Here is a 56,970-nt window from a genome sequence, read left to right on the forward strand (position 1 = left end):
GATCTGGTAGCCGTGGCGGAGATGCGCAAGGCATTCGACCGGCGCCGCGGCACCATCGTGAAGATGCTCAACGACATCGACGGCGTGCTCTGCCCGGAGCCCGAGGGCGCGTTCTACGCCTACCCGTCGGTCAAGGCGCTGCTGGGCAAGGAGATCCGCGGCAAGCGGCCCGCCACCACGGTCGAGCTGGCGGCGCTGATCCTGGAGGAGGTCGAGGTCGCCGTCGTACCGGGTGAAGCCTTCGGCACCCCCGGCTATCTGCGACTGTCCTACGCACTGGGTGACGAGGACCTGGTGGAGGGCATCTCGCGGATCCAGAAGCTGCTCGCCGAGGCACGGGACTGACCTGGCCTCTCCGGAGCGAACGAAGCGGGCTCGAGGGCACTGCCCCCGGGCCCGCTCGCGCTTTCGGGACGTCCCCTGACGGGAACCGGCTTCCAGGAACCGGCTACCTCTTCGGGGCCCGTATGCGGCAGGATCTTGGGATGTTGCACTCTTCCGGAGAGCGGGACCTGCGTACGCTGCCGAAAGCTCATCTGCACCTGCACTTCACCGGGTCGATGCGCCCCTCCACCCTGCTCGAACTGGCCGACAAGTACGGCGTACATCTGCCGGACGCGCTGAGCGGGGGCGAGCCTCCGAAGCTGCGGGCGACCGATGAGCGCGGCTGGTTCCGGTTCCAGCGGCTGTACGACATCGCGCGGTCCTGTCTGCGCGAGCCGGAAGACATTCAGCGACTGGTGCGGGAGGCGGCGCAGGAGGACGTACGGGACGGTTCGCGCTGGCTGGAGATCCAGGTCGACCCCACCTCGTACGCGCCACGGCTCGGCGGGCTCACACCAGCTCTGGAGATCATCCTGGACGCGGTGGAGGCGGCCTCCCGGCAGACCGGTCTCCGCATCCGCGTGCTGGTGGCGGCGAACCGGATGAAGCACCCGCTGGACGCCCGCACACTGGCCCGGCTGGCGGTGCGCTACCGGGACCGCGGCATCGTCGGCTTCGGGCTCTCCAACGACGAACGGCGCGGCTTCGCCCGGGATTTCGACCGCGCCTTCACCATTGCGCGGGAGGGCGGCCTGCTCGCGGCGCCGCACGGGGGCGAGCTGTCGGGACCGAGCAGCGTGCGGGACTGCCTGGACGATCTGCGCGCCACCCGGGTCGGCCACGGGGTGCGCGCCGCCGAGGACCCCTGGCTGCTGGCGCGGCTGGCCGAACGGCAGGTCACCTGCGAGGTCTGCCCCACCTCCAACGTGGCGCTGGGCGTCTACGACAAGGCGGAGGACGTGCCGGTACGGACGCTGTGGGACGCCGGCGTGCCGATGGCACTCGGCGCCGACGACCCGCTGCTGTTCGGCTCCCGGCTGGTGGCGCAGTACGAACTGGTGCGCCGTAAGCACGGATTCTCGGACGCGGAGCTGGCGGAACTGGCCCGGCAGTCGGTGCGGGGCGCCTCGATGCCGCAGGACGTACGGGACGAGATGCTGGCCGACATCGACGCCTGGCTGGCGGCCGATCCGGGCTAACGCGCCCCGGGACGGTCCGTCCCGGCCGGGGCCAGACCGTGCAGCAGGGTGCGGACAAGACTGCGTACGAAGTCGCCCAGTAGCTGCTCGGGGCGCTCTCCTGCGGCGAAGTCGTACAGGAAGGCGCGCTGCGAGCAAGCACCCAGCAGCAGTGCGGCAGCGGCGTCGACGTCGGCATCGGGCCGTACTGCGCCTCGTTTCTGCTCGGCGCGCAGGTAGGCGGCGAGGGTGGTCAGCGGCGTGCGGGGGCCGACACCGAGCTCGCGTACGCCTTCGAAGTGACGCCGCTTGAGGGCCGGTTCGGCGAAGAGGGACGCCGCGATGGGGACGCTCTGCTCGTAGAAGAGGGCGGCGTGCTCGGCGATCTCGGTGAGGTTGGACTCCAGGCCGCGCCGCCCCGCCTCCTGGGCGAGCTCGTTCAGCAGCGGGTTGAGGCGCGGCAGCCGGTCGTGCAGGACCCGGACGAAGATCTCCTCCTTGCCGGAGAAGTGCTTGTAGAGCGCGGCTTCGGAGCAGCCCGCCTCACGGGCGATCTCTTTCGTGGTCGTACGGGCGAGGCCGATGGTGCGCAGCAGATGCTCAGCAGCGTCGATGATGCGCTCACGGGTGGGCCGGACCTGCCGAGTTGACTTGTGAGTGGGCATTCACCCACCGTATCGGTGAGTGAATACTCACCCACCCCTATCCCCCACCCTCTTTCCGCGGTGGGCCTTTCGACGGGAGGCACAGCGGCATGCGTTACACAGTCTTCGGCGCGACCGGCGGCACCGGACAGCAACTCGTACGGCAGGCCCTGGAAGCGGGCCACAAGGTGACGGCCGTGGTGCGCGACCCAGACCGGCTGCCGGTGCGGCATGAACTGCTGGAGATCGCCACCGCCGACGTAACGGACGCCGAGGCGCTGCGTCCCCTGGTCGCCGGTGCCGACGCCGCGCTGTCCGGGCTCGGCGCTCCCTCCAACAAGGCCGCGGGCATCGCCTCGAGGGGGACCCGCGCCATTCTGCGTGCCCTGGAGGCGGAGGGAGTGGAGCGCTACCTGGCGGTCAGCGCGGCTCCGGTCGGCACCCAGCCGCACGACGAGAGCCGCCTCCACCGCGCGGTGGTGCTGCCCTTGGTACGGCGCGCGTTCAGGAACGTCTACGCGGACCTGGCCCTGATGGAGGAGGAGATCCGTAGCAGCGCGCTGCGGTGGACCGTCGTACGCCCGCCGCAGCTCACGGACCGGCCCGGAACCGGCGAATGGCTGCGGCGCGAGGGCACGGCCGTACCGCGACGGCTGCGTATCACTCGCACCGATCTGGCGGCCGCGATGCTGGGCATGGTGGACGACCCGGCCACGGAGCGGAAGGTCTTCGGGATCGCGAACTGAGCTCTGGCGTGCACCAACGTGCACCAGGCTGACCTACAGCGCGCAGCCCACCATCACCGGCTCGTTGACGAGGGTGACACCGAAGGCGGCGTGCACCCCCTCGCGCACCTCCCGGGCGAGCGCGAGCAGGTCGGCGGTGGTGGCGGAGCCCCGGTTGGTGAGCGCCAGGGTGTGCTTGGTGGAGATGCGGGCCGGGCCCTGGCCGTACCCCTTGGTGAAACCCGCCTTGTCGATGAGCCAGGCCGCCGAGGTCTTGGTACGCGCCTCCCCCGCGGGGAAGGCCGGGGGTGCCACCTCGGGCCCGAGCCGGTCCCGGACCCGGTCGACGAAGGCGGCGAACTGCGCGTCGTCCAGGATCGGATTGGTGAAGAAGGACCCGGCCGACCAGGTGTCGTGATCGTCGGGGTCGAGCACCATGCCCTTCCCTGCACGCAGCCGCAGCACGGCCCCGCGTGCGATGGCGGCCGGCACCCGGTCGCCCGCCTCGACGCCGAGGACACGTGCCGTCTCCCCGTACTTGATCGGCGCGGAGAGGCCCTCCGCGTCCTCCAGCGCGAAGCGCACCCGCAGCACGACATGGCGTGCGGGGTCGGCCTTGAAGCGGCTGTGCCGGTAGGAGAAGCCGCACTCGGCGTTCGTGAGGGTGACCGTCTCGCCGGTCTGCCGGTCGTAGGCGACGACCTCGGTGAGCGTGCTGGAGACCTCCTGGCCGTACGCGCCCACGTTCTGGATCGGCGTGGCGCCCGCGGAGCCCGGGATGCCGGCCAGGCACTCGATACCCGCCAGCCCCGCCTCGACGGTACGGGCGACGGCGTCGGACCAGTTCTCCCCCGCCGCCAGCTCCAAGTCGGTGCCGGAGAGCGAGAAACCGCTGGTCGCGATGTGCAGGACCGTTCCCTCGAAGCCCTCGTCGGCGATGACGAGATTGCTGCCGCCCGCGATGATCAGCAGCGGAGTGCCGCTATCGTCGGCCTCGCGGACCGCCGCGATCACCTCATCGTCGGTGGTCGCCGTGACCAGCCGCTGGGCCGGCCCACCGAGACGCAGCGTCGTCAGCGGGGCGAGCGAAACCAGAGGGACACCGGAGTCAACGTAGAGTTCCTGCACGCGCTCCAGAGTACGGGGGAAGCGCACGCCGCTCTGCCGGAGGCCCGGCGGGAGGCTCTCAGCCGCTGCCCTGCCCAGGCCGTGTCCGCCGGGCTGTCTGGGCGGACGCCCGAAGGTGGCCAGCGGGGTCAGGCGAGCTTGACCACCGCGCGGGACATGCCCAGCACCTTGGCGCCCGCGCTGGTGACCGTCAGGTCCACCTGGACCGTACGGGCCTCGTCGTCCAGCTTCTTGGCGACCTTCGCCGTCACCTCGATGGCCGCGCCCTTGTCGTCGTCCGGGACGACAACCGGCTTGGTGAAGCGCACGCCGTACTGCAGCAGCGCACCGGGGTCGCCCGTCCAGTCGGTGATCACCCGGGCGGCCTCGGCCATGGTGAACATGCCGTGTGCGATGACGTCGGGCAGGCCGACGTCCTTGGCGAAACGCTCGTTCCAGTGAATGGGATTGAAGTCCCCGGACGCCCCGGCGTAACGGACCAGCCGGGCACGGTCCACGGGGAAGGTGCGGGAGGGCAGCTGAGTGCCCACTTCCACGTCCGCGTAGGCGACCTGCGCTGTCATTTCCGTCACTCCCCTTCGACCGCTTCGACCGCACGCGCCACCAGCTTGGTGTGCACGGTCACCACCGGCTGCCCCGCCGCATCCTGGACCTCGCCGCGGACGTCGAGGACCTCGTTGCCCGCCAGGGACTTGATGGACTCGATCGTGGAGGTGACCGAGAGCAGGTCCCCGGCACGGACGGGGCGGTGGTAGGCGAACCGCTGGTCCCCATGCACCACCCGCGAGTAGTCCAGGCCAAGCTTCGGGTCCCGCACCACGCCGGCCGCCTCCTGGAAGGTGACGGAGAAGACGAAGGTGGGCGGCGCGATCACGTCCGGGTAGCCGAGCGCCCTGGCCGCCTCGGCGTCCGTGTAGGCGGGATTGTCGTCACCGATGGCCTCCGCGAACTCGCGGATCTTCTCCCTGCCGACCTCGTACGGCCTGCTGGGCGGGTACGTCCGTCCGACGAAGGACTGATCGAGTGCCATCGGCGGCGCCTCCTGCGGCAGTGTGGCGGTTTCACGGCGGGTACGGCTTCGCGGGCGTCGGCTCGGGAGCCAGTCGATGTCCGGCTCCCTGGAGCCGGGCCACGTCCGGTTTCCCGGAGCCGGTCAGGGGAGCCGGACACAGCACGAGGCCGACCCCGACTGGCGGGGACGGCCTCAGAGCATGAGAGGAATCAGCGCGTCTCGCGGTGCACGGTGTGCCGGTTGTCGCGCGGGCAGAACTTCTTCATCTCAAGCCTGTCCGGGTTGTTGCGCCGGTTCTTCTTCGTAATGTAGTTCCGCTCCTTGCACTCCACGCAGGCCAGCGTGATCTTCGGGCGGACGTCTGTGGCAGCCACGTGAGTGCTCCTTGACGAACGGACGGGTTTTAACGCAGAAAGAGTAGCCGATCGGAGGACCGACCCCACAACCGGCTACTGTCGGTGAAGTAGCGGTGACCGGACTTGAACCGGTGACACAGCGATTATGAGCCGCTTGCTCTACCGACTGAGCTACACCGCCACGATGCGGCGACCTCCCGGCGGAAGATCTCTCACATCAGAGCCCCAAAACGGAATCGAACCGTTGACCTTCTCCTTACCATGGAGACGCTCTGCCGACTGAGCTATTGGGGCGAGCGGTGAAGACATTACACGTCCCGCCGCCAAACGTGAAATCGGTATTCGTGCCGTCGGCATGCCTTGATCTTGTCCCGGACCGGGCCGATCACGCACTCCTACGAGTACCTGGCACCGGCCGTCTCAATCGGCTCCGGCACCACACCAGTACGACTATTCTCCTCCTCCCCGCCGCCGGTCACCGGGCGTCCTACGCTCGTCCCAGATGCGACGTGGGAGCCAGATGACCGACAGCGAGCCGCAGGAACCGGGAAAGGCGGGGCGGGATTTCCGCGACGCCGCCGCCCGGCATTCCGCCCGCCCGGCACGCTCTCTCGTGCTGTGCGGCGCACGGCTCGCGGACGGCCGCACCGTGGACGTACGGCTCGTCGGCGAACGCATCGAGGCCGTCGGCACGGCCGGCAGTCTCGGGACCGGTCAGGACAGCGCCACGCGTATCGACCTGTCGGGCTATCTGCTGCTCCCCGCCCCCGCCGAGCCCCACGCGCACTACGACACCGCACTGACAGCCGAACCCCCCGGCCGCCCCGACCTCGGCCGGCACGGCGACAGCCGGCACGGCGACACCGCGGACCCCGCGGCGGAGGACGTACAGCGGCGCACGACCGAAGCGGCGCTCCTGCAGCTCAGTCAGGGCGCCACCGCGCTGCGCACCCATGTGCACATTGGTGACGTCGCCGGGCTGCGCTCCCTGGCAGCGGTGCTCCAGGCGCGCAGGGCGCTGCGCGGTCTGGTGGACCTGAGCGCCGTCGCCGTGCCCCGGCTGCTGACCGGTGCCGCGGGCGCGGAGGGACTGTCGATACTGCGGGACGCGGTGAAGATGGGCGCGGCGGCGGTCGGCGGCTGCCCCGATCTGGACCCTGATCCGGGCGGCTACGTGGAGGCCGTGCTGGAGGTCGCAGCCGAACACGGTTGCCCGGTCGACCTGCACACCGACGGCAGCGACCCGGCGCGCCTCGCCCGGCTCGCCGCTGCGGTGGGCGGGCTGCGCCCCGGCGTCACGATCGGCCCGTGCGGCGGCCTCGCCCGGCTGCCGCACCAAGTCGCGCAGCGCGCGGCGGGCCAACTGGCTGCCGCGGGAGTGACGGTGGTGTGTCTGCCCCAGGGCAACTGCGGCGTCCTGGAGCGCCCCACCCCCACCGTGCCCTCCCGCACGGCACCCGTACGGGTGCTCACGGCGGCCGGGGTCGCGGTCGCCGCGGGCAGCGGAGCCCTGCGGGACGCCGCCAACCAGGTCGGCCGGGGCGACCCGCTGGAGGCCGCCTATTTGCTCGCCTCCCACGGTGAGGCCCGCCCGTACAGCGCCTATGAGGCGATCAGCACGCGCGCACGAGCCGCAATGGGACTGCCCGAAGTACGCGTCGAAGCCGGCTTTCCCGCCGAGCTGCTCGCGGTCCGCGGAAACGAGCTGGCGGGGGCGCTCTCGCTCGCCTACAGCCGGATCGTCGTCCACCGGGGGCGCGTGGTGGCGCGCACCAGTGCCGTACGTGAGTACTGCGACCTGGTCGGAGTACGCGAGTTGGGACTGCCACGCCAGTCGCAGGGGTGACTCGGCGGGCGGGCGGTGCCTGTGCGGTGGTGGTGGCCTCTCGTTCCGGCGGGCCAGGGTGCGCCGGTGACTGTCGCGGTGGGCGTACGGTCGAGGCATGCGCACAGTTATCGCTGGTGGACACGGTCAGATCGCGCTGCGGCTGGAGCGGCTGCTCGCCGGGCGCGGGGACAGGGCGGCGGGTATCGTGCGCCGCCCTGAGCAGGCAAGCGACCTCTTGGCGGCGGGCGCCGAACCCGTCGTGTGCGACCTGGAGACGGCGAGTGTCGAGGAGGTCGCACGGCATCTGGAGGGCGCCGACGCGGCCGTCTTCGCGGCGGGCGCCGGGCCGGGCAGCGGCAGCGCACGCAAGGAGACGGTGGACCACAAGGCAGCCGTCCTGTTCGCGGACGCTGCGGAGGCGGCGGGCGTACGGCGCTATCTGATGGTCTCCGCCATGCACGCCGACGCCTCCCTGCAGGGGACGCCCGAGGGCATGGATCCGGTCTTCGCGGACTACCTGCGCGCCAAAGGCGCCGCCGACGACAACCTGCGGGCCCGGGACGGCCTCGACTGGACGGTGCTGCGCCCCGGCCGGCTGACCGACGACCCGGGCACCGGCCGCGTCCACCTGGCCCCCGAAACCGGCCGCGCCGAGGTGACGAGGGACGACGTGGCAGCGGTCCTGGTGGCCCTGCTGGACGAGCCGCGTACCTCCGGACTGACGCTGGAGCTGGTCGGCGGCCGGATGCCGATCCCCGAGGCGATCGACGAGGTAGCCGGAGTGACCGGCAACTGACCCTCCCGTAGGGGCCGCCAGCCCCCTTCCGGAGGCGCACCGACAGCGCCTCCGGATGAGCCGGACGACAACTGAGCCGACGACGAAAAGCGGCCCCCTCGCACTGCTGCGAGGGGGCCGCTCTCTACTGTGGCGGCGCTAGGATTCGAACCTAGGAAGGCTGAGCCGGCAGATTTACAGTCTGCTCCCTTTGGCCGCTCGGGCACACCGCCTGGGATTGCTGCTCGGCACCCCGCCCGGGGCGTTGCGCCGTGGCAACGGTGTAAACCATACCCGATGGCCGGGGGTGGTTCGCCACCCGATTGATCATTCGCGTACGACCCGCCGTGCGGATCCACCGGACGGCCCCCGGACGGTTCCTGGTCGCCTCCGTAGATACTCCGCCGCGACGCCCCTCGCCGCCGGAGCCGGGCGGCCGTCGCGGGTGGCTAGGCTTTGCGCACGGCCCTCGGGCCGTTTTCTGCCGGATCTATGTACGAGGAGCCAACTCACCATGGCCGACTCCAGTTTCGACATCGTCTCGAAGGTCGAGCGGCAGGAGGTCGACAACGCGCTGAACCAGGCCGCGAAGGAGATCTCCCAGCGCTACGACTTCAAGGGTGTGGACGCTTCCATCGCGTGGTCGGGCGAGCGGATCGAGATGCGGGCGAACTCGGAGGAGCGAGTGAAGGCCGTGCTCGACATCTTCCAGTCCAAGCTGATCAAGCGCGGCATCTCGCTGAAGGCGCTGGACGCCGGGGAGCCGCAGGCGTCCGGCAAGGAGTACCGCATCTCCGCGTCGCTCCAGGAGGGCATCTCCCAGGAGAACGCGAAGAAGGTCGCGAAGGTGATCCGGGAAGAGGGGCCCAAGGGCGTCAAGGCCCAGGTGCAGGGCGACGAGCTGCGGGTGACCTCCAAGAGTCGGGACAGTCTGCAAGAGGTCATCGGCCTGCTGAAGGGCAAGGACTTCGACTTCGCCTTGCAGTACGTGAACTTCCGCTGAGGTTCGCGCACCGCGGGGGAGGTGAGCGAACCGTCACCGCCCCGCTCGGCTCCGCACTGGAGCGCGCCGTCCTGGAGCGCACCGTCCTGGAGCGTGGCCGAGCGGAGGTGAGTTCTTACCACCAGGGGTGGGTGAGCGCTTACCTCTGCTGGTGGGTGAGTGCTCACCCGTGCTGTGGGTGAGTGCTTACCAGCGTCCATGAGTAAGCACTCACCAGCGGTATCCCGGGTAGGCCGCCGGGGCGCTGGTGGAGACGATCTCGCGGCCGAGCGGCATCAGCGAGACCGGGACCATCTTGAAGTGGGCCAGTCCGAAGGGGATGCCGATGATGGTCACGCAGAGCGCCGCACCCAGGGTGATGTGGCCGAGCGTGAGCCAGATTCCAGCGAAGACGAGCCAGACGATGTTTCCGGCGCCGGATGCCGCACCCGCGTCCCGGCGCTGCACCACCGTCCTGCCGAACGGCCACAGGGCGTATGCGGCGATGCGGAAGCACGCCAGGCCCCAGGGGATCGTGATGATGAGCACGCAGCAGATGAGCCCGGCGAGGACGTAGCCGAGGGCCATCCAAATGCCGGAGAAGATAAGCCAGATGAGGTTGAGGAGGGTCTTCACTCTCGCCAGCCTGCCATCTTCTCCAGCCTGGCAACACGCTCGGCCATCGGCGGATGGGTGGAGAAAAGTTTCGTCATTCCGCCCTCGCCCTTGCGGAACGGGTTGGCGATCATCATGTGGCTCGCTGTCTCCAGCCGTGGCTCGGGCGGCAGCGGCAGCTGCGCCGTACCCGCCTCCAGCTTGCGCAGCGCCGAGGCGAGCGCGAGAGGGTCGCCGGTCAGCTGCGCCCCGGAAGCATCCGCCTCGTACTCGCGCGAGCGGGAGACGGCGAGCTGGATGAGGGAGGCGGCGAGCGGGCCCAGCAGCATGATCAGCAGCATGCCGACCAGGCCCGGCCCCTCGTCGTCGTCGGAGCGCCCTATCGGGATCAGCCAGGCGAAGTTGACGAGGAAGAGCACCACGGAGGCGAGGGCGCCCGCGATGGAGGAGATCAGGATGTCCCGGTTGTAGACGTGGCTCAGCTCGTGGCCGAGGACGCCGCGCAGCTCACGCTCGTCCAGGATGCGCAGGATGCCGTCCGTGCAGCACACGGCCGCGTTGCGCGGGTTGCGGCCGGTCGCGAAGGCGTTGGGGGCCTGGGTGGGCGAGATGTAGAGGCGTGGCATGGGCTGCCGTGCGGCCGTGGACAGCTCGCGGACCATGCGGTACAACTGCGGGGCCTCGAACTCGCTGACCGGTCGGGCACGCATGGCGCGCAGCGCGAGCTTGTCGCTGTTCCAGTACGCGTAGGCGTTGGTGCCCAGCGCGATCAGCAGCGCGAGGACCAGGCCCGTGGTGCCGAAGAAACTCCCGATGACGATGATGAGAGCGGACAGCCCTCCCAGGAGCAGAGCTGTCCTCAGCCCGTTGTGCCGGCGGTGCACGGTTCGCCCTCCAGATGGTGCTGCGGAGCCCTGAGCCAGGCAGACCTTCCGCCCTCAGCAGCCCCGTCCAGTGGACCCTCCCTTTTCGTCAACGGAGAGTGGGCGTCCTCAGTTCCCCTGGCACATTCCGGTCATATTCCGGTCAGAACAACGCAGTGCCGACGAATCGGAGGACCAGCTGCGGCGCACCGGATGTGGCCAGGGCGAGCACCCCGGTCAGTGCGACTGTCGCGGTCAGGGGGGCGGAGAGCCGCGGACGGGCCGGGGCGGCAGCCTCCTGGCCGGTGGCGGGGCGGAAGAGCAGCGCCGTCCAGGTGAGGTAGTAGACGAGCGCGATCACGACGTTGAGGGCCATGACGACGGCGAGCCAGCCCAGCCCCGCGTCCACGGCCGCCTGGAAGACGGTGACCTTCGCGAACAGGCCGACGATCCCGGGCGGCAGCCCTGCCAGGCACAGCAGGAAGAACGCCAGTGCAGCAGCGGCCAGCGGATGCGTCCGGACCAGGCCCCGGTAGTCGTCGAGACGGCCGTCCGATCCGGGCTGCTGGAGGGTGGCGACGACGGCGAAGGCGCCGAGGTTCACCACGGCGTACATCAGCGCGTAGGCGAGCGTCGCACCGACTGCCTGGTCGGGCTCCTCCGTGTACCCGGCGGCGGCGATCGGGACGAGCAGATAGCCCGCCTGTCCGACCGACGACCACGCGAGCAGACGGACGGCGCTGTGCGCGCGGTCGGGGCGCTGGCGCAGCGCACCCAGGTTGCCGACACTCATGGTCAGTGCGGCGAGCACCGCGAGCGCGGGCCCCCAGGCGTCCGCGTACGAAGGGAAGGCCCGCACGGTTACCAGGATCAGCCCTGAGAAGCCCGCCGCCTTGCCGATGACCGACAGATACGCGGCGACCGGCACCGGTGCGCCCACGTAGGTGTCCGGAACCCAGAAGTGGAACGGCGCGGCAGCCGTCTTGAAGGCGAAGCCGACAAGGGTGAGCGCCACGCCTGTGGCGGCGAGGGTGCTCAGCCTGCTGTCGACATCGGGCAGAGCCTGGGCGACCGTGCTCAGGTGCATGCTGCCGGTTGCGGCGTAGACGAAGCTGACGCCCAGCAGCATCACTGCTGTGGCGGCGACGGACGACAGGAAGAACTTCAGCGCAGCCTCGGACGAGAGCCGCTCTCCGCGCCGCAGACCGACCAGGGCGAACGCCGGGAGGGAGGCGACCTCCAGGGCGACCACAAGCGTCGCCAGGTCTCGCGAGGCAGGCAGCAGGGCGGCACCGGACGCCGAGGAGAGCAGCAGGAACCAGAACTCCCCAGCGGGCAGCCGTTCCTGGCGTACAGCGGTCATCGACAGCAGCGCCGTCACAAAGGCGCCGCCCAGTACGAGGAGCTGAACGGTGAGGGTGAAGGGGTCGGCGATGTAGCTGCACGCGCGCGTGCCTGAGGTGAGGCAGAAGGTGGCGCGGTCCTCGCCGACGAGCGGTACGAATGCCAGCCCGGCGAGCGCGAGCGCGGCGGCGGACAGCCAGCCGAGCAGCCCCTTGTGTCGCTCGGCCAGGAACAAGTCGGCCACCAGGACGACCAACGCGGCGACAGCGGCGATGGTGGGCGGCGCAATGGCGGCCCAGTCGATGCTCTGGACGAGGTCGGCGCCTTTGGCGAGGTCGACGCTGTGAGCGGACTGGGCGAGGTGGTACGCGCTCTGTGGGGCGGTGAGCACTGTCATCGGGCCACTCCTGGCAGGAGGCTCTGCACGGCCGGGTCCATCAGTCCGAGGAGGGCCCCGGGCCACAGTCCGGCGACGACGGTGAGGACGACCAGGGGCGTCCAGGCAGCGAACTCGTACGGGCGCACGTCCGGCACCGCGGCGAGGCGTTCCGGACGGTCCTCGGCCGGGTCGCCCATGCAGACGCGGCGTACGACGAGCAGCAGGTACGCGGCGGTCAGCAGGGTGCCGAGAGCGCCGAGCGCCAGGAACACCATGAAGGCGGGCCTGCTGAGCCCGGCGGCGGGGTGGTAGGCGCCCAGCAGCGCCAGCAACTCGCCCCAGAACCCGGCCAGTCCGGGCAGCCCCAGGGAGGCGACGGCGCCGAAGGCGAGCAGCCCGCCCAGCCGTGGCGCCCTGCCGTAGAGCGCGCCTCCGGTCGTACCGGCCAGGGTGTCGAGGTCACTGGTGCCCGTGCGGTCCTTCAGTGCGCCGACGAGGAAGAACAACAGGCCGGTGATGAGGCCGTGCGCAAGGTTCGCATAGAGGGCGCCGTTGACGCCTGTGTGGGTGAGCGTGGCGATGCCCAGCAGGACGAAGCCCATATGGCCGACGGAGGAGTATGCGATCAGCCTCTTGAGGTCACCCTTGGCACCCTTCCGCGCGAGGGCGAGACAGACGAGCGATCCGTAGATGATCCCGACGACGGCGAACGCCGCCAGGTACGGAGCGAAAGTGTGCGCACCGTCCGGAACGCCGGGCAGCAGGATGCGTACGAACCCATAGGTGCCCATTTTCAGCAGCACGCCTGCCAGCAGCACGGAGCCCACGGTGGGAGCTGCCGTGTGGGCGTCCGGGAGCCAGCTGTGCAGCGGCCACATGGGTGCCTTGACGGCCAGTCCGACACCGATGGCCAGGGCGGCGATCAGCTGGGTGGTGTGGCTGAGGCCCGCACCGTGGGCGTGGGCGAGCCGCACCATGTCGAACGTGCCGGCGTTCAGGCCGAGCACCAGCAGTCCGAGCAGCATCACCACGGAGCCGAGCAATGTGTACAGGACGAACTTCCACGCCGCCGGTCCCCTGCCCTCACCGCCCCACCGGGCGATGAGGAAGTACATCGGGATGAGCACCATCTCGAACGCCAGGAAGAACAGCATCAGGTCGAGCACCGCGAACGTGGCGAGCGTGCCGCACTCCAGCAGGAGCAGCAGTGCGACGAACGCCTTGGGGCTCGGTCCCTGCGGCATTCTGGCGTAGCTGTAGAGCGCGCACAGGAACGTCAGCAGTGCGGTGAGGACGAGCAGCGGCAAGGAGACACCGTCGGTCCCGAAGTGCAGCCGCACACCCAGCGCGGGGATCCAGCTGACGCTTGACTCGGCCTGCATGGTGCCGGGGCGGTCGTGGTCGAATCCGAGAGCCAGCACGACGGTCAGGGCGAGTACGCCGCCGGTGACGGTCACGCCGTGCCGCAGCACCGCCTGGTCCGGGCCGCGGCCGCGCAGCCCGGGCGGTGCGGGCAGCAGTGCGGCAAGCGCACCGAGCAGCGGCAGGACGACGACGGCTACGAGGAGCGCCTGCATGACGGTGTCGTCGAGCGGGATCACGTCACGCCCCTCCGTTTCCGGTCATGGCCACCACGGCGATGACCGCGAGCACCAGTGAGCCCGTCAGCAGCGCGCCGAGGTAGGTCTGCACGTTGCCCGTCTGGGCGCGCCGGACAGCTGCGCCCAGCAGTCGCGAACCGCGCCCCGCGCCTGCCACATAGGCGTCGACGACCTCGCGGTCCAAGAAGCGCACCAGCCGGGCCGCGCCCTGGACGGGACGTACGACAGTGGCGCTGTAGAGCGCGCCCAGGTGGAAACCGGCTGCTGCGTGCCTGTGCAGCGGTCCGAGAAGCAGCACCCCGGGGTCGGCGTCGTGTTCCGGGTGGAGCGCGGCGAGCGCACTGCTGTGGCGCCAGGTCGCGTAGGTGAGAAGGCCGCCCACCAGGGTCACGCCGGTGGCGAGCACCGAGGTGGTCAGCGTGGGGCTGAGGGACGCACCGTCGAACCAATCGGGCAGTGCGAGAAAAGAGAGTCCGAGCACCAGGGAGGGCAGCGCGAGTACCCACAGGACGACGGTCATGACAGCGGGCGCGGGCTGGTGAGCGCGTGTGTCGCGGTCGGCCGGTTCGTGCGCGGGTCGGTGCACCGGACCGGGGTGGGCGAGCTCTGTCTCGGGGGCCTGTTGCGGCACCTGCTCGGGTACGTGTTCGGCGGCCTTCTCGCTCCTGACGGCGAGCGGTGCCACTGCGGAGGCACCGCGGAAAGCCAACAGCCACAGCCGGGCCGCGTAGGCGGCGGTCAGCAGCGCGGTGACCAGGCCCGCGGCGAGGACGATCCATCCGGCGCTCGCGGGGGCGGCGTGCGCCCCCTCGAACGGGGCGTGCGCGTCGCCGAAGGCAGCATGTTCGGCCGCTGCCAGCACGGCTTCCTTGGAAAAGAACCCGGAGAACGGCGGGACGGCGGCCAGCGCCAGCAGGGCGATGGTCATCGTCCAGTAGGCGTCGGGCGCACGCTTGGCGATGTTGCTCGTACGGGCCATCACCGTCAACGAGTTGGTGCCGGCGGTGTGGATGACAACTCCGGCAGCGAGGAAGAGCAGCGCCTTGAACGCGCCATGGCTGAGCAGGTGGAAGACAGCAGCACCCCGGTCGGCAACAGCCAGCGCTGCCGCCATGTAGGCGAGCTGACTGATGGTCGAGTAGGCGAGTACGCGCTTGATGTCGTCCTGGGCGAGCGCGGCGAGTGCCGAACCGGTCATGGTGAGCGCCGCCAGCACCGCAAGTACGACGAGTGCGGCCGTGGAGGCGGTGAAAACGGGCAGCAGCCGGGCCACGAAGTAGATGCCCGCCGCGACCATCGTTGCCGCGTGGATCAGGGCGGAGACCGGCGTAGGGCCCGCCATCGCGTCCGGCAGCCACGAGTGCAGCGGCAATTGCGCCGACTTGCCCGCGACTCCGGCGAGCAGCAGCAGCGCGATCAGCGTGGGGTGCGTCAGCTCGAAGCCGGAGAGGCTGGAGGTGAGCCGGGTGACGACGGTGCTGATGCGGAAGCTGCCCGTCTCGGAGGCCAGCGCCAGAATGCCGATGAGGAACGGCACATCACCCAGCTTGGTGACGAGGAACGCCTTGAGGGAGGCGGCACGCGCGGCCGGGGTCTCCCAGTAGTGACCGACCAGGAAGTACGAGCAGATGCCCATGATTTCCCAGCCGACGAGCAGCACGATCAGGTCGTCGCTGTAGACGACGAGAAACATCGCGGCCGTGAAGAGCGAGACCAGTGCGGCGTACGAGGAGTAGCGCGGGTCGTCCCGCAGATAGCCGGTGGAGTAGAGCTGTACGCAGGTGGCGACGACGCCGACGAGGACGGCGACGAGCACCGCGAACCCGTCGAGGTTGAGCGCGAGCTGGATCGGCAGCGCCTCGTTGCCGGTGGGCGCCAGCTCGGTGGCGGCGCGCACCGGTGTGCCGCCGCCCTGGCGGACCGCGACGGCGATAGCGAGGGCCGCGGCGGCAAGCGTGGGCAGCACCGCGAGCGGACGTACGAAGCCCGGGGCGCGGCGGCCGAGGAGCAGCCCGGCGAGGGCGCCGAGCGCCGGCAGGACGGGGACGAGCGCTGCGAGGGTCGTGGTGCTCACGCGTGCCGCCTCCCTGCGGCCGGACCCTGAACCTGCTGGTCAGAGCCGCTCTCGGCGTCGTTGTCAGTGGCGGGTGCCACACTCTTCTCATCGCGTGAACCGCCGCTGGAGTCGCCCCCTGGTGGGCCGCCGCTCTCGCGGAGGTCCCTGAGTCTGTCGATGTCGGAGCTGCCGCGGTTGCGGTAGACGAGCAGGACGATCGCCAGACCGATGCCGATCTCGGCCGCGGCGATCGCGATGGTGAAGAGGGTGAGCGCCTGGCCCGCGTGCAGGGTGTCGCGGAGCCAGACGTCGAAGGCGACGAGGTTGAGGTTGACGGCGTTGAGCATCAGCTCGACGGCCATCAGGACGAGGATGGCGTTCCTGCGCGCGAGGACGCCGTAGAGGCCGACGCAGAAAAGGAGGACGGCGAGGACGGCGGGATAGGCGAGATGCATCAGCGCTCACCGGCTTTGTTCTGTCCGGGGAGAGCGTCACCGGCGCTGTCCTGCCCGGTGCGGGCATCACCGGCGTCGTTCCGCCTGGAGAGGACGATGGCGCCGATGAGCGCGGCGAGGAGGAGGACGGACAGCGCCTCGAAGGGCAGCACCCAGTGCCGGAAGAGGGCCGTGCCGGTCACCTCGGAGGAGCCCACGCCAGGACCGGTGCGCTGCTGAAGATTGATCCAGGTGGAACGGAAGGCGTCGACGACGACGGTGACGAGGGTCGCCGCCGCCGCGAGGGAGACGGCGAGCGCAATCCAGCGGTTGCCGGAATCGGCGTCGGGTGAGCGCCCGATGGGGGCCTTGGTGAGCATGAGGCCGAAGAGGATGAGGACGACGACGGAGCCCACGTAGATCAACACCTGCACCCAGGCGATGAACTCCGCGGTCAGCAGGAGGTATTCGACGGCCACCCCGCCGAGCGCGACCACCAGCCACAGCGCGGCGTGCACGAGCTGCCTGGTGGCCACGGTCACCAGGGCGGCGCCGAGGGTGACGATCCCGACGAGGACGAAGACGATCTCGACCCCGGAGGGCGAGAGGAAGCCGGGGTGACCGGCGGCGAGGGACTGCGTGGGAAGGGTGCTCACTCGGCACCGCCCTGCGCGTCCTGGCCGGGGCGCTGCGTCGGCTTCCGGTCGGGGGCCTCGGCGGTCTCCTGCGCCGGCTGCTCCCGGTGGGCGGCGAGCATGTCGGTCGCGGCGGCCTGGGCTGCCTTGTCGGCGGCCTTGCGGGCTGCGGCCAGCTCCTTGGCCTCCTCGGCGGCCTCGTCCAACGGTGGCGGTTCCGGCACGGTCCACATCCACTCGCGGAGCTTGTCCCGCTCGTGGGTCAGCTCACGGATATCGGTCTCCGCGTACTCGAACTCGGGCGACCAGAAGAGCGCGTCGAAAGGACACACCTCGATGCAGATACCGCAGTACATGCACAGGGCGAAGTCGATCGCGAACCGGTCCAGGACGTTGCGGCTGCGCTCACGTCCGCCGGGCGCGGCGGGAGGCACCGTCTCCTTGTGGGAGTCGATGTAGATGCACCAGTCCGGGCACTCGCGGGCGCAGAGCATGCAGACCGTGCAGTTCTCCTCGAACAGGCCGATGACGCCCCGGCTGCGGGGCGGCAGTTCGGGCTGCACGTCCGGGTAGTGCTCGGTGACGGAGCGCCGGGTCATCGTGCGGAGGGTGACAGCCAGGCCCTTGGCCAGCCCGGAGCCGAACACTCCGCGCTTCGAGCCGGGCCGCTCGGCGGGCGTGCCCGCGGAGTGGGCGCCCTCGGAGTGGGCGTGGGACACGGCTACATCACCACCTTGACGACACCGGTGAGTGCGATCTGGAAGAGGGAGAGCGGGACGAGCGCCGTCCAGGCCAGCCGCTGGATCTGGTCCTCGCGCATCCGGGGGTAGCTGACTCGCAGCCAGATCACGCCGAAGGCGAGGATGCCGGTCTTGAGCAGCATCCACAGCCAGCCCAGACCGTCGGCGAAGGGACCGTGCCAGCCACCGAGGAAGAGCACGGCGGTGAGCGCGGAGAGTACGACGATGCCCGCGTACTCGGCGAGCAGGAAGAGCGCGAAGCGCAGTCCGGTGTATTCGGTGTACGCGCCGAAGATGATCTCGGAGTCGGCGATCGGCGCGTCGAAGGGCGGACGCTGCAACTCGGCCAGACCCGCGGTGAAGAAGACGACGGCCCCGACCAGCTGCCACGGCAGCCACCACCACTCCCACACCCCCAGGATCCCGGGCAGGGAGAGGGTGCCGGCGGCCATGGCGACGGAAGCGGCGGCGAGCAGCATCGGCAGCTCGTACGCCATCAGCTGTGCTGCGGTACGCAGGCCGCCGAGAAGGGAGAACTTGTTGGCCGACGCCCAGCCGCCCATCAGCGAGCCGAGAATGCCGATGCCCATCACGGCCAGCACGAAGAAGATCCCGGTGTCCAGCGCCTGCGCGACTCCCCCGCCGGGGGCGACCGGGATCGCGACCAGGACGAGGAGGTACGGGATCAGCGCGAGGGCGGGCGCCAGCTGGAAGACGCGCCGGTCGGCGCCGTCGGGGACGATGTCCTCCTTCTGCGCGAACTTCACCCCGTCGGCCACCAGTTGGGCCCATCCGTGGAAGCCGCCCGCGTACATCGGGCCGACGCGTCCTTGCATATGGGCCATGACCTTGTGCTCGGTCTGCCCCACCAGGAGCGGCAGCACGAGGAAGGCGAGCAGCACGGCGAGAATGCGGACGGTGACATCGAGGGCGTCCATCAGGCTCCGTCCCCCTGCTCGCCGTTCGGTCTCTGACTCTGGCTCCGGTTGCTGTCCCCAGTTCGGTTGTCGCCACCGGTTCGGTCGGCGTCACCGGGTTGGTTGTCGCCGTCGGGTGGGTTGTTGCTGTCGGCTTGGTTGTCGCTGTCGGCTTGGTTGTCGCTGTCGGCTCGGTTGTTGCTGTCGGCTCGGCTGCCGTCGCTCGATTGGTTGCCGTCGCCGGTGGCGTCCTGGTCCACGTCCAGGTCGCCTCGTCCTGCGTTCCGGGGGCCTCGATCGGCGTTCCTGGGGCCTTGGTTGCCGTCACCGGTGGCGTCCTGACCGGTCTTCGGGGCGTTCTCCAGAGTGCTTTCCGGGGCCTGGCTGTCGGGGCCGGTCCCGTCGTCGCCGGTCGGCGGGGCGTGGTGCCAGGGGGCGTCGGTGGAGCGCGGCGTCCTGGGTCGGGCACCGGTTTCCGGGCGCTCGTCCGCGGTGCGGCCCTTCTCAGCCGCCGAGCGCTCCTCCGTCGGTGCGGGCTTCTCCGCCGGGGCAGGCTTCTCTGCCGGTGCGGGCTTCTCCGCGGGGACAGGCTTCTCTGCCGGTGCGGGCTTCTCCGCGGGGGCGGACTCCTCTACCGGGGCAGGCTTCTCCGCCGGTGCAGGCTTCTCCGCCGGTGCAGGCTCCTCCGTCGACGCGGGCTTCTCCGCCTCCGTCGCGCGCTGTGACGCCGAGCCGCTGCCGGCGCTGCGAGCTCGTCGTGGCCTGCGCGGGGTGGCCGCTGCTGCGTCCGCATCCTGCTGAGACGCCGAACCGGCGCTCGCGCTGCGGGTGCGACGCGGGGTGTCGCCGGTGGCGCGGCGGGAGCGTTCGCGGGTGGGGGCCGGGGGGAGCTGTCCCTTGAGGGGGCCCCACTCGTTCGGGTCGGGAACGCCGGGAGGGAGCATCTGGCGGCGCTTGGGACCGCCGTGCCCCGACTCACCGGGCTCCTTCGCACCCGGCCACGCCTTGACGACACGGGCTGCGAGGACGAAGTCCTTGCGCAGGGGGTGCCCCTCGAAGGAGTCGGGCAGCAGCAGGGGTACGAGATGGGGGTGACCCGGGAAGTCGACGCCGAACATCTCGTGGGTCTCGCGCTCGTGCCAGGCCGCACCGGCGTAGACGCCGGTGGCGGTGGGCAGCGCTGCGGCCTCGTGCGGAACCGTCGTACGCAGGACGAAGCGGCGCACGCCGCTGCCCGGGGTGGGCAGCGCCACCAGATGGGCGCAGATCCGGAAGCCGGTGCCCGGCTCGTCGACGGCGCTGAGCCAGTCGAAGTAGGTGCAGCCCAGCTCGTCGCGGGCTGCGGTCAGCGCGGGGATCCAGGCGTCGGCGGGTACGTCGACGGTGAGCAGTCCGTAGGCGTCCTCGGCCGTCGCACCCTCACCGAACAGTTCGTCGGCAGGGCGCGGCAGCCAACCTGGGCACTGGGGCGGCTCGGTCACCGTCCGTCCTCCTTGGCGTCACCGTCCGGGCCCGCGTCCGGTGCCGACGGCGATGCCGTCGGTGGGGCGACCAGGCCGCTGGTGAGGGCCCCGGCGGAGGGGGCTCCGGCGGAGGGAGCGCCGTCCGCACCGCTCCGCGTATAGCGGTCCGCGGTGGACTCGGCGGCGATCTTCTCCTGGAGCTTCAGTACGCCTTGCAGCAGTGCCTCGGGCCGGGGCGGGCAGCCGGGCACATATACATCGACGGGGATGATCTGGTCGACGCCCTTGGTGACCGCGTACGAATCCCAGTAGGGGCCGCCGCAGTTGGAGCAGGCGCCGAAGGAGATGACGTACTTGGGCTCCGGCATCTGCTCGTACAGCCGTTTGACGGCAGGGGCCATCTTGTCGGTGACCGTGCCGGAGACCACCATCAGATCGGCCTGCCGGGGGCCGGGCGCGAAGGGGATGACGCCGAGCCGGATGAAGTCGTGCCGTGCCATGGAAGCGGCGATGAACTCGATGGCGCAGCAGGCCAGGCCGAAGTTGAAGACCCAGAGGCTGTAGCGGCGGCCCCAATTGAGGACCACCTTCATCGGTTCGGGAGCCAGCCGCGAGAGCAGGCCGAGCTGGGGGCGTCCCTCGGCTCGCGGTGTTGCTGCGGGAGTCGGGGTGTTCGTTACGTCCATTCCAGGACGCCCTTCTTGTACGCGTACAGCAGGCCGACGGCCAGGAAGCCGAGAAAAACGAACATCTCCGCGAGCGTGGTCCCGCCGTAACCGGGCGCGGCGAACACCGTCGCCCAGGGGAAGAGGAAGACCGCGTCGACGGCGAAGATGACGTACAGGAACGCGTAGACGTAGTAGCGGATCTGCGTGTGTGCCCAGCCCTCGCCGACGGGGTCGACCCCGCACTCGTACGTCAGCATCTTCTCGGGCGTGGGAACCACCGGCCGCAGCAGCCGACCTGCGGCGAAGGCCACGCAGACGAAGAGCACACCGACGACGGCTACCAGCCCGACGACTGTATAGCCGTGGAAGTAGTCCGGCACGCCTGCCCCAGTCCTGTGTCGGTGTTATACGTTCGACGATCTGTACGCACGGAGTGTAGGCCCTGCCGGACTCGCTGAGGACAGCCGCGTCACACTCAGGGCTTCACTGCTGGGCCCTCGCCAAGATCACCGTCCAGCCGCCGAACGGCCATGCCCGGCGACGCGAGGACGTCGCGGGCTACACGGGGACGTCGGGCTGCGCGGGGACGTCGCGGGCCACCGCATCGATCGCGGCCCGACCTCGTGCGGGCAGGAAGAGAGAAGAGAGAGGCGCGGCCCAGCAAGGCCACCGGTCTCGGGGTGGGGATATCCCCCGTATCAAGACTCCAGCTCACGCGATTTCCCGCGGCGTCTCGGCGGGCGAAGCTTGATTCATGACTGGCAATGCTTGCTCCCTTCCTCCCCCGCCTGCCGTTCCGGCGCGGCGTCGCCCATGGTGGCTCGTCCTCGTGCAGGCTCCGCTGTCCCGGAAGACGATGCGCGAACTGACGTACGTCGTGACGGGTCTGCCGCTGGCGGGCATCGCCTTCTGCTATGCCTTCGGCGCGCTCATGCTCGGTACCGCGCTGCTGATCACCTTTGTGGGACTGCCGGTGCTCGCCGCCGGGCTGGCCGGGTGCCGGGCGCTGGGACATCTGGAGCGGGGGCGGGCGCGGGCGCTGCTGGGGCTGGAGGTGGGAGAGCCGGAGCCGGTGCGGACACTGCGGCGGTCGAGCGGGCTGATGTCGTGGATAGGGGCGCTGCTGCGCAGCGGAGTCTCCTGGCGGCACCTGCTCTACGCGCTGCTGCACCTGCCGTGGGCGTTCCTCGGCGGAGGTACAGGAGTGCTGGCCTGGTGTACCGGCTGGGCGATGTTCACCCTCCCGCTGTGGGAGTGGATCTCCCCCGGCGAGTACATACACCTGCCGCCGCTCCGGGCGAGCAGCGACGGTCTCACCTCCGTCTCTTCCTCCGAGGAAGGTTCTGTGGTGCTGCACGGAGGGGTCGCGCTGGCGTTGTTCTCGGTGCTCGGCCTGGTGATCGTCCTGCTGACGCCGTGGCTGATACGCGGATTGGTGCAGGTGGACAAACTGCTGGTCAGCGGGTTGCTGGGGCCGTCGCGGCTGGCCGCGCGGGTATCTCAGCTCGAGTCGGACCGGGGGGTCGTGGTGGATACGGCAGCAGCGGACCTGCGCCGGATCGAGCGGAATCTGCACGACGGCGCACAGGCGCGCCTGGTCTCGCTGGCCATGGAGCTGGGGCTGGCGAAGGAGAAGCTGCAGGACGATCCGGACCCGGATCCACAGGCCGTGGCAGCTGTGATCGACGAAGCGCACGGCGAGGTGAAGCTCGCCCTCCAGGAGCTACGGGACCTGGCCCGGGGCATCCACCCGGCGATACTGACCGACCGGGGTCTCGGCCCGGCGCTCTCCGCCCTCGCAGCCCGCTGCACCGTGCCGGTCTCTGTCACGGTCGAGCTGGCGCAGCGACCGGTCGCCGCTATCGAGGGCATCGCCTATTTCACCGTCTCGGAGCTGCTGCAAAACATCAGCAAGCACAGCGCAGCGCGTCACGGGTCGGTGGAGATATGGCGCAGCGAACAGCGGCTGCTCATACAGGTGACGGACGACGGCAAGGGGGGTGTCCAGGTCGAGGACGGCTCCGGGCTGGCCGGGCTGGCCGACCGGCTGCGGGCGGTGGACGGACTGCTGGCCGTGCGCTCCCCGGTCGGCGGACCGACGATGGTGACAGCGGAGCTGCCCTGGCGGTGACTGTTCTGGAATGCTCGAAGCCGAGGAGGCCGAAAGCCAGGGCGAAGGGCAGCACAGGTGGGGGAGCAAGTGGGGGAGAACGTGAAGCACGGGGAGCGCGGGGACCACGGGGTGCGGGTGGTGATCGCTGAGGACTCCGTTCTGCTGCGGGAGGGACTGACCCGGCTGCTGACGGACCGGGGGCACGAGGTGGTCGCCGGGGTGGGGGACGGCGACGCGCTGGTGAAGACCGTGAACGAGCTGGCCTCCCGGGGGGAGGCACCCGATGTGGTGGTGGCGGATGTCCGGATGCCGCCGACGCACACGGACGAGGGGGTACGGGCCGCAGTGCGGCTGCGCGCGGAGCATCCGGCGGTGGGGGTGCTAGTGCTGTCGCAGTACGTGGAGGAGCAGTACGCGACGGAGCTGCTGGCCGGATCGAGCCGGGGGGTGGGCTATCTGCTCAAGGACCGGGTGGCCGAGGTGCGGGAGTTCGTGGAGGCGGTCACGCGGGTGGCGGACGGCGGCACCGCCCTGGACCCGGAGGTGGTTGCCCAGCTGCTGGGGCGCAGCCGGAAGCAGGATGTGCTGGCGGGGCTCACTCCGCGGGAGCGGGAGGTCCTGGCGCTGATGGCGGAGGGCCGGACGAACTCCGCGATCGCCGGCCGGTTGGTGATCAGCCCAGGAGCTGTCGAGAAGCACGTCAGCAGCATCTTCGTAAAGCTGGGGCTGTCCCAGAGTGATGCGGATCACCGCAGGGTGCTGGCCGTGCTGGCGTATCTGAACTCGTGAAAGCTCTGCCGGGCTCTTCCCGAGCTGCCATAGAGCCGCCACTGAGCTTCCGTGGAGCCGCCGCGGAGCTCTCGGGGGCTGCATGGAGCTGCTGGCGGCCCTCCTCAGGCTCTCCGCGGCTCGGGCAAGCCACGGCCGGGGGGCGGCGGGAGGGCGGGGGACCGCCGGGGCATACCGGGGAATAGAGGCGAACAGTGAGGGCGCTTTACGGGGGGTAACTGCGGCAGGGCTGGTTTGAGGAGCCCTCCAGGGGAGGGGCGGACCGTGGGTCCCAGGGCGCGCACAGACGCCTCAGGTATCTCCGGTGCCTTAGATGTCTCAGGAATCTGTCCACGATGGGAACAGACGCGGGAAGGCAACCCTTAGCGACGTACGATGGCAGGCGAGCCGCCGCCTTGAGGGAGGTCCGATCCAACGTGACCAGTCAGGTCAGTAGCCCAGCCGGGCATCAGTCCGGCCCCGAGGGGGGCCAGGACAGCGGACAGGACAAGGAGGTCCGGCGCCTGGACCGGGTCATCATCCGGTTCGCGGGAGACTCCGGCGACGGTATGCAGCTCACCGGAGACCGCTTCACATCCGAGACGGCCTCGTTCGGCAACGACCTGTCGACGCTGCCGAACTTCCCGGCGGAGATCCGTGCCCCCGCAGGCACCCTGCCGGGCGTCTCCAGCTTCCAGTTGCACTTCGCCGACCACGACATCCTCACCCCGGGTGACGCACCGAACGTGCTGGTCGCGATGAACCCGGCGGCGCTGAAGGCGAACATCGCGGACGTGCCGCGGGGCGCCGAGATCATCGTGAACACGGACGAGTTCACCAAGCGGGCGATGGCGAAGGTCGGCTACGACGCCAGCCCACTGGAGGACGGCTCGCTGGACGGCTACAGCGTGCATCCGGTCCCGCTGACGACACTGACCGTCGAGGCACTCAAGAGCTACGACCTGGGCCGCAAGGAGGCCGGGCGGTCGAAGAACATGTTCGCGCTGGGCCTGCTGTCGTGGATGTACAACAGGCCGACCGAGCAGACCGAGGCGTTCCTGCGGTCGAAGTTCGCGAAGAAGCCGACGGTGGCCGAGGCGAACATCACGGCGTTCCGCGCCGGGTGGAACTTCGGCGAGACGACGGAGGACTTCGCGGTCTCCTACGAGGTCGCGCCCGCCTCCAGCGCCTTCCCGCCGGGGACGTACCGGAACATTTCCGGCAACCTGGCGCTGTCTTACGGATTGATCGCCGCGTCTCAGCAAGCGGACCTGCCGCTCTTCCTCGGCTCGTACCCGATCACCCCGGCCTCCGATGTGCTGCACGAGCTGAGCAAGCACAAGAACTTCGGGGTGCGCTCCTTCCAGGCCGAGGACGAGATCGCGGGCATCGGTGCCGCGCTCGGTGCAGCCTTCGGCGGCTCGCTGGCGGTCACCACCACCTCGGGGCCCGGCGTGGCACTCAAGTCGGAGACCATCGGCCTGGCGGTCTCGCTGGAACTGCCGCTGCTGATCATCGACATCCAGCGCGGCGGCCCCTCCACGGGGTTGCCGACCAAGACGGAGCAGGCCGACCTGCTCCAGGCGATGTACGGGCGCAACGGCGAGGCGCCGGTGCCGATCGTGGCGCCGGCCACCCCGGCCGACTGCTTCACGGCGGCGCTGGACGCGGCCCGGATCGCGCTCACATACCGGACGCCGGTGTTCCTCCTTTCGGACGGTTACCTGGCCAACGGGTCCGAGCCGTGGCGGATCCCCGAGGTGGACGAGCTGCCCGATCTGCGGACGCAGTTCGCCTCCGGGCCCAACCACGAGCTGGACGACGGCACCGAGGTCTTCTGGCCGTACAAGCGCGACCCGCACACCCTGGCCCGCCCGTGGGCGGTGCCGGGCACGCCGGGGCTCGAACACCGCATCGGCGGCATCGAGAAGCAGGACGGCACCGGCAACATCTCCTACGACCCGGCCAACCACGACTTCATGGTCCGTACCCGCCAGGCCAAGGTGGACGGCGTCGAGGTGCCGGACGTGGAGGTCAGCGATCCCGACGGGAACGCCCGGCTGCTGGTGCTGGGCTGGGGTTCGACGTACGGGCCCATCACCGCCGCCGTGCGGCGGATCCGCAAGGCCGGGGACGAGATCGCGCAGGCGCATCTGCGGCACCTCAACCCGTTCCCACAGAATCTCGGTGAGGTGCTGCGGCGCTACGAGAAGGTCGTCGTCCCGGAGATGAACCTCGGCCAGCTCTCCACTCTGATCCGCGCCCGATACCTGGTCGACGCACAGTCGTATACGCAGGTCCGCGGCCTGCCCTTCAAGGCCGAGCAGCTCGCGACCGCACTCAAGGAGGCCATCACACATGGCTGAGACGTCCTCCGGTCTCGCTCCGGAGACCGCCCGGGCCCAGCAGAACGGTTCCCCCGCGTCCCCCACATCGGCTCCCACGTCCGAGGCGCTGTCGCTGGTGCCCAAGGCGGACGGCAAGCAGTCGATGAAGGACTTCAAGTCCGACCAGGAGGTGCGCTGGTGCCCCGGCTGCGGCGACTACGCCGTACTGGCGGCCGTCCAGGGGTTCATGCCGGAGCTGGGGCTGGCGAAGGAGAACATCGTCTTCGTCTCCGGTATCGGCTGCTCCTCCCGCTTCCCGTACTACATGAACACCTACGGGATGCACTCCATCCACGGTCGCGCACCGGCGATCGCCACCGGGCTGGCGGCCTCGCGGCGCGACCTGAGCGTGTGGGTGGTGACCGGTGACGGGGACGCACTCTCCATCGGCGGCAACCATCTGATCCACGCGCTGCGGCGCAATGTGAACCTGAAGATCCTGCTGTTCAACAACCGGATCTACGGGCTGACCAAGGGCCAGTACAGCCCGACGTCGGAGGCCGGGAAGATCACCAAGTCGACGCCGATGGGTTCGCTGGACGCGCCGTTCAACCCGGTGTCGCTGGCGCTGGGTGCCGAGGCGTCGTTCGTGGCCCGTACGGTCGACTCGGACCGCAAGCACCTCACCAGCGTGCTGCGGGCCGCCGCCGACCACCCGGGCTCGGCGCTGGTGGAGATCTACCAGAACTGCAACATCTTCAACGACGGCGCCTTCGAGGCCCTCAAAGACAAGGAACAGGCACAGGAGGCCGTGATCCGGCTGGAGCAGGGCGAGCCGATCCGCTTCGGCGCCCCTGCCGAGGACGGTCTCGGCTCCCAGGGCGTGGTCCGCGACCGGGCCACCGGCGATCTGCGGATCGTGGACGTCCGTGAGGAGGGCACCGCCGAGGTGCTGGTGCACGACGCCCAGGCCGCCTCGCCGACCACCGCGTTCGCCCTCTCCCGGCTGGCCGACCCGGACACGCTGCATCACACCCCCATCGGGGTGCTGCGTGACGTGCGGCGTCCGGTCTACGACACGGAGATGGCCGACCAGCTGGAGCGCGCCGTCGAGCAGAACGGCAAGGGCGACCTTTCCGCGCTGCTGCACGGCAACGACACCTGGACAGTCGTCGGCTGACGCCTCGCCCATGACACGGGCCCGGCACCCTCGGGGTGCCGGGCCCGTGTGCGTCGTCTCGTGCGTCGTCTTGTGCGTCGTCTTGTGCGTCGTCTTGTCTGTCGTCTCGTCGTCGGCCCTCTCCGAAGGCGGTCGCCGGGCGACAGGACCATAAATGAGAACGGGAATGACAAGACGGGATGCCTCCGTTACCTTTCGGGGAGCCGGTGCACATCACATCCGGGACAGTCGGAGCAGCTGAGGCAGCCGGAACAGCCGAGGCAGCCGGGGCAGTCGGGACATAAGGCAGGGAGGGTCATGCAGACACCGAGTACTCAGCGCACGGGGCTGCTGTTCGGCTTCGCGGCGTACGGGATGTGGGGCCTGCTGCCCCTGTACTGGCACGCGGTCGCCGACACCGGTGCCGGAGAGGTGCTCGCCCACCGCATGCTCTGGTCGCTGCCGACAGCGCTGGTGATCGTCGCGCTGCTGCGCCGCTGGTCGTGGGTGAGCGCGTTGGTGCGCCAGCCGAAGAAGCTGGGTCTGGTGGTGCTGGCCTCGGCCGTCATCTCTTTCAACTGGGGGCTGTTCATCTGGGCTGTCGCCGCCGACCGGGTGCTCGAATCCTCCCTCGGCTACTTCATCAATCCGCTGGTCTCCATAGCCTTCGGCGTTCTGCTGCTACGGGAGCGGCTGCGCGTCGCCCAGTGGGCCGCCGTCGCCATCGGTGCCACCGCTGTCGTCGTGATGACCGTCGCCTACGGCAAGCTGCCCTGGCTCTCCCTCTGCCTGGCGTTCAGCTTTGCGACGTACGGGCTGATCAAGAAGCACGTGAAGCTGGACGGTGTGGAGGGCTTCAGCGCGGAGACCGCGGTGCAGTTCCTGCCCGCGCTCGGCTTCCTTATCTACCTCGGGTCGCGTGGCGAGTCGTCGTTCGCGTCCGGCGGGCTCGGCAATGCGCTGCTGCTGGCCTGCGCCGGGGTGGCCACCGCGCTGCCGCTGATCTTCTTCGGCAGCGCCGCCGTGCGGCTCCCGCTGTCCACCATCGGGCTGCTCCAGTATCTGGCCCCGGCCTTCATGTTCGTCCTCGGCCTCACTGTCTTCCACGAGGAGATGCCGCCGGAGCGGTGGGCCGGGTTCGGCCTGGTGTGGGTGGCGCTCACGATCCTCACCTGGGACGCCCTCCGTACTGCGCGGCGGGGGCGGCTCGAGTTGCGGGCTGCCGCGAAGGCCGCTGTCGCGGGGTCGCCCGTCGGGGGGTCGGCCGTCACGGAGTCGGCCGCCACGGAGTCGGCCGTCACGGAGTCGGCCGTCGCGGAGTCGGCCGAACGGTGAGGCTCGCGGCCAGGGCGTTCCGGTAAGGGGGTGCCCCTGTCCGAAGCGTGCGGACTGCTGGTTTGTTGTGGCTTGTCGCGCAGTTCCCCGCGCCCCTTTGGGGCGCGGGGGGGCGCGTCCCTACGCCGTCACATCCCGGTTGTTGAACCGGGCCCAGGCCGCGGAGCCGAAGACGGCTGCGTACAGGGCCTGCAGGCCCAGGTTCTTCAGGATGTCGTCCCAGTAGACCGGGTCCCGCAGCACATCGGCGAAGCTCAGCCAGTAGTTGGGGAACAGGAACGGGTGGAACTCGTCCAGCTGCGGAATGGTGTTGATGATCTGCACCGTGATCAGCAGTCCCACCGTGGCGGCCATGGCGGCGATACCGCTGTTGGTGAGGGTCGACACGAACAGGCCGAGTGCCGCCAGACCGAACAGGCTGAGGGCGACCACCGCGGCGATGGCCAGGGCGCGGAGCAGCCCCTCGCCGAAGGAGACGGTGGTGCCGGACAGCAGGGTGACCTCTCCGGTGGGGAAGAGCAGCGCACCGGTCACCAGCGCGGAGAGGGCCACCGTCAGGGTCGCCGCCAGGCAGAAGGCCACCACCGTGGTCAGTTTCGCCAGCAGCAGCCGGGTACGGCCTGCCGGAGCCACCAGGAGATAGCGCAAGGTGCCCGCACTGGCCTCTCCCGCCACGGCGTCCCCGGCCACCACACCGACCGTCATCGGCAAGAAGAACGGCAGCGTGGCGGCCAGTGAGGTGAAGACCAGGAACAGGCCGTTGTTGGTGATCTGGGAGATGAACGCCGGACCCTCTCCCCCGCCGTCCCCGATCGAGCCGCCGTCGCTGGTCTCGACCTTCACCGCGATGCCCACCAGCACCGGTACGGCCGCCAGCACTCCCAGCAGTGCCAAGGTGCGCCACCGCCGGAAGGTGACGAGCAGTTCGCTACGGAACAGCCCCAGCGACCACAGCGGGCCCACGGCGCGAGGGGCCGCCACAGACCGCTCGTCGTACGCCGTCTCAGCCGTCTCAGCCGTCTCAGCCGACTCCACCGACTCAGCCCGCGACATCGAAGCCCTCCCCGGTGAGTGAGACGAACACGTCCTCCAGCGAAGCACGCTGCACGCCGAAGGCGCGGACCCGGACGCCGGCCCGGACGAGAGCTGCGTTGAGCTCGGCGAGATCACCCGACGGCGGGTCGCCGGTCAGCTCTTCCCCGTCGGTGATCAGGTCGGCCACCCCGTGCTCCTTCAGCACCCGGGCGGCCTCGCCCGGATCGGGGGTGGTGACGGCCAGCCTGCCCCGGGCGCCCGCCGACATCTCGGCGACGGTTCCCTGGGTGACGAGCCGGCCGCGGTGCATGACGGCCGTATGGGTGCAGACCTGTTCGATCTCGTCCAGCAGATGGGAGGAGAGGAAGACAGTGCTGCCGTCGCTCGCCAACTCCCTTACCAGCGAACGGATCTCCCGCATGCCCTGCGGGTCGAGCCCGTTGGTCGGCTCGTCCAGGACGAGCAGCTCGCGCGGCTGGAGCAGCGCGGCGGCCAGGCCCAGGCGCTGCTTCATGCCCAGCGAGTAGGCCCGCGCCTTCTTGCCCGCGGCTGCCGCGAGCCCCACGCGTTCGAGCGCCCGGTCCACCCGGGCCGCGCGGGTACGGGGGTCGGCGGTGGGATCGGCCGCGTCGTAGCGCAGCAGGTTCTCCCGCCCGGAGAGGAAGCCGTAGAGCGCCGGACCCTCGATGAGGGCGCCCACCCTGGGCAGCACCCGCCGGACCGAGCCCGGCATCGGCTCGCCCAGCAGATGAGCGGTGCCGCCGGTGGGTTCGATGAGGCCGAGCAGCATCCGGATGGTGGTGGTCTTGCCCGAGCCGTTGGGCCCGAGGAAACCGAAGACGCTGCCGCGCGGGACGGACAGGTCGAGGGCGTCGACGGCGAGCTGACCGCCGCGGTAGCGCTTGGTGAGCCCTTGGGTCGAGATCACCGCGCTGTCATCCCCCGTTACGGCGGTCGGCTCTGTCATTGGCCCCCTTCCCTGTCCTTCCTCGTCGGCCGCCGCCCGATCGGGCGCCATGCCATCTGACTGCTGCCACGTGACTGCCGCTGCTACTGGCTGCCGCTGCCACGTGGCTGCCGCTACTGCTACGTGCTGCCGCCGCCACGTGGCCGCGCTACTACGTGACCGCTGCTACTTGGCGGCCTTGTCCTGGTTGGCGGCCTTGACCAGGCCGTCCTTGGTGACGGCTCCGACGTAGACCTTGCCGTCGTCGGTCATCAGGGCGTTCACCAGGCGGGTGCTGAAGACCCGTCCGGTGCCGAAGTCGCCCTTGACCTCGTCGGTGAAGCGGTCCAGCAGCTTCGTGGAGTCGGCGTCGCCGGAGCTCTTGCCGCCCAGCCCGCCGGGCATCCCGGTGTTGATCCTGGCAACCTTGCCCCAGTCGCTCGCGGACTTGTTGACGATCTCCAGGCCCGAGCCCGAGAGACCGTCGAGCCCCTCCGGGACGCGTCGGTCGCTGCCGCCGGCCGACTCGTGCGGCTTGGCCTCGGTGACCTTGGTGCCCTTGGGCGGGGTGAAGTCGAAGCTGCTCGCGTCGGGCTTTCCGAAGTCCACCTTCGTGTACGCCACATCGACGGCGGGCTTGTCACCGTCCTTCGGGTTGAGGGTGAACCTGAGCGGCACGCCGTTGTCCGCGTCCACAGCTATGCGAACGGATTCGAGAGTGGAGTCCGACGCACCCTTGGGCTTGATGACCAGCTGGTAGGCGTCGCGCCCGGCAATCTTCGCGGTCCCGTCGACGGTCACGGAGGTGGACTTGCCGACCGCCTTGAGCGCCTGCTTCGCAGCCTTCTGCGGGGTGACCGCATCGGGCTTCTCGCCCTTCCACCGCTGCGCCGACTTGCCGTGCGCGTCCGTGGGATGCGCGTCCTTGGGCGCCTTCTTGTGCCAGGCGGTGTTGCTTCCGCTGTCGTACGCCCACAGGTCGCGCCCGTTGTGGACGAGGCTGTACTCGGCCGCGTCCTCCATGATCGAGACGCGCTGTTTGTCGGGACCGTCCGCGGCGAAGCGGAGCGTGTGCTCCCCGGAGGCCAGCTCGGACAGCTTCTTGCTCGGGGAGGCGTCTCCCTTGCTGTCCTTGCCCTCACCCCCACCCTCGCCGGAATCGTGCGGCCCGCCTCCGAAGCCACCGCCCCCACTGCCGCCCCCGCCTCCGGGCAGGGAGGGCAGGCCGAGGTCGGTGCTCACTTTGACGGTGCCGGACATGTGGTCGACGTCGGACTTGGCCACCTTGGCGACCAGCTCCTCCGCGCTGACCTTCGGCAGGTCAGGATCGCCGGAGCTGGCGAGCGCGGGCACCAGGCCGACGGTCGCGGCGGCGACCCCGGCAACGGCGACCGGTACGCCGTACCGGGCCGCCTTGTGCCGGGGGTTCCTCGGTTGGATCTGTGCCATCTGTCTGTCCTACCTCCGTGCTCGGCGGCGGCTCCATGGGTCGCACTCGTCCACCCCTCGCCGCCATTCTCACCCGAATCGGTGTGGGGTGGGTGCTTCCATGGCATCAAATCCCGCGCTATGCCGCGTCAGCCGACGGAGGCACATTCCGCTACTCCCCTGGGATGACGGCCATCCGCCTTCGGGGTCGAACGCGGATGGTGGCTCAGGGTCGTTCATCTCGTCGCGGACCCACCGAAGTTCGCCCAAAGCACCGGAGAACGGAAGCCCAAAGAGTCCGAGGCAAGCCGTACGAGGCGACCATGACTACGGACCTATGGACCTACGGACCTACGGGCGTCAGCCCGCCCGGTCCACCACCGCCGTGCACAGCCCGGACAGCGCGGCCTTGGCGGGGTTTTCGGGCAGCGGAGCCAGCATCTCGCGGGCCTCGTCGGCGTACCGGACGGTGGCGCGACGGGCCTGCTCCAGCGCGGGGTGGACGCGCAGCGCGGCCAGCGCCTCGGTGAGCCGCCCGTCGTCGGTGAGGTCCCCGTCGAGCAGGGCGCACAGCTCGCGGTCCTCGCGGGTCGCGTCCGGGCTCGCCGCACGCGCGCGCAGATAGAGCACCGGCAGGGTGGCGATGCCCTCCCGCAGGTCGGTGCCCGGGGTCTTGCCGGACTCATGCTCGTCGCTGGCGATATCGAGGACGTCGTCGGCGAGCTGGAAGGCGACACCGATGCGCTCGCCGTACTGGGTGAGCACCGAGACGGTCCGCTCATCAGCGCCGGACATCATGGCGCCGAAGCGGCCCGCGACGGCGATCAGCGAGCCGGTCTTGCCCGCGATCACTTCGAGGTAGTGGTCGATGGCGTCGTGGCCGTCGGCGGGGCCCGCGGTCTCCAAGATCTGGCCGGTGACCAGCCGTTCGAACGCCTGGGCCTGGATACGGACCGCTTCCGGGCCGAGGTCGGCCAGTATGTGCGAGGCCCGGGAGAAGAGGAAGTCACCGGTGAGGACGGCGACTGAGTTGTCCCAGTTGGCGTTGGCGCTGGGCACCCCGCGCCGCACGTCGGCCTCGTCCATCACGTCGTCGTGGTAGAGCGTGGCGAGATGGGTCAGCTCGACGACCACCGCGGCGGGGACGATGCCGGGCGCGTGCGGATCGCCGAACTGGGCGCCGAGCATCACCAGCAGTGGCCGAAACCGTTTGCCGCCGGCCCGCACGAGGTGCTGCGCCGCCTCCGTTATGAAGGGCACGTCGCTCTTGGTGGCCTCGATGAGGCCCTCCTCGACGGCCGCCAACCCGGCCAGGACATCGGCTTCGACAGCCTGGTCCCGCACGCTCAGCCCGAAGGGCCCGACGACGGTCACGAGGGGTACTCCTGTCTGCGTACGTGGAACGAACGGGTAGCGGGTCGTCTCGACGCCTGCTGGTGTCGCTGGTGGTGTCTGCTGCTGGTGTCCGATGCACATCTTCCTGGCCGGATGTCACCCGTCTCGCGAGTGCACCCTCCTGTGGCAGCGTAACCGGTCACATAACGATCACGGTCGGCGCCTGCCCAGCAGACCACTCTTGTCGTGCCATGCCGGTATATCCCGGACAGGGGGCAAGTCGCTGCATCGGGCGCGTTCCCCCGGAGAAACCCGGCTCGGGAGAAGCTGCCGGGCTCCGACCGGGAAGCGCCGGCGGCCTCCGTGCGGCGGGACCGGCCGACTCCCCCGGAGGGGCCGGTCTTTCGCGGAAACGGGTAGCGCCAGGGCAGGCACCCGGCACATAACCTGACCCTCATGAGTGACAGTGCCCGTGACAGTGCCCTTTTCGGCCCGGACAACCTTCCGTACGGCCTCTTCAGCACCCCGGACCTGCCCGGCCACCGCCGGCTCGGTGTCCGGTTCGGCGACGACGTGCTCGACCTGGGTTCGGCCGCCGCCGCGTTCGGCTCCGCCCATGCCGACGTGCTGCGAGCGCCCTCGCTCAACCCGCTGCTGGCCGCCGGCCGGCCGGTCTGGCAGGAGGTGCGCAGCCAGCTGCGCGGCTGGCTGACCGACGACGCGCACCGCGAGACCACGGCACGCCATCTGCTGCCGCTGTCCGGCGTACAGCTGCATCTCCCGTTCGAGGTCGCCGACTACGTCGACTTCTACGCCAGTGAGCACCACGCCACCAACGTCGGCCGGATCTTCCGCCCCGACGGTGACGCACTCACCCCTAACTGGAAGCACCTCCCGATCGGTTACCACGGGCGCGCAGGCACCGTCGTCGTCTCGGGCACGCCCGTGGTACGCCCCCAGGGGCAGCGCAAGCCCCCGAAGGAGCCGCTGCCCGTCTTCGGCCCCTCGCAGCGGCTGGACATCGAGGCGGAGGTCGGCTTCGTCGTCGGCACCCCGAGCGAGCTGGGCCGCCCGGTGGGGCTGGCCGGATTCCGCGACCATGTGTTCGGGGTGACGCTGCTGAACGACTGGTCGGCGCGCGACCTCCAGGCATGGGAGTACGTGCCGCTGGGGCCCTTCCTGGGCAAGTCCTTCGCCACCTCCGTCTCGCCGTGGATCACCCCTCTGGAGGCACTGGACGCCGCCCGGGTGGCACCCCCGCAGCGGGACTTCCCGCTGCTGCCGTATCTGGACGACTCGGCGGAGGGGATCGAGCCGGGCGGATTCGACCTGCGGATCACGGTGGAGCTGAACGGGCACGTCATCGCGGAGCCGCCGTTCGCCGCGATGTACTGGACGGCGGCGCAGCAGCTGGCGCATATGACGGTGAACGGCGCTTCGCTGCGTACGGGTGACCTGTACGCGTCCGGCACCGTGAGCGGCCCCGAGCACAAGCAGCGCGGCTCCCTTCTGGAGCTGACCTGGGGCGGTCGCGAGCCGCTGGAACTCCCCGACGGCAAGCGGGCCTTCCTGGAGGACGGTGACGAGGTCGCCCTCACCGCGTGGGCCCCCGGCCCAGGCGGGAGCCGGATCGGGCTGGGTGAGGTACGCGGCCGGGTGGAGCCCAGCGCGTAAGTCCGGCCCCGCGATCTTGCGGGGTGCCCCCTCGCCGTGCGCCGGTGAGGGGGTGCCCCTGTCCGACGCTTGCGGGCTGCTGGTGCGTTGTGGCTTTGGGGGCACCTCCCGGCCGGAGGCTGGGGGAGCAGTTCCCCGCGCCCCTTCGGGGCGCGTCCCCCCGCGAAGCTTGGGCAGTCTGCGCCCTGGGGTACCCCCTGCTCGAAGAGCTTGGGGGGAGCAGAGCTGGCAAGCGCAGCCCCCATGCCGGGTACGCAAGAGCCGCCGGGCTCACTCCGCAGGCGCCGCCGCCAACGCGGACAGCACCCCCTCCCCGTAGGTCGCCAGTTTCTTCTCCCCCACACCCGCGATGCCGCCGAGCTCCGCCAGGCTGGTGGGGCGGCGGACGGCGATCTCGCGGAGCGTCGCATCGTGGAAGACGAAATACGGCGGGACGCCCTGTTCCCGCGCCTGTTCGGTGCGCCAGGCGCGCAGGGTCTCGAAGAGCGGCTGGGCCTCCTCGGGGAGGTCCACAGGGGCGGCGCTCTTTCCGGCCCCGCCCCGCGAGCGCGAACCCTCGGCTTCGCGCCGGCGGGGCACCTTCACCGGCGCCGGGTCCTTGCGCAGCCGCACCTCCCGCTCGCCGCGCAGCGCTGTGGCGCTCGCGTCGGTGAGCACCAGCGTGCCGTGCTCCCCCTCGATCTCCAGCAGGCCCTGGGCGATCAACTGGCGGATGACGCCGCGCCATTCGGCCTCGCCCAGCTCGGTGCCGATACCGAAGACCGACAGCGCGTCGTGGTCGAACTGGATGACCTTGGCGGTCCTGCGGCCCAGCAGGATGTCCACCAGCTGGCCCGAACCGAACTTCTGGCCGCGCTCCCTCTTGAGCCGTACGACGGCGGAGAGCACCTTCTGCGCGGGTACGGTCCCGTCCCATGACTCGGGCGGGGTCAGACAGGTGTCGCAGTTGCCGCACGAGGTGTCGGCGGCGCCCTCCTCCGGCTCCTGGCCGAAGTAGGCGAGCAGCTGCCCGCGCCGGCAGCGGACCGTCTCGCACAGCGAGAGCATCGCGTCCAGATGCGTCCGTGCCCGGCGCTGGAAGGCCGGATCGCCCTCGCCGTTCTCGATCAGCTTGCGCTGCTGGACGACGTCCTGGAGGCCGTAGGCGAGCCAGGCGGTCGACGGCAGGCCGTCGCGCCCGGCGCGGCCGGTCTCCTGGTAGTAGCCCTCGACCGACTTGGGCAGGTCGAGGTGGGCGACGAAGCGCACATCCGGCTTGTCGATGCCCATGCCGAAGGCGATGGTGGCCACCACGACCAGGCCCTCCTCACGCAGAAAACGCGACTGGTGCGCGGCACGGGTGCCCGCGTCCAGCCCCGCGTGGTACGGCACCGCCTCGACGCCGTTGTCGCACAGGAACCGGGCGGTGCGCTCGACCGCGTTCCGCGACAGGCAGTAGACGATGCCCGCGTCGCCCTGGTGCTCGTCCTTGAGGAAGCGCAGCAGCTGCTTCTTCGGGTCGCGCTTGGGCACGATGCGGTACTGGACGTTGGGCCGGTCGAAGCTGGCGACGAAGTCACGCGCCCCGTCCAGCCCGAGCCGCTGGACGATCTCGCGGTGGGTGGCGCGGGTGGCGGTGGCCGTCAGCGCGATACGCGGTACGTCGGGCCAGCGCTCTCCGAGCACCGACAGGTTCAGGTAGTCGGGGCGGAAATCGTGACCCCATTGGGCGACACAGTGCGCCTCGTCGATCGCGAAGACCGACACCTTGCCGCGCTCCAGCAGCGCCGTCGTCGCCTCCAGGCGCAGCCGCTCGGGGGCGATGTAGAGCAGGTCCAGCTCGCCCGCCAGGAACTCGGCCTCCACCACCCGCCGCTGGTCGAAGTCGAGCGTGGAGTTGATGAACCCGGCGCGTACGCCCAGCGCCCGCAGCGCGTCCACCTGGTCCTGCATCAGGGCGATGAGGGGAGAGATCACGACGCCCGTACCCGGTCTGACCAGGGCCGGGATCTGATAGCAGAGTGACTTGCCGCCGCCGGTCGGCATCAGCACGACCGCGTCACCACCGCGGATGACGTGCTCGATGGCGGCTTCCTGCTGCCCGCGGAACGCGTCGTAGCCGAAGACCCTGCGCAGTACGCGCAGCGCCGCCGTCTCGGACGCCCCGCCGGATCCCTCGGCACTCTCCTGAAGCATGCCCGCCACGATAGGCGGCGCCGCTGACATCGGTGGCCGGGTCTCCCGGGACCGGCCCTGGACCGGGCGGTCACACTCCCCTGCTAGGTTGTCGTGACCCTGCGGAGAGAACCAGGGCACGACGACCGAGGAGGGGAAGTGCGCACGTCAGCGCGGATGACGGGGGCAATGGCCGCGGCGGCGGCGATCGCGCTCCTGGTGAGCGGCTGCGGCAGCGGCGACGATGGCAAGAAGGACGAGAAGCCCAAGGGGGACGGGAAGAAGTCGGCCGAGCCCACCCCGAGCGAGCAGCCCGCGGGCAAGGCGGAGCTGCCCGGCGTGTGGTCGGGGCAGGCGGAAGGCGAGAAGCTGACGCTGACCGTCGTCGGCGACGCGGTATCCCTGCTGCGGGACAAGAAGATGTGCGACGGCCACGTCATGAAGACGGGCGCCGACAAGTCCCTCATGCTCAAGTGCCCCGCCGGCGTCGGCGAGGAGCGCACCAACGGCAAGGTCGAGAAGGTGTCGGCCAAGACGCTGAAGATCGCCTGGAACGGCGGCAGCACCGACACCTACACCAAGATCGCCAAGGCGCCCGCGAAGCTGCCCAAGGACCCCGGCGAGCTGGGTGACGTACCCGGCCTCAAGGACAAGCTCAAGAAGGTCACCGAGGAGCCCGGCAAGGTACGGGAGTACCCCGGGAACTGAACCCGAGGGCGTGACGGAGCGCGCCGCGCCCCCGGGACGTGCGGGTGTGCGCGGCGAAAGCCCCGGCGATTGCGGCAGCGCGCCGACGAGGGCCCGGGACCTTCGGGGACCGCGTCGTCTCGAGCCTCTCTTCAGGGATCGCGCGGCGAGAGCAGATGCACCGACTCCTGCTCGTTGGGGTCGGTGCGCGCCACCACGACGGTGACGGGTTCCTCGCCGGTGACCGGCATGTGCGGCATGTTCGCCGGGACGTAGACCATGTCGCCCGGGTGGAGGGTGTCGCGGTTCGAGAGGTCCTCCCCGTGCCAGATCTCGTGCGCGCCGCTGACGACGTATATCGCCGACTCGTGGCCCGCGTGCAGATGGGGCTCGCCCCGGGAGTTCGCCGGGATGTGCAGAACGTGCAAACACAGTCCCTTCGCACCCACCGACTCGGCGGATACCCCCTCGGTGAAGATCCCGCCTTGCTTCCCCTCGTAACCGCCGTTCTCACGGCGGAGAATCACACAACCCATGCCAGAAATTCCTACCGTTTCAGCGCACTTGTTGTCACCGTTACCTCACAAGCGACCGCCAGAGTCCCTCTCTTGGGTCTCTGGCGGCCTCTTGGTGAGCATTGCGACCGACATCTACGACGCGGAACGGCAAGCCGGTCGGGTGCGCTGCATGGCCCCTTGCGCGATCACCGTACGAACACCCCCGCTTGACCCGCCAGATCCAGGAAGTACTGCGGCGCCACACCGAGCACGACCGTGACCACCACGCCGAGCGCGATGGCGGAGGTCGTCATGACGCTCGGCACCGCCACGCTCGGCCCGTCGGCCTGCGGCTCGCTGAAGAACATCAGGACGATGACCCGCAGGTAGAAGAAGGCGGCGATGGCCGAGGCGATCACACCGACCACGACCAGCGCGCCCGCTCCGCCCTCGGCCGCCGCCTTGAACACCGCGAACTTCCCCGCGAAACCGGACGTTAGAGGGATACCCGCGAACGCCAGCAAGAAGACTGCGAATACCGCGGCCAGCAACGGCGACCGCCGCCCGAGCCCCGCCCACTTGGACAGATGCGTCGCCTCGCCGCCCGCGTCCCGCACCAGAGTGACCACCGCGAAGGCGCCCAGCGTCACGAACGAATAGGCGCCCAGATAGAACAGCACCGAGGAGATGCCGTCCTCCGAGGTGGCGATGACACCTGCCAGCAGGAAGCCCGCGTGTGCGATGGAGGAGTAGGCCAGCAGCCGCTTGATGTCCGTCTGGGTGATGGCCACCACGGCGCCCCCGAGCATCGTCAGGATCGCCACGCCCCACATCACCGGCCGCCAGTCCCAGCGCAGCCCCGGCAGCACCACGTACAGCAGCCGCAGCAGCGCGCCGAAGGCCGCCACCTTGGTGGCCGCGGCCATGAAACCGGTCACCGGCGTGGGTGCGCCCTGGTACACGTCCGGGGTCCACATGTGGAACGGGACGGCGCCGACCTTGAAGAGCAGCCCCATCACCACCAGCGCGCCGCCGATCAGCAGCAGCGCGTCGTTGCCCGTCGTGTCGGCCAGCACGGGGTCGCTGACGGCGTCGGCGCCGGAGACCACCCGGGCGATGGCCGAGTAGTTGACGGTGCCCGCGTAGCCGTACAGCAGCGCGGTGCCGAACAGCAGGAACGCCGAGGAGAACGCGCCCAGCAGGAAGTACTTGACCGCCGCCTCCTGGGACAGCAGCCGCCTGCGGCGGGCCAGCGCGCACAGCAGATACAGCGGGAGGGAGAAGACCTCCAGCGCGATGAAGAGGGTCAGCAGGTCGTTGGCGGCGGGAAAGAGCATCATGCCGCCGACCGCGAACATCAGCAGCGGGAAGACCTCCGTGGTCGTCCAGCCCGCCTTGACGGCCTGCTGCTCGCCGTCACCGCCGGGCACCGAGGCGGGCTGCGCGGCGAAGGAGTCCACCCGGCTGCCGTGCGCGGACGGCTCCAGCCTGCGCTCGGCGAAGGTGAAGGCCCCCACGATGCCCACCAGCAGCAGGGTGCCCTGCAGGAAGAGCGTCGGCCCGTCGATGGCGAGCGCGCCCATACCGGCGATCTGTGCCTTGGTCGTACCGACGCCGCTGGCCGCCAGGCCGATGACGGCGGCGAACGCGGCGGCCAGCCCCGCCAGCGCGACGAACAGCTGAGCGCCGTAGCGGGCCTTGCGCGGCGCGAACGCGTCGATCAGCACGCCGAGCGCGGCGGCGCCGAGCACGATCAGCACCGGGGAGAGCTTGCCGTACTCGATGCTGGGGGCCTGGAGCTTGTCGCCCGCGTCGGCCGCGACTGTCCACAGGCTGGGGACGCCGGATGCCCCGGGAGCACCTCCCGCCGACGCCAGGTCTGCGATGCCTGTCACTCGTGGTCACCTCCGCCGTGTCCAGCCGGCTTGTAGTCGAACCACGCGTGGTGGTCGGCGACGGGATGCTGCGGCTTGGGATCCTTCTTCTGTACGTCCGAAAGCGTGTGCTCCACCGCGGGGTTCACGATCTCGCTGAGCGGCTTGGGGAAGACGCCGAGGAAGATCAGCAGCGCCACCAGCGGCGCCACCACGGCCAGCTCCCGCACCTTCAGGTCCGGCATCCTCTCGATCTCCGGCTTGCGGACCGGGCCCGTCATCGTGCGCTGGTAGAGGACCAGCACGTACAGCGCCGCGAGGATTATCCCGGCGGTGGCCACGATTCCGGCCACCGGATAGCGGCTGTACGTGCCCACCAGCACCAGGAACTCGCTGACGAACGGCGCCAGTCCGGGCAGCGAGAGCGTCGCCAGGCCGCCCACCAGGAAGGTGCCCGCCAGCACGGGTGCGACCTTCTGCACTCCGCCGTAGTCCGCGATCAGACGCGAGCCGCGGCGCGAGATGAGGAAGCCCGCCACCAGCATCAGCGCGGCCGTCGAGATGCCGTGGAAGACCATGTAGAGCGTGGCACCGCCCTGGCCCTGGCTGGTCATCGCGAAGATGCCCAGAATGATGAAGCCGAAGTGCGAGATGGAGGCGTACGCCACCAGCCGCTTGATGTCCCGCTGGCCGACCGCCAGCAGCGCCCCGTACAACACGCTGACCAGCGCCAGGCCGAGCACCACGGGGGTGGCCCAGTCGCTGGCGCCCGGGAACAGGCCCAGGCAGAAGCGGAGCATCGCGAAGGTGCCGACCTTGTCGACGACCGCCGTGATGAGCACCGCGATCGGCGCCGTGGCCTCCCCCATCGCGTTGGGCAGCCAGGTGTGCAGCGGCCACAGCGGGGCCTTGATGGCGAAGGCGACGAAGAAGCCGAGGAACAGCAGCCGTTCGGTGGTCACCGACATCGTCAGATCGCCGCTCGCGCGGGCCCTGAGCAGCTCGGGCAGCGAGAAGGTGCCCTCGCCCAGGCTGTCCGAGCTGACGACGAACAGCCCGATGACGGCCGCCAGCATGATCAGCCCGCCGGCCAGGTTGTAGAGCAGGAACTTCACTGCCGCGTACGACCGCTGCTTGGCGCCCTCTTCCTCACCGGCCGCGTGCGCCCGGTCCCCGAAGCCGCCGATGAGGAAGTACATCGGGATGAGCATGGCCTCGAAGAAGATGTAGAAGAGGAAGACATCGGTGGCGGCGAAGGAGATCAGCACCATCGCCTCGACGGCCAGGATCAGCGCGAAGAAGCCCTGGGTGGGCCGCCAGCGGCTGGTGACCCGCTCGTCGGGATCGGGATCGGCGTCGTGCCAGCCGGCACCGATGACGAACGGGATCAGCAGTGCCGTCAGTGCCATCAGCGCGGCGCCGATCCCGTCGACGCCCAGCTCGTAGCGGACCCCGAAGTCGGAGATCCAGGCGTGTGATTCGGTCAGCTGGTAGCGGGCGCCGTCCGGGTCGAAGCGGGCCAGCACCACACCGGCCAGCACCAGCGTGCCCAGCGAGAACAGCAGCGCCAGCCACTTCGCGGCGGTGCGCTTGGCCGCCGGTACGGCGGCGGTGGCAACGGCCCCGACGGCGGGCAGCGCTGCCGTGACCGTCAGCAGAGGAAATGACATAGCTCAGACCGCCCTCATCAGCAGGGTCGCGGCGATCAGCACTGCCGCGCCGCCGAACATCGAGACCGCGTAGGAACGGGCGAAACCGTTCTGGAGCCGCCGCAGCCGCCCGGACAGCCCGCCGAAGGTGGCGGCCGTGCCGTTGACGGCGCCGTCCACGACCTTGTGGTCGACGTAGACCAGGCTGCGGGTCAGATGCGTACCGCCGCTGACCAGCACCACATGGTTGAAGTCGTCCTGAAGCAGGTCGCGGCGGGCGGCCCGGGTGAGCAGGTTGCCGCGTGGCGCCACGACCGGCACCGGCTTGCGCCCGTACTGGAACCAGGCGGCTCCCACGCCGATGACCAGCGCCACGACCGTCGCCGTCGTCACGGTGGCGGCCGAGACCGGGGAGTGCCCGTGCTCGAACGCCGTCACCGGCTCCAGCCAGTTGACGAAGGACTCGCCCGCCTTGAAGATGCCGCCCGCGAAGACGGAACCGAAGGCCAGCACGATCATCGGGATCGTCATGACCTTCGGGGACTCGTGGGGGTGCGGCTCGGCGTGCTCGCCGCGCGTCTCGGCGGCGGGCTCCACGCTCGGCTCGACGGGGGAGGGGGTGGCCGCCTTACGCCAGCGCTCCTCGCCGAAGAAGGTCATCAGCATCACGCGGGTCATGTAGTACGCGGTGATCGCTGCCCCCAGCAGGGTGACCGCGCCCAGGATCCAGCCCTCGGTGCCGCCCTTGGCGAAGGCGGCCTCGATGATCTGGTCCTTGGAGAAGAACCCGGACAGTCCCGGGAATCCGATGATGGCCAGGTAACCCAGCCCGAACGTCACGAACGTGACGGGCATGTACTTGCGCAGCCCGCCGTAGCGCCGCATGTCGACCTCGTCGTTCATGCCGTGCATCACCGAACCGGCGCCGAGGAAGAGCCCGGCCTTGAAGAAGCCGTGGGTGACCAGGTGCATGATGGCGAAGGCGTAGCCGATCGGGCCCAGCCCGGCAGCCAGGATCATGTAGCCGATCTGCGACATGGTCGAGCCCGCCAGGGCCTTCTTGATGTCGTCCTTCGCACAACCGACGATCGCACCGAACAGCAGCGTGACCGCGCCGACGACGACCACCACCAGTTGCGCGTCCGGAGCGCCGTTGAAGATGGCGCCGGAGCGGGTGATCAGGTAGACGCCCGCGGTCACCATCGTCGCCGCGTGGATGAGGGCCGAGACCGGGGTCGGGCCCTCCATCGCGTCGCCGAGCCAGGACTGGAGCGGCACCTGCGCCGACTTGCCGCACGCCGCCAGCAGCAGCATCAGCCCGACCGCCGTCAGCTTGCCCTCGCTCGCCTCCCCGGCGGAGGAGAGAACGGGCGCGAAGGCGAAGGACCCGAAGGTGGTGAACATCAGGAAGATGGCGATCGCCAGGCCCGCGTCACCGACCCGGTTGACCAGGAACGCCTTCTTCGCCGCGGTGGCCGCGGTCGGCTTGTGCTGCCAGAACCCGATCAGCAGGTACGAGGCGAGACCCACGCCCTCCCAGCCGACGTACAGCAGCAGATAGTTGTCGGCGAGGACGAGCAGCAGCATCGCCGCCAGGAACAGATTGAGGTAGCCGAAGAAGCGCCGCCGCCCCGGGTCGTGCTCCATGTAGCCGACCGAGTAGAGGTGGATGAGCGTGCCCACGCCGGTGATCAGCAGGACGAACGTCATCGACAACTGGTCGAGCTGGAAGGCCACATCGGCCTGGAAGCCCTCCACCGGCACCCAGGAGAACAGCTTCGTGTGCATGGCCCGGTGCTCGGCGCTCTCCCCCAGCATGGAGAAGAACAGCGCCGCACCGATGGCGAAGGACACCGCGGCCAGCAGCGTCCCCACCCAGTGCCCGGAACGGTCCAGGCGTCGCCCGCCGCACAACAGCACGGCGGCACCGAGCAGGGGTACCCCGACGAGCAGTCCGATCATTGACTCCACTGGTTCGTACCCCTTACAGCTTCATCAGGCTGGCGTCGTCGACCGAGGCCGAGTGGCGGGCGCGGTAGAGCATGACGATGATCGCCAGGCCGACCACGACCTCGGCGGCGGCGACGACCATGACGAAGAACGCCATGATCTGGCCGTCGAGATTGCCGTGCATCCGGGAGAAGGCGACCAGCGTGAGGTTGGCGGCGTTCAGCATCAGCTCGATGCACATGAACACCACGATGGCGTTGCGCCGGATGAGGACTCCGGCGGCGCCGATGGTGAACAGCAGCGCTGCCAGATAGACGTAGTTGATCGGGCTCACTTGGCGGCCTCCTCGCGCTCGGTCCCGCGTTCGGTGGCTCGTTCCTCGTCCGTTGGCCCCTCCTCGGCACGGTCCGCCGCGGCGTCCCGTTCGAGGGCGCGTTCGCCGGGGTCCTTGGGGCCGGGGTAGGCGGACTGGCCGTGGTACTCGGCGGTGCGCTGCTCGATCGCGGCCAGCCGGGCGAGCTGCTCGGCGCTGACCTCGCGGATCTGGCCGCGCTTGCGCAGGGTGGGGTTGACGCTGAGCTCGGCCGGCGAACCGTCGGGCAGCAGCGCGGGGCGGTCCACCGCGTTGTGCCGGGCGTAGACGCCGGGCGCGGGCAGCGGCGGGAGCTGTTTGCCGCCGCGTACGCGCTCGATGGCCTGCTCGCGCTGGGACTTGTTCTTCTCGACGCGCTCGCGGTGGGTGAGCAGCGTGGCGCCGACCGCGGAGATGGTCAGCAGCGCGCCGACGACCTCGAAGGCGACCACGTACTTGGTGAACAGCAGCGAGGCGAGCGCCGGAACGTTGCCCTGCGCGTTGGCCGCCTCCAGACCGTTGAAGCTGCCCACCGAGACCTGGCCGATACCCGCGATCAGCAGGATGCCGAGCCCGAGCCCGCAGCCGGCCGCCAGCCAGCGCTGGCCCTTGAGGGTCTCCTTGAGGGAGTCGGCAGCAGTGACGCCGACCAGCATCAGCACGAACAGGAACAGCATCATGACCGCGCCGGTGTAGACGACGATCTGGACGACGCCCAGAAAATAGGCGCCGTTGGCGAGGTAGAAAAGCGCCAGGATGATCATGGTCCCGGCCAGGCACAGCGCACTGTGCACGGCGCGGCGCATCAGTACGGTGCCCAGCCCGCCCAGCACGGCGATGGTGCCCAGCACCCAGAACTGGAGGGCCTCACCGGTGGAGGTGGAGGTGGCCGCGAGCTCGGTCATCGGGGCGGCGAGCTCGGTCATCGGGGCGGCGAGAGCACTCATCGGTCCCCCTCCCCGCTGCTGGTCACAGTCCCGTGCGTCATGGGGCCGTGCGGTGCCGCGTCGAAGGTGGCATCCCCCGCCGCGGCCGGTTCGTCGGCGCCGAAGGTGTCAGCGGACTTCTGCGGCGCCCCGGTGTCGGTGGGGGTCTGCCGCACCGTGCCGGGCGCGGCCTCGCTCACCAGGCCCCGGTAGTAGTCCTTCTCCGTCATGCCGGGGAAGATGGCGTGCGGCGAGTCGACCATGCCCTCTTCCAGGCCGGCGAGCAGCTCCTCCTTGGTGTAGATGAGGGACTCACGGCTGTCGTCGGCCAGTTCGTAGTCGTTCGTCATGGTCAGCGCCCGGGTGGGGCACGCCTCGACGCACAGACCGCACAGGATGCAGCGCAGATAGTTGATCTGGTAGACGCGGCCGTAGCGCTCGCCGGGCGAGTAGCGCTCCTCGTCGGTGTTGTCGGCGCCCTCGACGTAGATCGCGTCGGCGGGACAGGCCCAGGCACACAGTTCGCAGCCGATGCATTTCTCCAGCCCGTCCGGGTGCCGGTTGAGCTGGTGGCGGCCGTGGAAGCGGGGCGCCGTCGGCTTCTTGTACTCGGGGTACTGCTCGGTCAGCCGCTTCTTGAACATGTCCTTGAAGGTCACGCCGAAGCCGGCCACGGGGTTCTCAGGCACCGTCAGCCCCCTTGCTCTCGGTGGTTCCGTCATTGGCGGTGGCCGGCCCGCCCGCCTGGGCACCGACCGGCTCGCGGTCCCGGTCGGCACGCGAGGGCCGCCGTGGCACCGGTGGCAGCGTCTGTCCGGGCAGCGGCGGTACGGGGAAGCCGCCGGCCATGGGGTCGAACGGTTTCTCCGCTGCCGGGGGCTCTTCCTCCTCCTCGCCGCCGCGGAAGAAGTCCACGACGAAGGTGATCAGCAGCAGCGCCAGTGCGGTCCCGGCGACCCAGTAGACGACCTCGCTGTAGTCCCAGCCCTCGTTGCGCATGGCGCGGACGGTGGCCACGAGCATCAGCCACACCAGCGCGACCGGGATGAGGACCTTCCAGCCGAGCTTCATGAACTGGTCGTAGCGCACCCTCGGCAGCGTGCCGCGGATCCAGATGAAGAAGAAGATCAGCACGGCCAGCTTGGCGGCGAACCACAGCATCGGCCACCAGCCGTGGTTGGCGCCCTCCCACCAGGTGGAGATCGGCGCCGGGGCCCGCCAGCCGCCCAGGAAGAGGGTGACCGCGAGCGCGGAGACCGTCACCACGTGGATGTACTCGGTCAGCATGAACATCGCGAACTTGATCGAGCTGTACTCGGTCTGGAAGCCCGCGACCAGGTCGCCTTCGGACTCCGGCATGTCGAAGGGCGCGCGGTGTGCCTCGCCGACCATCGAGATCAGGTAGATCAGGAAGGAGACCGGCAGCAGATAGGCGAACCAGCCGTCAGCCTGCTCCCCGACGATGGTCGAGGTCGACATCGAGCCGGAGTAGAGGAAGACCGCGGCGAAGCTGAGGCCCATCGCGAGCTCGTAGCTGACGATCTGTGCCGTGGCCCGCACCCCGCCCAGCAGCGGGTAGGTCGAACCGGACGACCAGCCGGCCAGCACCACGCCGTAGGCGGCGATGGAAGAGGTGGCCAGGATGTAGAGGACGGCGACGGGCATGTCCGTCAGCTGCATCGCCGTACGGTGCCCGAAGATCGAGATCTCGTTGTCCGCGGGTCCGAACGGGATGACCGCGATCGCCATGAAGGCGGGCACGGCGCCGATCACCGGGGCCAGCAGATAGACGAGCTTGTCGCTGCCCTTGACGGTGATGTCCTCCTTGAGCATCAGCTTCACACCGTCGGCGAGCGACTGGAGCAAGCCCCAGGGACCGTGCCGGTTGGGCCCGATGCGCAGCTGCATCCAGCCCACGATCTTCCGCTCGAAGACGATTGAGACCAGCACCGTCACCATCAGGAACGCGAAGCAGAAGACCGCCTTCAGCGCGATCAGCCAGAAGGGGTCCGTGCCGAACATCGACAGATCCTCGGCGGCCAGGCCCAGCTTCCCCGGGCTCGGCGTCCCGGAGCTCAGCGCCCCGCCACCCAGCACCTCGGAACTCAGCGTCGCGGCACTCATGCACCCACCTCCTGCGTGGTTTCCCGCACGGCGGTACCGGCCGGGCCGATGCGCACCACATCGCCGGGCAGCGCACCGACCTCGGCCGGTACACCGGAGCCGTGCGAATTGAGCGGCAGCCATACGACGCGGTCGGGCATCTCGGTGACCTGGAGCGGCAGCCGCACCTCTCCGCGCGGCCCGCTGACGGCCAGTACGTCGCCGTCCTTGACGCCGACCTCGTCCGCCGTCGCGGCCGACAGCCGGGCGGGTGCCGGATGCCGCGTACCGGCCAGCGCCTCGTCGCCCTCCTGGAGCCGGCCCTGGTCGAGCAGCAGCCGGTGCCCGGACAGCACGGCCTCGCCCGCCTTCGGCTGCGGCGCGGTGCGGGCCGCCGGGACGGCCGCCGCCGGCCGGGGGCCGCCCTTGCGGTGGCCGAGCCGGTCGAGTTCGCCGCGCACCATGCCGACGTCCGGCAGCCCGAGGTGCACATCGAGTGCGTCCGCGAGCATGTTGAGCACCCGGACGTCGGGCTGGGCGTGGCGGCGCGTCATCTGGTCGGGCTTTATCGCCGCCTCGAACGACCGCAGCCTGCCCTCCCAGTTGAGGAAGGTGCCGGACTTCTCCACGGTGGCGGAGACCGGCAGCACCACATCGGCCAGCTGAGTCACGGCGCCGGGCCGCAGCTCCAGGCTGACCAGGAAGCCGACGGCCTCCAGCGCCTGCCGGGCCCGCGCCGGATCGGGCAGGTCCTCGAGACCGACGCCGCCGACGACCAGCGCGGCCAGCTCACCCTCGGCGGCGGCCTCGATGATCTGCGTGGTGTCCCGGCCAGGCTGCGCGGGGAGCTCGGCAACGCCCCAGGCGCGAGCGACCTCCGCACGCGCCTCTGCATCGTCCACCGACCGGGCCCCGGGCAGCAGCCCCGGCAGACAGCCCGCCTCCACGGCACCCCGCTCGCCCGCGCGGCGCGGCACCCACACCAGCTTGGCGCCGGTGGCGACCGCGGTGCGTACGGCGGCGGTGAGCGCACCCGGCACGGTGGCCAGCCGCTCGCCGACCAGGATCAACGAGCCCTCGCCGCGCAGCGCCTCGGCTGCCGCGCCGCCCAGTTCGTCCAGCCCGACGCCGCCGGCGAGCGCGTCCAGCCACTCGGTCTCGGTGCCGGGCGCGGCGGCCAGCAGCCTGCCGCCCGCCTTCTCCAGTCCGCGGCTGGCGTGGCTCGCCAGCGCGAAGGTGCGCTGCCCGTGCTTACGCCACGCCTTGCGCAGCCGCAGAAAGACGCCGGGCGCCTCCTCCTCGGCCTCGAGTCCGGCCAGCAGCACGGCGGGCGCGGCCTCCAGTGCCGTGTAGGTGACTCCGGTGGAGTCCAGATCGCGGCCGTGGCCCGCCACATGGGAGGCGAGGAAGGAGGCTTCCTCGGCCGAGTGCGGCCGGGCGCGGAAGTCGATGTCGTTGGTGCGCAGCGCGACCCGGGCGAACTTGGCGTACGCGTAGGCGTCCTCGACGGTGACCCGGCCGCCGGTCAGCACGCCCGCGCGGCCCTGCGCCCCGGCGAGTCCGCGGGCTGCGGCATCCAGCGCCTCGGGCCAGCTGGCGGGCGCCAGTTCGCCGTCCTCGCCGCGGACCAGCGGCGTGTGCAGCCGGTCGGGTCGCTGCGCGTAGCGGAACGCGAAGCGGCCCTTGTCGCACAGCCACTCCTCGTTGACCTCGGGGTCGTCCTCGGCCAGCCGCCGCATCACCTTGCCGCGCCGGTGGTCGTGCCGGATGGCGCAGCCGCCCGCGCAGTGCTCGCAGACACCGGGCGAGGAGACCAGGTCGAAGGGGCGGGAACGGAACCGGTAGGCGGCCGAGGTGAGCGCGCCGACCGGGCAGATCTGGATGGTGTTCCCGGAGAAGTACGACTGGAAGGGCTGGTCCTCGCCGGTGCCGACCTGCTGCAGCGCGCCCCGCTCCAGCAGCTCGATCATCGGGTCGCCCGCGACCTGGTTGGAGAAGCGGGTGCAGCGCGCACACAGCACGCAGCGCTCCCGGTCCAGCAGCACCTGGGTGGAGACGGCGACGGGCTTTTCGAAGGTGCGCTTCCTGCCCTCGAAGCGGGAGTCGGCGTTCCCGTGCGACATCGCCTGGTTCTGCAGCGGGCACTCGCCGCCCTTGTCGCAGACGGGGCAGTCCAGCGGGTGGTTGATGAGCAGCAGCTCCATCACGCCGCGCTGGGCCTTGCTCGCCACCGGGGAGGTGAGATGGGTCTTGACGACCATGCCGTCGGTGCACTGGATGGTGCAGGACGCCATCGGCTTGCGCTGACCCTCCACCTCGACGATGCACTGCCGGCAGGCGCCCGCCGGGTCGAGCAGCGGGTGGTCGCAGAAGCGGGGGATCTCGATGCCGAGCTGCTCGGCCGCGCGGATCACCAGCGTGCCCTTGGGGACGGAGATCTGGGCGCCGTCGATGGTCAGCGACACGAGGTCTTCGGGCGGCGGGGCGACCTCCCCTCCCCCTTGGGAAGTGCCGGCAGGGGTGACGGTCACGCGTTCACCTCCAGGTGAGCGGAGCCTGGGCCATCAGCCCACGCGGTGGACTTCTCGGGGTCGAAGGGGCAGCCGCGGCCCGCGAGGTGGGCTTCGTACTCGTCGCGGAAGTACTGCAACGAGGAGAAGATCGGGGATGCCGCGCCGTCGCCGAGGGCGCAGAAGGACTTGCCGTTGATGTTGTCGGCGATGTCGGCGATCTTGTCCAGATCGGAGGGGCTCGCCTTGCCCGCCTCGATGTCCCGCATCAGCTGGACGAGCCAGTAGGTGCCCTCGCGGCAGGGGGTGCACTTGCCGCAGGACTCGTGGGCGTAGAACTCGGTCCAGCGGGTGACGGCCCGCACCACGCAGGTGGTCTCGTCGAAGCACTGCAGCGCCTTGGTGCCGAGCATGGAGCCGGCGTTGCCGACGCCCTCGTAGTCGAGGGGGACGTCCAGGTGCTCATCGGTGAGCAGCGGGGTGGAGGAGCCGCCGGGTGTCCAGAACTTCAGCCGGTGCCCTGCCCGCATGCCGCCGCTCATGTCGAGCAGCTGGCGCAGGGTGATGCCCAGCGGCGCCTCGTACTGGCCGGGCCGTGCGACGTGGCCGCTGAGGGAGTAGAGCGTGAAGCCGGGCGACCGCTCGCTGCCCAGGGCCAGCGAGCGGAACCAGTCCTTGCCCCTGTCCACGAGTGCGGGAACCGAGGCGATGGACTCGACGTTGTTCACCACTGTGGGGCAGGCGTACAGGCCGGCGACGGCCGGGAAGGGGGGACGCAGCCGCGGCTGGCCGCGGCGCCCTTCGAGCGAGTCCAGAAGTGCGGTCTCCTCGCCGCAGATGTAGGCGCCGGCACCCGCGTGCACGGTGAGTTCGAGGCCCTTGCCGGGGCCCAGCGCATCCGGTCCGAGATAGCCCGCCTCGTACGCCTCGCGTACGGCCAGGTGGAGGCGGCGCAGCACGGGCACGACCTCGCCGCGCAGATAGATGAAGGCATGGTTGGAGCGGATCGCATGGCAGGCGATCACGATGCCCTCGATGAGGGAGTGCGGGTTGGCGAAGAGGAGGGGGATGTCCTTGCAGGTGCCGGGCTCCGACTCGTCGGCGTTGACGACGAGATAGTGCGGCTTGCCGTCGCCCTGCGGAATGAACTGCCACTTCATCCCGGTGGGGAAGCCGGCGCCGCCGCGGCCGCGCAGCCCTGCCTCCTTGACGTAGGCGATCAGGTCGTCGGGGTCCATGTCGAGCGCCTTGCGCAGCGCCTGGTAGCCGCCGTGCCGCCGGTATCCCGCCAGCGTGTAGGAGTCGGACTCGTCCCAGTGCGCGGACAGTACGGGGGTCAGCAGCTTCTGCGGGTCGGCGCTGCCCTGCCCCGGCTGCGGGGACGTTTCGTCCTGCCCGCCGTCGTGTGGTGCCACCGTCGTCACTTCCCCTCCTCGTCGGATGCCGCGTCGCGGGGAGCGACGACGCCAGGGGTGCTCTCTCCCTTGGCCAGCCGCAGCCCGGCCAGCGAGGCGGGGCCGGCGCTGCCGGAGGCTTCCACCGCGCCGGGCCGCTGGTCGGGGAAGCCCGCCAGCACCCGTGCGGTCTCCTTGAAGGTGCACAGCGGGGCGCCACGGGTGGGGGTGGCCTCGCGGCCCGCGCGCAGATCGTCGACGAGGGCGCGGGCGCTCTCGGGCGTCTGGTTGTCGAAGAACTCCCAGTTGACCATCACGACCGGCGCGAAGTCGCAGGCCGCGTTGCACTCCACGTGCTCCAGCGTGATCTTGCCGTCCTCGGTGGTCTCTCCGTCCCCCACACCCAGGTGTTCGCGCAGCGACGCGTAGATGGCGTCGCCGCCCATCACGGCGCACAGCGTGTTGGTGCACACCCCGACCTGGTAGTCGCCGGACGCCTTGCGGCGGTACATGGAGTAGAACGTGGCGACGGCGTTGACCTCGGCCGTGGTCAGGCCCAGCACCTCCGCGCAGAAGCGCTGCCCGGTGCGGGTGACATGGCCCTCCTCGGACTGCACCAGGTGCAGCATCGGCAGCAGCGCGGAGCGGCTGTCCGGGTAGCGGGCGATGATGTCGCGGGCGTCCGCCTCCAGCCGCTCGCGTACCTCGGCGGGGTAGTCGGGCGCGGGCATCTCGGGGATGCCCATCTCGACGCTTGTCACCGGTCGACGCCTCCCATCACGGGGTCGATGGACGCGACGGCGACGATGACGTCCGCGACCATGCCGCCCTCGCACATCGCCGCCATGGATTGCAGGTTGGTGAAGGAGGGGTCGCGGAAGTGCACCCGGTAGGGACGAGTGCCGCCGTCGCTGACCACGTGCACACCGAGCTCCCCCTTGGGCGACTCGACCGCCGCGTACGCCTCGCCCGGCGGGACCCGGAAGCCCTCGGTCACCAGCTTGAAGTGGTGGATCAGCGCCTCCATGGAGGTGCCCATGATGTTCTTGATGTGGTCGAGGGAGTTGCCGAGCCCGTCCGGGCCCAGGGCGAGCTGCGCGGGCCAGGCGATCTTCTTGTCGGCGACCATCACCGGGCCCGGCTCCAGCCGGTCCACGCACTGCTCGATGATCCGCAGCGACTGGCGCATCTCCTCCAGGCGCACCAGGAACCGCCCATAGGAGTCGCAGGTGTCGACGGTCGGGACGTCGAAGTCGTAGGTCTCGTAACCGCAGTAGGGCTGTGCCTTGCGCAGATCGTGCGGCAGTCCGGCCGAGCGCAGGATCGGACCCGTGGCGCCCAGCGCCATACAGCCGGCCAGGTCGAGATAGCCGATGTCCTGCAGCCGGGCCTTGAAGACGGGGTTGCCGGTGGCGAGCGCGTCGTACTCGGGCAGGTTCTTGCGCATCTTCTTGAGGAACTCGCGCAGCGCGTCCACGGTCCCCGGCGGAATGTCCTGCGACAGCCCGCCGGGACGGATGTAGGCGTGGTTCATCCGCAGCCCGGTGATCAGCTCGTACAGGTCGAGGATCAGCTCGCGGTCCCGGAAGCCGAAGATCATGACGGTGGTGGCACCCAGCTCCATACCGCCGGTGGCGATGGCCACCAGATGCGAGGAGAGCCGGTTGAGCTCCATCAGCAGCACCCGGATGACGTTGGCGCGGTCGGGCACCTCGTTCTCGATGCCCAGCAGCCGCTCCACGGCCAGGCAGTACGCCGTCTCGTTGAAGAACGGCGTCAGATAGTCCATCCGCGTGACGAACGTGGTGCCCTGGGTCCAGGTCCGGAACTCGAGGTTCTTCTCGATGCCGGTGTGCAGGTAGCCGATGCCGCAGCGGGCCTCGGTGACCGTCTCGCCGTCGATCTCCAGGATCAGCCGGAGCACCCCGTGCGTGGAGGGGTGCTGGGGGCCCATGTTGACGATGATCCGCTCGTCGTCGCTCTTGGCGGCGTGCGCGGCCAGCTCGTCCCAGTCCCCTCCGGTGACGTCGTAGACGGTGCCTTCGGTGGTCTCCCGAATGCCTGCGGGTGCGTGGGTTGTAGAAGCCATTTAGGTGTACGACCTCCGCTGGTCAGGAGCGGGAATCTGGGCGCCCTTGTACTCGACGGGAATACCGCCGAGCGGATAGTCCTTGCGCTGCGGAAAGCCCTGCCAGTCGTCCGGCATTATGATCCGCGTCAGCGCGGGGTGGCCGTCGAAGATCAGCCCGAAGAAGTCGTACGTCTCGCGCTCGTGCCAGTCGTTCGTCGGGTAGATGTCGACGATCGAGGGCACGTGCGGGTCCGCGTCGGGCGCGCTGACCTCCATCCGGATCAGCCGGTTGTGGGTGATCGAGCGCAGGTGGTAGACGGCGTGCAGCTCCCGGCCCTTGTCGCCCGGGTAGTGGACGCCGCTGACCCCGGTGCACAGCTCGAAGCGCAGCGCGGGATCGTCGCGCAGGGTGCGGGCCACGCGGGACAGGTGTGCGCGGGCGATGTGGAAGGTCAGCTCGCCGCGGTCGACCACCGTCCGCTCGATGACCTGCTCGGGGTCCAGCCCCTGCTCCTCCAGCGCCCCTTCGAGCTCATCGGCGACCTCGTCGAACCACCCCCCATAGGGCCGCGGCGTCGCGCCCGGCAGCCGTACGGTGCGTACCAGGCCGCCGTAGCCGGAGGTGTCGCCGCCGTTGCGGGCGCCGAACATGCCGCGGCGGACGTCGATGACCTCGCCCGGGTCTCCCTGCGGGACGGGCAGCGACTCCTCGGCCCGCTGGTCAGGGTCGTTCTCGTTGGGCCCCTTGGGACGCTTGGGCTCGCCGGGGCCGTTCTTCTCCGTCATCGCAGCAGCCCTTTCATCTCGATCGTCGGTACGGCCTTCAGGGCCGCCTCCTCCGCCTCGCGAGCCGCTTCCTTCTGATTGACGCCGAGCTTCGAATTCAAAATCTTCTCGTGCAGTTTGAGAATGGAGTCGAGCAACATTTCGGGGCGCGGGGGGCAGCCGGGCAGATAGATATCGACGGGAACGACGTGGTCGACGCCCTGCACGATGGCGTAATTGTTGAACATGCCGCCGGACGAGGCGCACACGCCCATCGAGATGACCCATTTGGGATTCGGCATCTGGTCGTATACCTGCCGCAGCACCGGCGCCATCTTCTGGCTGACCCGGCCCGCCACGATCATCAGGTCGGCCTGGCGCGGCGAGCCGCGGAACACCTCCATGCCGAACCGGGCGAGGTCGTAGCGGCCTGCACCGGTCGTCATCATCTCGATGGCACAGCAGGCGAGCCCGAACGTCGCCGGGAACATGGATGATTTACGCGCCGCACCGGCCATCTTCTCGACCGTGGTGAGCAGAAATCCGCTCGGCAGTTTCTCTTCAAGTCCCATTGCTTATCCTGCCCCTAGTCCCATTCCAGGCCGCCGCGCCGCCAGTCGTAGGCGTACGCGATACCGATGAGGGCGACGAAGACCAGCATTTCGACGAGCCCGAACATCCCGAGTGAGTCGAAATGGACGGCCCACGGGTAGAGGAAGACGATTTCGATGTCGAAGATGATGAAGAGCATCGCCGTCAGGTAGTACTTCACCGGGAAGCGGCCGCCTCCGGCCGGCTGCGGCGTGGGCTCGATGCCGCACTCGTACGCCTCCAGCTTTGCCCGGTTGTAGCGCTTGGGGCCGACGATCGAGGCCACGACCACGGAGAAGACCGTGAACGCAGCCGCGATCGCTCCCAGTACGAGGATTGGTGTGTAGACGTTCACCGCTCCCGTCTCCTTCCAGGCGTCGACTCTGACTGCCGGCAGACCGCTGGGCCGCTGCGCACCCCCACGAAGATCGCTCTTATGTGAGGCAGTTCACAAGCCCTGTTCGCAGGCATCTTAAGCCCGCCCCTCTGTGATCTGCGACACGGGGGGCGGCAACTAGTTTGTGATCTCCACCACCTGACGGCCAATCATCCGATCCGATGAGCAGTAATCTTCATACGCAAAGCGCCAAGATGATCACCCGAGGTGACAGCCAGGCGTGCTCACACCCCTTGGAGGCGGGTCGCTGTACCAAGCACGGGGCTGCATTGGCAAATTCGCGCTGGACGGTTTCTCCTGCTATGCGCGAACCACTGGGGCTCGTGCGCTCGTGAAGCCCGGCACAAGCCCCGAGACCCCCGCGCGATCCGGCCGAGCCCTGCCCGTGACCGAGCAGGATGGGCGATAGGCACCCAACGCCCGCTTTGCACGAAGAGTTGAGTTCGAGCCCCGGATGAAAATGTGAGCTGCGCCACACGCATTTCCGGCAGCCGCTGTCTTCTTTGCGCTCACCTTTTCTCCGTGGTAAGCACACAAGGGATTCCGGCAATGCGGACAACTGCGTGGTCACGGCCCCGTAGTTGGGCAATGATCACGTCCGAGAAGGGCCGCCGAGCAATAGCTGTAGGGCTCAAGTGGCCGTGTACCCGACGACTGTGGCGCATCGCACGATTGTTGAGGGAAGTGTTTGGAGCCTGCTAGGCATTCCCTCATGTCCCCGAAAGCTCAGATACCCAGCCACCGAAAGCCCCGCTCCAGCAAGATGAATACGGCGCTGCGTGCGGGTATGACGGGCGGCGTCATGGGCACCATCGCCCTCACCGCGGCGGCGGCGCCGGCCCTCGCGGCCGACAAGAGCGCACCGGCCGAGACCGTCGAGATGCCCACTCTCTCCACGGCCGACTCGAGCACCCTCGCTGCCGAGTCCCTCCACAACTCCGCCGAGCAGTACAGCCTCCAGGAGGCCCAGGACGACGCGGCGTCCGAGGCCAAGAAGCAGGCCAAGGAGAACAAGGAGAAGGCCGAGGCCGAGGCGAAGCGCAAGGCAGAGGCCAAGCGCAAGGCGGAAGCCGCCCGTAAGGCAGCGGCACAGACGACGGAGCGCGCCTCCCGCTCCGCCGACCGCGCCTCCCTTCCCGAGGCCTCCGCGCCTCAGGGCGGGAACGTGGCCACCCTGCTGAACTTCCTGCGGGCCCAGATCGGCAAGTCCTACGTCCTGGGCGCCACCGGCCCCTCCGCCTACGACTGCTCGGGTCTGACGCAGGCGGCCTTCAAGCAGGTCGGCGTCAACCTGCCGCGCACCTCGCAGCCGCAGTCCACCACCGGCACCCCCGTCTCCCTGGACAACCTCAAGCCGGGCGACATCCTCTACTGGGGCAGCGCGGGCAGCGCCTACCACGTGGCCGTCTACTCGGGCGGCGGCAAGTTCATCGGCGCCCAGAACTCCTCCACCGGCATCGTGGAGCGCCCCATGAACTACGACCAGCCCACCGGCGCGGTACGAGTGCTCTAGGCCGCAGCAGCAACGTATGAGGGCCCCGCCGTTCCGGCGGGGCCCTCATCGTGTGTAGGTCAGTGCGCTGTCAGGCCCTGGGGGTCACCTTGGTGAGGCCGTTGATGATGCGGTCCATGGCGTCGCCGCCGGTGGGGTCGGTGAGGTTGGCGAGCATCTTGAGGGTGAAGCGCATCAGGACCGGGTGCGAGAGGCCGCGCTCGGTGGCGAGCTTCATGACCTTCGGGTTGCCGATGAGCTTCACGAACGCGCGGCCCATCGTGTAGTAGCCGCCGTAGGTGTCCTTGAGGACCTTCGGGTAGCGGCGCAGGGCCAGCTCCCGCTGGGCATCGGTCGCCCGCGCGTGTGCCTGGACGATGGTCTCGGCGGCGATGGCGCCCGACTCCATCGCGTAGGCGATGCCCTCCCCGTTGAACGGGTTCACCAGGCCGCCCGCGTCGCCGACCAGCAGCAGACCGCGCGTGTAGTGCGGCTGCCGGTTGAACGCCATGGGCAGCGCGGCGCCCCGGATGGGACCCGTCATGTTGTCCGGGGTGTAACCCCACTCCTGAGGCATCGAGGCGCACCACGCCTTGAGGATCTCGCGCCAGTCGAGCTCCTTGAAAGCGGAAGAGGTGTTGAGCACCCCGAGGCCGACGTTGGAGGTGCCGTCGCCCATGCCGAAGATCCAGCCGTAGCCGGGCAGCAGCCGGTCCTGCTCGCCGCGCCGGTCCCACAGCTCCAGCCAGGACTCCAGATAGTCGTCGTCGT

Annotated in this window: 52 protein-coding genes and 3 tRNA genes (2 of these 55 cut by a window edge); 14 read left to right on the forward strand and 41 right to left on the reverse strand. The window is 69.9% G+C overall.

What is annotated here, in order from left to right:
• Both ACTWQF_RS04910 and ACTWQF_RS04915 read left to right on the forward strand, forming a co-directional pair.
• Positions 1–345, forward strand: partial view of a pyridoxal phosphate-dependent aminotransferase gene (locus ACTWQF_RS04910; protein ID WP_443277325.1) — the 3' end only. Its footprint begins 894 nt before the window's first position; 345 of the gene's 1,239 nt are visible here — the last part of the coding sequence; its start codon lies beyond the left edge, outside the window; its stop codon occupies positions 343–345.
• A 122-nt stretch (positions 346–467) separates the two neighbouring features.
• Positions 468–1,523, forward strand: a complete 1,056-nt coding sequence (locus ACTWQF_RS04915; protein ID WP_443277327.1) for an adenosine deaminase — start codon at positions 468–470, stop codon at positions 1,521–1,523.
• Here ACTWQF_RS04915 and ACTWQF_RS04920 read toward each other — a convergent pair.
• Positions 1,520–2,167, reverse strand: a complete 648-nt coding sequence (locus ACTWQF_RS04920) for a TetR/AcrR family transcriptional regulator (RefSeq protein ID WP_443277329.1) — start codon at positions 2,165–2,167, stop codon at positions 1,520–1,522. The genes ACTWQF_RS04915 and ACTWQF_RS04920 overlap by 4 nt on opposite strands.
• Positions 2,168–2,256: 89 nt before the next feature.
• Between ACTWQF_RS04920 and ACTWQF_RS04925 the strand changes: the two genes are divergently transcribed.
• A complete protein-coding gene (locus ACTWQF_RS04925; protein ID WP_443277331.1) occupies positions 2,257–2,892 on the forward strand; it encodes an NAD(P)-dependent oxidoreductase in 636 nt (211 codons plus the stop codon).
• Positions 2,893–2,925: 33 nt separating this feature from the next.
• Here the strand turns inward: ACTWQF_RS04925 and ACTWQF_RS04930 are convergent, their stop codons facing one another.
• The 6 genes from ACTWQF_RS04930 to ACTWQF_RS04955 all read right to left on the reverse strand — a co-directional run bounded on the left by ACTWQF_RS04930 (position 2,926) and on the right by ACTWQF_RS04955 (position 5,661).
• Positions 2,926–3,999, reverse strand: coding sequence for a UDP-N-acetylmuramate dehydrogenase (locus ACTWQF_RS04930; protein ID WP_443277333.1), 1,074 nt, complete (start codon positions 3,997–3,999; stop codon positions 2,926–2,928).
• A gap of 128 nt (positions 4,000–4,127) precedes the next feature.
• A complete protein-coding gene (locus ACTWQF_RS04935) occupies positions 4,128–4,562 on the reverse strand; it encodes a MaoC family dehydratase (protein WP_443277335.1) in 435 nt (144 codons plus the stop codon).
• 5 nt (positions 4,563–4,567) lie between these two features.
• Positions 4,568–5,029, reverse strand: a complete 462-nt coding sequence (locus ACTWQF_RS04940; RefSeq protein WP_443277337.1) for an FAS1-like dehydratase domain-containing protein — start codon at positions 5,027–5,029, stop codon at positions 4,568–4,570.
• A gap of 191 nt (positions 5,030–5,220) precedes the next feature.
• Positions 5,221–5,385: a 50S ribosomal protein L33 gene (gene rpmG / locus ACTWQF_RS04945; protein WP_019354206.1), complete on the reverse strand. Its 165-nt coding sequence runs from the start codon at positions 5,383–5,385 to the stop codon at positions 5,221–5,223.
• Between the two features lie 90 nt (positions 5,386–5,475).
• Positions 5,476–5,548: transfer RNA gene (locus ACTWQF_RS04950), tRNA-Met, on the reverse strand.
• A gap of 40 nt (positions 5,549–5,588) precedes the next feature.
• Positions 5,589–5,661 (reverse strand) — tRNA-Thr (locus ACTWQF_RS04955).
• A 226-nt stretch (positions 5,662–5,887) separates the two neighbouring features.
• Here ACTWQF_RS04955 and ACTWQF_RS04960 point away from each other — a divergent pair.
• The gene (locus ACTWQF_RS04960) at positions 5,888–7,213 is read left to right on the forward strand and encodes an amidohydrolase family protein (protein WP_443277572.1); all 1,326 of its coding nucleotides are present in this window, start codon (positions 5,888–5,890) and stop codon (positions 7,211–7,213) included.
• A gap of 97 nt (positions 7,214–7,310) precedes the next feature.
• Positions 7,311–7,991 (forward strand): SDR family oxidoreductase, encoded by a 681-nt coding sequence (locus ACTWQF_RS04965; protein ID WP_443277339.1) that lies wholly within the window; start codon positions 7,311–7,313, stop codon positions 7,989–7,991.
• A gap of 130 nt (positions 7,992–8,121) precedes the next feature.
• Here the strand turns inward: ACTWQF_RS04965 and ACTWQF_RS04970 are convergent.
• A tRNA-Tyr gene (locus tag ACTWQF_RS04970) sits at positions 8,122–8,203 on the reverse strand.
• A gap of 281 nt (positions 8,204–8,484) precedes the next feature.
• On the opposite strand from ACTWQF_RS04970, the gene ACTWQF_RS04975 reads away from it, so the two are divergent.
• Positions 8,485–8,973, forward strand: a complete 489-nt coding sequence (locus ACTWQF_RS04975) for a YajQ family cyclic di-GMP-binding protein (protein WP_443277340.1) — start codon at positions 8,485–8,487, stop codon at positions 8,971–8,973.
• 210 nt (positions 8,974–9,183) lie between these two features.
• On the opposite strand, the gene ACTWQF_RS04980 is transcribed toward ACTWQF_RS04975, so the two are convergent.
• The 12 genes from ACTWQF_RS04980 to ACTWQF_RS05035 form a co-directional block, all read right to left on the reverse strand.
• Positions 9,184–9,588 (reverse strand): YccF domain-containing protein, encoded by a 405-nt coding sequence (locus ACTWQF_RS04980; protein ID WP_443277342.1) that lies wholly within the window; start codon positions 9,586–9,588, stop codon positions 9,184–9,186.
• Positions 9,585–10,451 (reverse strand): zinc metalloprotease HtpX, encoded by an 867-nt coding sequence (gene htpX / locus ACTWQF_RS04985; RefSeq protein WP_443277344.1) that lies wholly within the window; start codon positions 10,449–10,451, stop codon positions 9,585–9,587. Before htpX ends, ACTWQF_RS04980 begins: the two co-directional genes overlap by 4 nt.
• Before the next feature lie 142 nt (positions 10,452–10,593).
• Entirely contained in the window at positions 10,594–12,171 is a 1,578-nt protein-coding gene (locus ACTWQF_RS04990; RefSeq protein ID WP_443277346.1) for an NADH-quinone oxidoreductase subunit N, read from the reverse strand.
• Complete coding sequence (locus ACTWQF_RS04995) at positions 12,168–13,730, reverse strand: complex I subunit 4 family protein (RefSeq protein WP_443277574.1); 1,563 nt, start codon at positions 13,728–13,730, stop codon at positions 12,168–12,170. Before ACTWQF_RS04995 ends, ACTWQF_RS04990 begins: the two co-directional genes overlap by 4 nt.
• A gap of 25 nt (positions 13,731–13,755) precedes the next feature.
• Entirely contained in the window at positions 13,756–15,828 is a 2,073-nt protein-coding gene (locus tag ACTWQF_RS05000; protein ID WP_443277347.1) for an NADH-quinone oxidoreductase subunit 5 family protein, read from the reverse strand.
• The gene (gene nuoK / locus ACTWQF_RS05005) at positions 15,825–16,265 is read right to left on the reverse strand and encodes an NADH-quinone oxidoreductase subunit NuoK (RefSeq protein ID WP_443244273.1); all 441 of its coding nucleotides are present in this window, start codon (positions 16,263–16,265) and stop codon (positions 15,825–15,827) included. Before nuoK (ACTWQF_RS05005) ends, ACTWQF_RS05000 begins: the two co-directional genes overlap by 4 nt.
• A complete protein-coding gene (locus tag ACTWQF_RS05010; protein ID WP_443277349.1) occupies positions 16,265–16,900 on the reverse strand; it encodes an NADH-quinone oxidoreductase subunit J family protein in 636 nt (211 codons plus the stop codon). Before ACTWQF_RS05010 ends, nuoK (ACTWQF_RS05005) begins: the two co-directional genes overlap by 1 nt.
• Positions 16,897–17,478, reverse strand: a complete 582-nt coding sequence (locus ACTWQF_RS05015; protein ID WP_443244386.1) for a 4Fe-4S binding protein — start codon at positions 17,476–17,478, stop codon at positions 16,897–16,899. Before ACTWQF_RS05015 ends, ACTWQF_RS05010 begins: the two co-directional genes overlap by 4 nt.
• Before the next feature lie 122 nt (positions 17,479–17,600).
• On the reverse strand, positions 17,601–18,560 hold the full coding sequence (locus tag ACTWQF_RS05020; RefSeq protein ID WP_443277576.1) for a complex I subunit 1/NuoH family protein: 960 nt from the start codon (positions 18,558–18,560) through the stop codon (positions 17,601–17,603).
• Positions 18,557–20,017, reverse strand: a complete 1,461-nt coding sequence (locus ACTWQF_RS05025) for an NADH-quinone oxidoreductase subunit C (protein WP_443277351.1) — start codon at positions 20,015–20,017, stop codon at positions 18,557–18,559. Before ACTWQF_RS05025 ends, ACTWQF_RS05020 begins: the two co-directional genes overlap by 4 nt.
• The gene (locus ACTWQF_RS05030; RefSeq protein WP_443277353.1) at positions 20,014–20,685 is read right to left on the reverse strand and encodes an NADH-quinone oxidoreductase subunit B; all 672 of its coding nucleotides are present in this window, start codon (positions 20,683–20,685) and stop codon (positions 20,014–20,016) included. Before ACTWQF_RS05030 ends, ACTWQF_RS05025 begins: the two co-directional genes overlap by 4 nt.
• Positions 20,676–21,047: an NADH-quinone oxidoreductase subunit A gene (locus ACTWQF_RS05035; protein ID WP_443277355.1), complete on the reverse strand. Its 372-nt coding sequence runs from the start codon at positions 21,045–21,047 to the stop codon at positions 20,676–20,678. Before ACTWQF_RS05035 ends, ACTWQF_RS05030 begins: the two co-directional genes overlap by 10 nt.
• 449 nt (positions 21,048–21,496) lie before the next feature.
• On the opposite strand from ACTWQF_RS05035, the gene ACTWQF_RS05040 reads away from it, so the two are divergent.
• From ACTWQF_RS05040 to rarD, 5 genes are all read left to right on the forward strand, one after another.
• Complete coding sequence (locus tag ACTWQF_RS05040) at positions 21,497–22,798, forward strand: sensor histidine kinase (protein ID WP_443277357.1); 1,302 nt, start codon at positions 21,497–21,499, stop codon at positions 22,796–22,798.
• A 111-nt stretch (positions 22,799–22,909) separates the two neighbouring features.
• Complete coding sequence (locus ACTWQF_RS05045; protein WP_443277578.1) at positions 22,910–23,569, forward strand: response regulator transcription factor; 660 nt, start codon at positions 22,910–22,912, stop codon at positions 23,567–23,569.
• A gap of 416 nt (positions 23,570–23,985) precedes the next feature.
• Entirely contained in the window at positions 23,986–25,914 is a 1,929-nt protein-coding gene (locus ACTWQF_RS05050; RefSeq protein WP_443277359.1) for a 2-oxoacid:acceptor oxidoreductase subunit alpha, read from the forward strand.
• 124 nt (positions 25,915–26,038) lie between these two features.
• Positions 26,039–27,055 (forward strand): 2-oxoacid:ferredoxin oxidoreductase subunit beta, encoded by a 1,017-nt coding sequence (locus ACTWQF_RS05055; RefSeq protein WP_443277580.1) that lies wholly within the window; start codon positions 26,039–26,041, stop codon positions 27,053–27,055.
• Between the two features lie 297 nt (positions 27,056–27,352).
• Positions 27,353–28,369: an EamA family transporter RarD gene (gene rarD / locus ACTWQF_RS05060; RefSeq protein WP_443277360.1), complete on the forward strand. Its 1,017-nt coding sequence runs from the start codon at positions 27,353–27,355 to the stop codon at positions 28,367–28,369.
• A 120-nt stretch (positions 28,370–28,489) separates the two neighbouring features.
• On the opposite strand, the gene ACTWQF_RS05065 is transcribed toward rarD, so the two are convergent.
• From ACTWQF_RS05065 to ACTWQF_RS05080, 4 genes are all read right to left on the reverse strand, one after another.
• Positions 28,490–29,422: an ABC transporter permease gene (locus ACTWQF_RS05065; protein WP_443277362.1), complete on the reverse strand. Its 933-nt coding sequence runs from the start codon at positions 29,420–29,422 to the stop codon at positions 28,490–28,492.
• A complete protein-coding gene (locus ACTWQF_RS05070) occupies positions 29,409–30,371 on the reverse strand; it encodes an ATP-binding cassette domain-containing protein (RefSeq protein WP_443277364.1) in 963 nt (320 codons plus the stop codon). The genes ACTWQF_RS05065 and ACTWQF_RS05070 overlap by 14 nt, the downstream gene beginning before the upstream one ends.
• A 165-nt stretch (positions 30,372–30,536) precedes the next feature.
• Positions 30,537–31,799, reverse strand: a complete 1,263-nt coding sequence (locus ACTWQF_RS05075) for a LolA family protein (RefSeq protein WP_443277365.1) — start codon at positions 31,797–31,799, stop codon at positions 30,537–30,539.
• A 339-nt stretch (positions 31,800–32,138) separates the two neighbouring features.
• Positions 32,139–33,152, reverse strand: a complete 1,014-nt coding sequence (locus tag ACTWQF_RS05080) for a polyprenyl synthetase family protein (protein WP_443277367.1) — start codon at positions 33,150–33,152, stop codon at positions 32,139–32,141.
• A 417-nt stretch (positions 33,153–33,569) separates the two neighbouring features.
• Here ACTWQF_RS05080 and fahA point away from each other — a divergent pair, with 417 nt between their 5' ends.
• A complete protein-coding gene (fahA, locus tag ACTWQF_RS05085; protein WP_443277369.1) occupies positions 33,570–34,787 on the forward strand; it encodes a fumarylacetoacetase in 1,218 nt (405 codons plus the stop codon).
• A gap of 270 nt (positions 34,788–35,057) precedes the next feature.
• Here the strand turns inward: fahA and recQ are convergent, their stop codons facing one another.
• A complete protein-coding gene (recQ, locus tag ACTWQF_RS05090; protein ID WP_443277371.1) occupies positions 35,058–36,962 on the reverse strand; it encodes a DNA helicase RecQ in 1,905 nt (634 codons plus the stop codon).
• A 138-nt stretch (positions 36,963–37,100) separates the two neighbouring features.
• On the opposite strand from recQ, the gene ACTWQF_RS05095 reads away from it, so the two are divergent.
• Positions 37,101–37,649: a hypothetical protein gene (locus tag ACTWQF_RS05095; protein ID WP_443277372.1), complete on the forward strand. Its 549-nt coding sequence runs from the start codon at positions 37,101–37,103 to the stop codon at positions 37,647–37,649.
• A gap of 131 nt (positions 37,650–37,780) precedes the next feature.
• Here the strand turns inward: ACTWQF_RS05095 and ACTWQF_RS05100 are convergent, their stop codons facing one another.
• The 15 genes from ACTWQF_RS05100 to ACTWQF_RS05170 form a co-directional block, all read right to left on the reverse strand.
• A complete protein-coding gene (locus ACTWQF_RS05100; RefSeq protein ID WP_443244287.1) occupies positions 37,781–38,164 on the reverse strand; it encodes a cupin domain-containing protein in 384 nt (127 codons plus the stop codon).
• 167 nt (positions 38,165–38,331) lie between these two features.
• Positions 38,332–40,011 carry an NADH-quinone oxidoreductase subunit NuoN gene (gene nuoN, locus ACTWQF_RS05105; protein ID WP_443277582.1) on the reverse strand — a complete coding sequence of 560 codons (1,680 nt, stop codon included), beginning with the start codon at positions 40,009–40,011 and terminating at the stop codon, positions 38,332–38,334.
• Positions 40,012–40,016: 5 nt separating this feature from the next.
• The gene (locus ACTWQF_RS05110; RefSeq protein WP_443277374.1) at positions 40,017–41,669 is read right to left on the reverse strand and encodes an NADH-quinone oxidoreductase subunit M; all 1,653 of its coding nucleotides are present in this window, start codon (positions 41,667–41,669) and stop codon (positions 40,017–40,019) included.
• A gap of 3 nt (positions 41,670–41,672) precedes the next feature.
• Complete coding sequence (gene nuoL / locus ACTWQF_RS05115; protein WP_443277376.1) at positions 41,673–43,619, reverse strand: NADH-quinone oxidoreductase subunit L; 1,947 nt, start codon at positions 43,617–43,619, stop codon at positions 41,673–41,675.
• 13 nt (positions 43,620–43,632) lie between these two features.
• Complete coding sequence (nuoK, locus tag ACTWQF_RS05120; protein ID WP_019354175.1) at positions 43,633–43,932, reverse strand: NADH-quinone oxidoreductase subunit NuoK; 300 nt, start codon at positions 43,930–43,932, stop codon at positions 43,633–43,635.
• A complete protein-coding gene (locus ACTWQF_RS05125; RefSeq protein WP_443277584.1) occupies positions 43,929–44,855 on the reverse strand; it encodes an NADH-quinone oxidoreductase subunit J in 927 nt (308 codons plus the stop codon). The genes nuoK (ACTWQF_RS05120) and ACTWQF_RS05125 overlap by 4 nt, the downstream gene beginning before the upstream one ends.
• Positions 44,856–44,893: 38 nt before the next feature.
• Positions 44,894–45,598 carry an NADH-quinone oxidoreductase subunit NuoI gene (gene nuoI, locus ACTWQF_RS05130; RefSeq protein WP_443277378.1) on the reverse strand — a complete coding sequence of 235 codons (705 nt, stop codon included), beginning with the start codon at positions 45,596–45,598 and terminating at the stop codon, positions 44,894–44,896.
• Positions 45,558–46,898, reverse strand: a complete 1,341-nt coding sequence (nuoH, locus tag ACTWQF_RS05135) for an NADH-quinone oxidoreductase subunit NuoH (protein WP_443277585.1) — start codon at positions 46,896–46,898, stop codon at positions 45,558–45,560. Before nuoH ends, nuoI begins: the two co-directional genes overlap by 41 nt.
• 98 nt (positions 46,899–46,996) lie before the next feature.
• Positions 46,997–49,510 (reverse strand): NADH-quinone oxidoreductase subunit G, encoded by a 2,514-nt coding sequence (locus tag ACTWQF_RS05140; RefSeq protein ID WP_443277380.1) that lies wholly within the window; start codon positions 49,508–49,510, stop codon positions 46,997–46,999.
• Positions 49,507–50,913, reverse strand: coding sequence for an NADH-quinone oxidoreductase subunit NuoF (nuoF, locus tag ACTWQF_RS05145; protein WP_443277382.1), 1,407 nt, complete (start codon positions 50,911–50,913; stop codon positions 49,507–49,509). Before nuoF ends, ACTWQF_RS05140 begins: the two co-directional genes overlap by 4 nt.
• A complete protein-coding gene (gene nuoE / locus ACTWQF_RS05150) occupies positions 50,910–51,644 on the reverse strand; it encodes an NADH-quinone oxidoreductase subunit NuoE (protein WP_443277384.1) in 735 nt (244 codons plus the stop codon). Before nuoE ends, nuoF begins: the two co-directional genes overlap by 4 nt.
• Entirely contained in the window at positions 51,641–52,972 is a 1,332-nt protein-coding gene (locus tag ACTWQF_RS05155; protein ID WP_443277386.1) for an NADH-quinone oxidoreductase subunit D, read from the reverse strand. Before ACTWQF_RS05155 ends, nuoE begins: the two co-directional genes overlap by 4 nt.
• Positions 52,973–53,740 carry an NADH-quinone oxidoreductase subunit C gene (locus ACTWQF_RS05160; RefSeq protein WP_443277388.1) on the reverse strand — a complete coding sequence of 256 codons (768 nt, stop codon included), beginning with the start codon at positions 53,738–53,740 and terminating at the stop codon, positions 52,973–52,975.
• Positions 53,737–54,291 (reverse strand): NuoB/complex I 20 kDa subunit family protein, encoded by a 555-nt coding sequence (locus ACTWQF_RS05165; RefSeq protein ID WP_443277389.1) that lies wholly within the window; start codon positions 54,289–54,291, stop codon positions 53,737–53,739. Before ACTWQF_RS05165 ends, ACTWQF_RS05160 begins: the two co-directional genes overlap by 4 nt.
• 14 nt (positions 54,292–54,305) lie before the next feature.
• Positions 54,306–54,665, reverse strand: coding sequence for an NADH-quinone oxidoreductase subunit A (locus ACTWQF_RS05170; protein ID WP_019354165.1), 360 nt, complete (start codon positions 54,663–54,665; stop codon positions 54,306–54,308).
• Between the two features lie 754 nt (positions 54,666–55,419).
• Here ACTWQF_RS05170 and ACTWQF_RS05175 point away from each other — a divergent pair.
• Positions 55,420–56,220 carry a C40 family peptidase gene (locus ACTWQF_RS05175; RefSeq protein ID WP_443277391.1) on the forward strand — a complete coding sequence of 267 codons (801 nt, stop codon included), beginning with the start codon at positions 55,420–55,422 and terminating at the stop codon, positions 56,218–56,220.
• 70 nt (positions 56,221–56,290) lie between these two features.
• On the opposite strand, the gene ACTWQF_RS05180 is transcribed toward ACTWQF_RS05175, so the two are convergent.
• Positions 56,291–56,970: the 3' portion of a geranylgeranyl reductase family protein gene (locus ACTWQF_RS05180; protein WP_443277586.1), read on the reverse strand. It continues 616 nt past the right edge of the window; the window shows 680 of its 1,296 coding nt (coding positions 617–1,296); its start codon lies off the right edge, out of view; the stop codon is at positions 56,291–56,293.

Origin of the sequence: Streptomyces sp. 8N114, from assembly GCF_052245835.1 — a bacterium.
In the GTDB taxonomy this organism is placed as follows: Bacteria; Actinomycetota; Actinomycetes; order Streptomycetales; family Streptomycetaceae; genus Streptomyces.

Bases quoted from the DNA above. Each gene is read 5' to 3' on its own strand.
- ACTWQF_RS05030 (WP_443277353.1), bottom strand. From the start codon at position 20,685: ATGGACGTAACGAACACCCCGACTCCCGCAGCAACACCGCGAGCCGAG.
- nuoH (WP_443277585.1), bottom strand. From the start codon at position 46,898: ATGTTCGGCACGGACCCCTTCTGGCTGATCGCGCTGAAGGCGGTCTTC.
- ACTWQF_RS04920 (WP_443277329.1), bottom strand. From the start codon at position 2,167: ATGCCCACTCACAAGTCAACTCGGCAGGTCCGGCCCACCCGTGAGCGC.
- ACTWQF_RS05065 (WP_443277362.1), bottom strand. From the start codon at position 29,422: ATGTCGCGGGCTGAGTCGGTGGAGTCGGCTGAGACGGCTGAGACGGCT.
- ACTWQF_RS05070 (WP_443277364.1), bottom strand. From the start codon at position 30,371: ATGACAGAGCCGACCGCCGTAACGGGGGATGACAGCGCGGTGATCTCG.
- nuoK (WP_443244273.1), bottom strand. From the start codon at position 16,265: ATGCATCTCGCCTATCCCGCCGTCCTCGCCGTCCTCCTTTTCTGCGTC.
- ACTWQF_RS05155 (WP_443277386.1), bottom strand. From the start codon at position 52,972: ATGGCTTCTACAACCCACGCACCCGCAGGCATTCGGGAGACCACCGAA.
- fahA (WP_443277369.1), top strand. From the start codon at position 33,570: ATGAGTGACAGTGCCCGTGACAGTGCCCTTTTCGGCCCGGACAACCTT.
- ACTWQF_RS05165 (WP_443277389.1), bottom strand. From the start codon at position 54,291: ATGGGACTTGAAGAGAAACTGCCGAGCGGATTTCTGCTCACCACGGTC.
- ACTWQF_RS05055 (WP_443277580.1), top strand. From the start codon at position 26,039: ATGAAGGACTTCAAGTCCGACCAGGAGGTGCGCTGGTGCCCCGGCTGC.
- ACTWQF_RS04990 (WP_443277346.1), bottom strand. From the start codon at position 12,171: ATGACAGTGCTCACCGCCCCACAGAGCGCGTACCACCTCGCCCAGTCC.
- ACTWQF_RS05125 (WP_443277584.1), bottom strand. From the start codon at position 44,855: ATGACCGAGCTCGCGGCCACCTCCACCTCCACCGGTGAGGCCCTCCAG.
- nuoI (WP_443277378.1), bottom strand. From the start codon at position 45,598: ATGACGGAACCACCGAGAGCAAGGGGGCTGACGGTGCCTGAGAACCCC.
- ACTWQF_RS04940 (WP_443277337.1), bottom strand. From the start codon at position 5,029: ATGGCACTCGATCAGTCCTTCGTCGGACGGACGTACCCGCCCAGCAGG.
- ACTWQF_RS05100 (WP_443244287.1), bottom strand. From the start codon at position 38,164: ATGGGTTGTGTGATTCTCCGCCGTGAGAACGGCGGTTACGAGGGGAAG.
- ACTWQF_RS04975 (WP_443277340.1), top strand. From the start codon at position 8,485: ATGGCCGACTCCAGTTTCGACATCGTCTCGAAGGTCGAGCGGCAGGAG.
- ACTWQF_RS04995 (WP_443277574.1), bottom strand. From the start codon at position 13,730: ATGCAGGCGCTCCTCGTAGCCGTCGTCGTCCTGCCGCTGCTCGGTGCG.
- ACTWQF_RS05160 (WP_443277388.1), bottom strand. From the start codon at position 53,740: ATGACGGAGAAGAACGGCCCCGGCGAGCCCAAGCGTCCCAAGGGGCCC.
- ACTWQF_RS05075 (WP_443277365.1), bottom strand. From the start codon at position 31,799: ATGGCACAGATCCAACCGAGGAACCCCCGGCACAAGGCGGCCCGGTAC.
- ACTWQF_RS04925 (WP_443277331.1), top strand. From the start codon at position 2,257: ATGCGTTACACAGTCTTCGGCGCGACCGGCGGCACCGGACAGCAACTC.
- ACTWQF_RS05110 (WP_443277374.1), bottom strand. From the start codon at position 41,669: ATGTCATTTCCTCTGCTGACGGTCACGGCAGCGCTGCCCGCCGTCGGG.
- rarD (WP_443277360.1), top strand. From the start codon at position 27,353: ATGCAGACACCGAGTACTCAGCGCACGGGGCTGCTGTTCGGCTTCGCG.
- ACTWQF_RS04935 (WP_443277335.1), bottom strand. From the start codon at position 4,562: ATGACAGCGCAGGTCGCCTACGCGGACGTGGAAGTGGGCACTCAGCTG.
- ACTWQF_RS05175 (WP_443277391.1), top strand. From the start codon at position 55,420: ATGTCCCCGAAAGCTCAGATACCCAGCCACCGAAAGCCCCGCTCCAGC.
- ACTWQF_RS04965 (WP_443277339.1), top strand. From the start codon at position 7,311: ATGCGCACAGTTATCGCTGGTGGACACGGTCAGATCGCGCTGCGGCTG.
- recQ (WP_443277371.1), bottom strand. From the start codon at position 36,962: ATGCTTCAGGAGAGTGCCGAGGGATCCGGCGGGGCGTCCGAGACGGCG.
- ACTWQF_RS05015 (WP_443244386.1), bottom strand. From the start codon at position 17,478: ATGACCCGGCGCTCCGTCACCGAGCACTACCCGGACGTGCAGCCCGAA.
- ACTWQF_RS04915 (WP_443277327.1), top strand. From the start codon at position 468: ATGCGGCAGGATCTTGGGATGTTGCACTCTTCCGGAGAGCGGGACCTG.
- ACTWQF_RS04960 (WP_443277572.1), top strand. From the start codon at position 5,888: ATGACCGACAGCGAGCCGCAGGAACCGGGAAAGGCGGGGCGGGATTTC.